At 46.2% G+C, this 47,879-nt stretch carries 31 protein-coding genes and 2 tRNA genes; 6 read left to right on the plus strand and 27 right to left on the minus strand.

Translation table 11 applies throughout. The features are described 5' to 3' along the window. Positions 1-190: 190 nt before the first annotated feature. The 4 genes from cysQ to ED312_RS20680 all read right to left on the minus strand — a co-directional run bounded on the left by cysQ (position 191) and on the right by ED312_RS20680 (position 4,623). Positions 191-988, minus strand: a complete 798-nt coding sequence (gene cysQ, locus ED312_RS20665; protein WP_123217924.1) for a 3'(2'),5'-bisphosphate nucleotidase CysQ — start codon at positions 986-988, stop codon at positions 191-193. A 1-nt stretch (position 989) separates the two neighbouring features. Beyond that, positions 990-2,246 carry a sulfate adenylyltransferase subunit CysN gene (cysN, locus tag ED312_RS20670; RefSeq protein ID WP_123217925.1) on the minus strand — a complete coding sequence of 419 codons (1,257 nt, stop codon included), beginning with the start codon at positions 2,244-2,246 and terminating at the stop codon, positions 990-992. A gap of 26 nt (positions 2,247-2,272) precedes the next feature. Beyond that, positions 2,273-3,178, minus strand: coding sequence for a sulfate adenylyltransferase subunit CysD (gene cysD / locus ED312_RS20675; protein ID WP_123217952.1), 906 nt, complete (start codon positions 3,176-3,178; stop codon positions 2,273-2,275). A gap of 395 nt (positions 3,179-3,573) precedes the next feature. Next, positions 3,574-4,623: a LacI family DNA-binding transcriptional regulator gene (locus ED312_RS20680; RefSeq protein ID WP_123217926.1), complete on the minus strand. Its 1,050-nt coding sequence runs from the start codon at positions 4,621-4,623 to the stop codon at positions 3,574-3,576. A gap of 179 nt (positions 4,624-4,802) precedes the next feature. On the opposite strand from ED312_RS20680, the gene ED312_RS20685 reads away from it, so the two are divergent. Together ED312_RS20685 and ED312_RS20690 are read left to right on the plus strand one after the other, a co-directional pair. Beyond that, entirely contained in the window at positions 4,803-5,924 is a 1,122-nt protein-coding gene (locus ED312_RS20685; RefSeq protein WP_123217927.1) for a mevalonate kinase family protein, read from the plus strand. A gap of 649 nt (positions 5,925-6,573) precedes the next feature. Continuing rightward, a complete protein-coding gene (locus ED312_RS20690) occupies positions 6,574-7,455 on the plus strand; it encodes a sugar phosphate nucleotidyltransferase (protein WP_240643159.1) in 882 nt (293 codons plus the stop codon). Between the two features lie 581 nt (positions 7,456-8,036). Here the strand turns inward: ED312_RS20690 and ED312_RS20695 are convergent. The 5 genes from ED312_RS20695 to ED312_RS20715 form a co-directional block, all read right to left on the minus strand. Continuing rightward, on the minus strand, positions 8,037-9,356 hold the full coding sequence (locus tag ED312_RS20695; protein ID WP_123217928.1) for a DUF3472 domain-containing protein: 1,320 nt from the start codon (positions 9,354-9,356) through the stop codon (positions 8,037-8,039). Positions 9,357-9,375: 19 nt separating this feature from the next. Further along, complete coding sequence (locus tag ED312_RS20700) at positions 9,376-11,022, minus strand: RagB/SusD family nutrient uptake outer membrane protein (protein WP_123217929.1); 1,647 nt, start codon at positions 11,020-11,022, stop codon at positions 9,376-9,378. A 17-nt stretch (positions 11,023-11,039) separates the two neighbouring features. Beyond that, the gene (locus ED312_RS20705) at positions 11,040-13,988 is read right to left on the minus strand and encodes a SusC/RagA family TonB-linked outer membrane protein (protein ID WP_123217930.1); all 2,949 of its coding nucleotides are present in this window, start codon (positions 13,986-13,988) and stop codon (positions 11,040-11,042) included. A gap of 80 nt (positions 13,989-14,068) precedes the next feature. Beyond that, the gene (locus ED312_RS20710; RefSeq protein WP_123217931.1) at positions 14,069-15,427 is read right to left on the minus strand and encodes a Gfo/Idh/MocA family protein; all 1,359 of its coding nucleotides are present in this window, start codon (positions 15,425-15,427) and stop codon (positions 14,069-14,071) included. 234 nt (positions 15,428-15,661) lie between these two features. After that, on the minus strand, positions 15,662-17,143 hold the full coding sequence (locus ED312_RS20715; protein WP_123217932.1) for a Na+/H+ antiporter NhaC family protein: 1,482 nt from the start codon (positions 17,141-17,143) through the stop codon (positions 15,662-15,664). Positions 17,144-17,675: 532 nt separating this feature from the next. Here ED312_RS20715 and ED312_RS20720 point away from each other — a divergent pair. From ED312_RS20720 to ED312_RS20730, 3 genes are all read left to right on the plus strand, one after another. Then, positions 17,676-17,748 (plus strand) — tRNA-Met (locus ED312_RS20720). A 35-nt stretch (positions 17,749-17,783) separates the two neighbouring features. After that, positions 17,784-17,858, plus strand: a tRNA-Val gene (locus tag ED312_RS20725). A 222-nt stretch (positions 17,859-18,080) separates the two neighbouring features. Then, positions 18,081-18,581 carry an ecotin gene (locus ED312_RS20730; protein WP_206363294.1) on the plus strand — a complete coding sequence of 167 codons (501 nt, stop codon included), beginning with the start codon at positions 18,081-18,083 and terminating at the stop codon, positions 18,579-18,581. A 703-nt stretch (positions 18,582-19,284) separates the two neighbouring features. Here ED312_RS20730 and ED312_RS20735 read toward each other — a convergent pair. From ED312_RS20735 to ED312_RS20795, 13 genes are all read right to left on the minus strand, one after another. Next, complete coding sequence (locus ED312_RS20735) at positions 19,285-20,292, minus strand: SMP-30/gluconolactonase/LRE family protein (RefSeq protein ID WP_123217933.1); 1,008 nt, start codon at positions 20,290-20,292, stop codon at positions 19,285-19,287. Between the two features lie 56 nt (positions 20,293-20,348). Beyond that, on the minus strand, positions 20,349-20,708 hold the full coding sequence (locus ED312_RS24525; RefSeq protein ID WP_123217934.1) for a DoxX family protein: 360 nt from the start codon (positions 20,706-20,708) through the stop codon (positions 20,349-20,351). 71 nt (positions 20,709-20,779) lie between these two features. Then, on the minus strand, positions 20,780-20,962 hold the full coding sequence (locus tag ED312_RS20745) for a hypothetical protein (RefSeq protein ID WP_123217935.1): 183 nt from the start codon (positions 20,960-20,962) through the stop codon (positions 20,780-20,782). 166 nt (positions 20,963-21,128) lie between these two features. Next, a complete protein-coding gene (locus ED312_RS20750) occupies positions 21,129-23,375 on the minus strand; it encodes a S9 family peptidase (protein WP_123217936.1) in 2,247 nt (748 codons plus the stop codon). A 6-nt stretch (positions 23,376-23,381) separates the two neighbouring features. Next, positions 23,382-24,773 carry an aminopeptidase P family protein gene (locus tag ED312_RS20755; protein WP_123217937.1) on the minus strand — a complete coding sequence of 464 codons (1,392 nt, stop codon included), beginning with the start codon at positions 24,771-24,773 and terminating at the stop codon, positions 23,382-23,384. Positions 24,774-24,795: 22 nt separating this feature from the next. Beyond that, positions 24,796-26,484, minus strand: a complete 1,689-nt coding sequence (locus ED312_RS20760; protein ID WP_123217938.1) for a M1 family metallopeptidase — start codon at positions 26,482-26,484, stop codon at positions 24,796-24,798. 328 nt (positions 26,485-26,812) lie between these two features. Then, on the minus strand, positions 26,813-28,507 hold the full coding sequence (locus ED312_RS20765) for a DUF885 family protein (RefSeq protein ID WP_123217939.1): 1,695 nt from the start codon (positions 28,505-28,507) through the stop codon (positions 26,813-26,815). 57 nt (positions 28,508-28,564) lie between these two features. Further along, positions 28,565-31,633, minus strand: a complete 3,069-nt coding sequence (locus ED312_RS20770) for a beta-L-arabinofuranosidase domain-containing protein (protein ID WP_123217940.1) — start codon at positions 31,631-31,633, stop codon at positions 28,565-28,567. A gap of 66 nt (positions 31,634-31,699) precedes the next feature. Beyond that, complete coding sequence (locus ED312_RS20775; protein ID WP_123217941.1) at positions 31,700-33,946, minus strand: S9 family peptidase; 2,247 nt, start codon at positions 33,944-33,946, stop codon at positions 31,700-31,702. Between the two features lie 334 nt (positions 33,947-34,280). Then, positions 34,281-35,525 carry an NAD(P)/FAD-dependent oxidoreductase gene (locus ED312_RS20780; protein WP_123217942.1) on the minus strand — a complete coding sequence of 415 codons (1,245 nt, stop codon included), beginning with the start codon at positions 35,523-35,525 and terminating at the stop codon, positions 34,281-34,283. Between the two features lie 14 nt (positions 35,526-35,539). Further along, positions 35,540-36,544 carry a 4-hydroxyproline epimerase gene (locus ED312_RS20785; RefSeq protein ID WP_123217943.1) on the minus strand — a complete coding sequence of 335 codons (1,005 nt, stop codon included), beginning with the start codon at positions 36,542-36,544 and terminating at the stop codon, positions 35,540-35,542. A 3-nt stretch (positions 36,545-36,547) separates the two neighbouring features. Then, on the minus strand, positions 36,548-38,116 hold the full coding sequence (locus ED312_RS20790; RefSeq protein WP_123217944.1) for an aldehyde dehydrogenase (NADP(+)): 1,569 nt from the start codon (positions 38,114-38,116) through the stop codon (positions 36,548-36,550). Positions 38,117-38,141: 25 nt separating this feature from the next. Next, on the minus strand, positions 38,142-39,056 hold the full coding sequence (locus tag ED312_RS20795) for a dihydrodipicolinate synthase family protein (protein ID WP_123217945.1): 915 nt from the start codon (positions 39,054-39,056) through the stop codon (positions 38,142-38,144). A 136-nt stretch (positions 39,057-39,192) separates the two neighbouring features. Here ED312_RS20795 and ED312_RS20800 point away from each other — a divergent pair, with 136 nt between their 5' ends. After that, positions 39,193-40,035, plus strand: a complete 843-nt coding sequence (locus tag ED312_RS20800; protein WP_123217946.1) for an AraC family transcriptional regulator — start codon at positions 39,193-39,195, stop codon at positions 40,033-40,035. An 83-nt stretch (positions 40,036-40,118) separates the two neighbouring features. On the opposite strand, the gene ED312_RS20805 is transcribed toward ED312_RS20800, so the two are convergent. The 5 genes from ED312_RS20805 to ED312_RS20825 all read right to left on the minus strand — a co-directional run bounded on the left by ED312_RS20805 (position 40,119) and on the right by ED312_RS20825 (position 47,794). Further along, entirely contained in the window at positions 40,119-41,717 is a 1,599-nt protein-coding gene (locus ED312_RS20805; protein WP_123217947.1) for a RagB/SusD family nutrient uptake outer membrane protein, read from the minus strand. A 12-nt stretch (positions 41,718-41,729) separates the two neighbouring features. Next, positions 41,730-44,723, minus strand: coding sequence for a SusC/RagA family TonB-linked outer membrane protein (locus ED312_RS20810; RefSeq protein ID WP_123217948.1), 2,994 nt, complete (start codon positions 44,721-44,723; stop codon positions 41,730-41,732). Between the two features lie 343 nt (positions 44,724-45,066). Next, a complete protein-coding gene (locus ED312_RS20815; RefSeq protein ID WP_148044344.1) occupies positions 45,067-45,795 on the minus strand; it encodes a hypothetical protein in 729 nt (242 codons plus the stop codon). Positions 45,796-45,926: 131 nt separating this feature from the next. After that, entirely contained in the window at positions 45,927-46,631 is a 705-nt protein-coding gene (locus ED312_RS20820; RefSeq protein ID WP_170164583.1) for a LytR/AlgR family response regulator transcription factor, read from the minus strand. Next, the gene (locus ED312_RS20825) at positions 46,628-47,794 is read right to left on the minus strand and encodes a sensor histidine kinase (protein ID WP_123217951.1); all 1,167 of its coding nucleotides are present in this window, start codon (positions 47,792-47,794) and stop codon (positions 46,628-46,630) included. The genes ED312_RS20820 and ED312_RS20825 overlap by 4 nt, the downstream gene beginning before the upstream one ends. Between the last annotated feature and the right edge of the window lie 85 nt (positions 47,795-47,879).

The following is a 47,879-nucleotide window of genomic DNA, read 5'->3' on the forward strand; positions in this document are numbered from 1 at the left end:
CAAAAGTAAAAGAAACCGGAACTCAACAGGGACTGCATGGCGGAGCCGGGGCACACAGCCTCTTCTGTGGCTTTAATGTGACACAATACCATATCCGTGTATCCGTAGCCGGAATACCCGGGTATGCTATCTCATAAAAAAAGCCATTTCCTATAAGGAAACGGCTTCTGTGTTTCGGAAGCAAATTGCATTACTGCACAAGGAACCAGTTATTCAGCAAGTTTTCCCTGTTGTATTTCATTTCTTCTTTAGTGGTATAATCGATGACCTTAAAACCGGCATGTTCACAGATCGCCTGCCCGGCCGCGGTATCCCATTCCATGGTAGGGGCAAAACGGGGATAACAATCCGCTTCTCCCTCGGCCACCATACAAAGTTTAAGGGAACTGCCTTTGGAGAGGATATTTACACTTCCGTGCTCTTCTTTCAACGCATTGATAAACCGTCTTGTTTCCGGGGAAAGGTGGGATCTGCTGGCGACAATGGTATATGCCTTTTTATTTTTTTTGGCGGGAAGTTTCACGGAGTCCGACATCCGTTTTTTCAATGTACCGTTTTCCAGGGTTATGTCTTCGCATTTAAACGAGCCTTTTTCCTTACCGGAAAAGTAGAGTGTCCGGGATGCGGGCACATAAATCACGCCCAGCACGGGGATTTGGTGATGAATAAGTGCAATATTAACCGTGAATTCCCCGTTCTTTTTGATAAATTCCTTGGTACCGTCTATGGGATCTACTATCCATAGCTGCTCCCATTTTTTTCTTTCTTCATACGGAAGATGCCTGCCTTCTTCAGAAAGTACGGGAATACCTGTTTTACCGAGATATTCCATAATTATATGATGGGCGGCCACATCTGCAGTGGTAAGCGGAGAATTGTCGGGTTTGTAATCCACACCAAAATCCCCGCTATTGTATATTTCCATTATTTTCTCCCCGGCATCCAGGCTTGCCCGTATGGCTATGTCCAGGAGTTGGTCTGATTCCATATTAAACGATCATTCCTGCTGCGACTGTTTCGTTGGTGCCTTCATCGACCAGTATCAGGCTCCCTGTAGTACGGTTTTGTTGATACGAATCGAACATAAGGGGTTGGGTGGTACGTATTTTTACTTTTAAAATATCGTTCATTCCGATCTCCTTATCCTCCAGGTTCCTGTCAAACGTATTGATATCCACTTTATAAAGCACTTCCTTGATCATTGCCTTTTGTTCATTGGAAGTGTGCCTTATGGTGTATTTGGCCCTGGGGCGGGCAGGATTGGCATGTAACCAGCACAGCATAACATCGAGATCCTGGGATGCTTCGGGCTGATTATTGGTCCGCACGATCATATCGCCACGGCTGATATCGATATCATCTTCCAGGGTGATGGATACGGACATAGGCGCAAAGGCTTCTTCCAGTTCACCATCTAATGTATCTATTGATTTAATACGTGAAGTAAAGCCCGAAGGAAGTACGGTTACCTCATCTCCCTTGTAGAAAATACCACTTGCTATCCGCCCGGCATAACCGCGATAATCCCTGAACTCTTCGCTTTGCGGCCGCAATACGGTCTGGACGGGGAAACGGGCATCCACTTTATTGGTATCGCTGCTGATATGCATATTTTCCAGGGTATGCAATAAAGTAGCCCCTTCATACCACGGCATATTCTCCGAACGGTTCACCACATTATCACCAAGCAAGGCACTGATAGGCCGGAAACGGATGTCTTTTACCAGCAGCTTGGAAGAGAATTCCTCGAACTGGCTCACGATATTGTTAAATACTTCTTCCGAAAAATCCACGAGGTCCATTTTATTAATACAAACTATGATATGTGGTATTTGCAGAAGAGAAGCGATAAAGGCATGTCGTTTGGTCTGTTCGATCACCCCGTGGCGGGCATCTACCAGGATAATGGCGGCATTGGCCGTAGAAGCACCTGTGACCATATTCCGGGTATACTGAATATGCCCGGGAGTATCGGCAATAATAAATTTTCGTTTAGGCGTCGTGAAATAACGATACGCTACATCAATGGTAATCCCCTGTTCCCGTTCATCGCGAAGTCCATCCGTAAACAAGGCCAGATCCACACCTACATGCCCTTTTTTCTTACTGGTGGCTTCCACAGCTTCCAGCTGGTCCTCGAATATAGATTTGGAGTCATATAATAAACGGCCTATCAACGTACTTTTTCCGTCATCTACACTGCCGGCCGTAGTAAATCGCAATAACTGACTATTATCTAGTTGCATGTTTTCTTTCTTTAATCCTTAGTATGTTAGAAATATCCCTGGCGTTTCCTGTCCTCCATAGCCGTTTCCGAACGTTTGTCATCCGAACGGTTACCACGCTCCGTCTGCCTCATGGCCGCAACTTCCTCGGCAATTTTTTCTACGGTGTCCGCTTCGGATTCTATTCCGCCGGTAATAGTAATATCGCCAAGTGTACGGAAACGTATTTTTTTGGTGATTACTTCTTCGTGTTCCTCCAGTTTCAGGAATTCCGAATTGGGTATCCAGGAATTGTTGCGCCATACGACTTCTCTTTCATGGGCGAAATAGAGGGAAGGAATTTTGATATTCTCTCTCTTTATATAGTTCCACACATCCATTTCCGTCCAGTTGCTTATGGGGAATGCCCGGAAGTGCTCTCCTTCGAAATGTTTACCGTTGAAGATGTTCCATAACTCCGGACGCTGGTTTTTAGGGTCCCACTGCCCGAAATCGTCCCGGTGCGAAAAGAAGCGTTCTTTGGCCCTGGCTTTTTCTTCGTCCCGGCGCCCTCCTCCTATGGCACAGTCTATCTTGTTTTCTTCTATGGCGTCCAGTAAAGTAGTGATCTGAAGGGCATTCCGGGTGGCGTTCTTCCCCCTTTCTTCAGCTACACGTCCTTTATCTATGGATTCCTGTACCGAACCTACGATAAGCCTTGCTCCCAGACTTTCTATGAGCCTGTCCCGGAATTCTATAGTTTCCGGAAAATTATGACCGGTATCTACATGCATCAGCGCAAAAGGTATTTTGGCAGGATAAAACGCTTTACGCGCCAAATGGGTTACTACGATAGAATCTTTACCTCCCGAAAAAAGAATAACGGGATTCTGAAACTGCGCCCATACCTCACGCAATACGTATATAGCCTCCGATTCGAGTTCATCGAGGTAATTCAGATAATATTTACTCATGGTTTCTACGCTTAACTCTAGTTCCTTTTCCAACATCTTTTTAACTTTTACCGGTACGACTTAATAGTCTACAAAATTACTAGACTTTTGTTATAATCAAACACCTACAACGTTTTTTTTTCGTTATTTAGAGCGAATTCAGTATTTACCCGGTAAAAAATTGTTTTCAGAAAGATATTAATTCACTATAAATCAGCAGCATAAAACAAAACAGAGGAAGAATCGAAACATTATTAAATAATTGTGTGGCAGTGCCTTAAATCGTGGATATCCAAAAAAGCAGAGTCCCGATCATACCCATGCAACAGAACATTCCGGAAACAAATGAACCGTACTGATCATTTCTTTTTACTACTGATCTGCCAAAAAAAGGGATGAAAGGCTGTTCTCTACACTTATTCCAGGTAATGCATATAATTTTCGGAAGTTATAATATCTATAGGTAAGAGTTTGTTATCCGGTATTTTCTTATCGAAGGCAAAGTATTCGGAAAGATAGCTTACACCGAGATAGGCCTGTTGTTTCGGGTTCTGATGAATGAGAAAATCAATGCTGCCGGAACGGAGACATTCGATATTTTTATCTATAAGGTCATAGCCCACAACGGAAACGGCGGGTCCTGTTTGCGGAAGTGCTTCGGCGAGAAGATAGGCCTTGGATGTGGTGACGAATATCCCGGATATCCCCGGGTTGTCTTTCAGAAAGTCTTTAACGGATTTCCGTACGTTCTTTATATCTTTATGCGGCACTTTGTGTGTTACGATATCATATCCCTGTTTAAGACCTTCGAAATAATCCCGGAAGCCCTTTTCCTTTTCCTGCATGTGGATGGCGTTTTTATAGGCCTCATCCATGTGCACCACAGCCGCCTGTTTTTTATTCCCCAGCAGCATATGCATCAGTTTACCGGCCACCCTTCCGCTCCGGTGCAGGTCCTGGCCTATAAAACTCCTGGTATTGTCCGCACTGAGGTAACTGTTGAAGGTGGCCAGGGTAACATTGTTCTTTTTGCAACTTTCCACAAAAGTAAGGGCCTCCTTATAAAAGAGAGGGACAAACACCACACCGTCGGGTTTGTTCTTCAGCACTTCTTTGCTTTTGGAGATGAAACTCTTGGTAGCGGAAGGATCGAACAGGAAGGTTTCGATCATCACTCCAAACGCCTGGAATTCGCCGGCTGCCGTTTCTATCCCTTCTACGCAAGGAGCCCAGTAGGCGTCCTTTTCCGGGTCGGGTATCAGTACCAAAAGCCTGTATATCTTGTTTTTTTTGAGATTCCTGGCAACCAGATTAGGCTGATAATCAATCTCTTTCAGTATTTTGGTGATTTTCTCATGGGCCTTTTTAGATACCTTGCCCCTCTTGTGGATTACCCTGTCCACAGTACCTTTAGAAACACCGGCCATAAAGGCTATATCCGCGATGGTGTATTTTTTCTTAAGCATTGCTTTTATTTAACATTCAAATATATAAAAATAATTAATTCTTTTTTTAATTTTGTGCTCGAACACACATTTCATATATTTGTTCTGTCCCAAAAAGGGATTTTATATTTTAGCCATATCGGAACATATTAACAGGCACGGACAGTGCTTTTTAGTTTTGATGAGATAACATGAATTACATGACCAACTTAAAAAAATCAGAAGAAATACTTTCCATAGCCCCGGGCCGGGTATGCCTCTTCGGAGATCACCAGGATTACCTGGGGCTTCCCGTAATTGCCTGTGCCATTAACCGGTTTGTAAGACTTAAAGCTACGGAGAACGATACAAAACGGTTTAACCTGCTGTTACCGGACCTCAATGACCAAAGGAGCATTGCCCTGGATGTTTCGGCCGATAAACTCACTTACCGGGATTACCTGGTTTCTTCGCTCAAAGTTTTACACCGCTACGGTTGCAGGCCGGACAGGGGATATGATATAGAGATCCGGGGCGAAGTGCCGATGAACGCGGGAATATCGAGCTCGACCGCTGTTGTGGTTGCCTGGGTGAATTTCCTGGCCACTACCTTTGGCACGGACCGGGAGATAACCCCTGCCCTGCTTTCCCAGATCGCTTATGAAGCGGAAGTCCTGGAACATGGCGAACCGGGGGGAAAGATGGACCAGTACAGTATAGGCGTGGGGAACATTGTTTATATAGAAACCGGGGACGATTTTTCCTGCCAGGTCATCGGCAACAAACTGGAGGGGCTTATTGTAGCGGAATCCGGTATACCCAAAGAAACCATAGGGACATTGAGCAGGCTGAAAAGCAATGCTCTGAAAGCTGTTGCGCATATAAAAAACACGTACGGAAATTTTGTACTGGAAGACACCGTTCCGGAAGAGATTCCGCAATACCTGGACATACTTCCGGAAGAACTGCACCCGTTCTTCGAGGCTGCCGTGAGAAACCATGCCTGTACCCGGCAGGCATTGGAAATACTGAAAGGAGAAGATCCGGATATGAAATATCTGGGGAGCCTGATGAACGAGCATCACAACATTTTGCGCGACCTGCTGCACATTACCGTACCCCGGATAGATGCCATGGTGGAAGCGGCACTACAGGCCGGCGCTTACGGAGCCAAGATAGTCGGCTCCGGGGGCGGGGGCAGTATTGTAATCATTGCCCCGGAAAAACAACAGGATGTTATCTGCGCCCTCAAAAATGCCGGGGCCAGGGATGCCTATGAAGTATCCGTAGACCAGGGAGCGAGAATAGTGAATCCTGTGGTAAAAACAAATGGTAAACCCTGAGCGGGACACACCGTGCCACGGCAGTCAGGAATAGGTATTGGAAGTGGGAAGGATCGTTAATGAGTTATTAGGTTACTAACTTAACATTTATTAACTCCATATCTGTAGACCGGGAAACGAAGATAGGGAATGATGTGGTAAAATGAGATAACAAGTCAGAAAAGGAACAGGTAACGACCCCAAGACCAGGGGAAAATGACAGAATTGATATGGTTATTGAGTTTAGTACTGCTGCATTAAATTTTGATGACGAGTTAACTTAGTGTTCTTTGAGCATACTCGGGGTCCTTTGTGGTTGATATTTAACCACAGAGAACGCGAAGGCTTACACAAAATTCACAAAGGCAAATTCAAATCAAAAAAACAAAAAACATGTTTAAGGCCAGTTATACTAGCATTTTACCAGGACTGATTAAAAATTAACGCATCGCTACCACATTGAGTTAATGGGTTACCAGGTTATTTAGTCCACATTTATTAACTCCGTATCCGTAGACCGGGAAACAAAAATAGTGGGGCCTCGTGGTATAAAACACATGGCAAATCCTGACCGAAGTTTAGGAAGAGATAATGAAATTGATATAGTGATTGGTGTTGACTCATTGACTCATTTGACTCAACAACTCATAAACCTGACAATAAAAACACTATGAAAGACATGCACGACAACCTGATTATTTTAGCGGGAGGAGCTTCTTCCCGGATGAAAAAACCGACGCAATCCGCATCACTTACGGAAGAAGAGATCAACCAGGCCAACGAACGCAGCAAGGGACTCATCGGGGTAGGCCCCAACGGCAGGCCCTTGCTCGATTACGTTCTCTACAATGCCCGGAAAGCCGGGTACAAGAACATCTATATCGTAATCAGTGAAAAAGGCGGGCTGTTCAAAGAATTCTACGGCAACAATACCAGGGACAACGATTTTCACGGACTGAATATCTCTTTTGCGGTACAGTACATCCCCGAAGGAAGGGAAAAACCCTATGGGACGGCGGATGCGCTCTTCCAGGCGGTGGAACAATACCCGGAACTGAACAGGCAGGCCTATTCCGTATGCAACAGCGACAACCTCTACTCTGCCGAAGCTTTGCTGGAACTTCGAAAAGCGGAAGCCCCAAATGCATTTATCGCCTATGACCGGGATTCCCTGGAATTCCCGCACGAAAGGGTATCGCGCTTTGCCGTTGCCCACATGGACAACGACAATGCTTTACTCAATATCGTAGAAAAACCGGCCGTAGACGACATTCCGAAATACGCGGATGAAAACGGTAAGATACGGGTAAGCATGAACGCTTTTAAATTTAACGGAAAAGTCTTTTATCCTTACCTGAAAAACTGCCCGGTCCACCCGGAAAGGAATGAAAAGGAACTTCCTACCGCCTTGCTGAACATGATCAGCGATTTTCCGGGGACGGCTATCGGCATCCCTTTTGCGGAACACGTCCCGGATCTCACCGCCAAAGATGATATCGTGGATGTTAAAAAATACCTGGAAAAACATTTTCCCGTACTGGACTGGGAGTAATCGGAATACCAAAGCCAGAATTACAGGGATAGCAGAAATGTTATCCCTTTTTTAATGCGTGACAGGAATAGCATTGTCTTAAAGGGCCACCTCCCCGGCCCTCAATACACACCCCCAACCCCTCTCGAGAGGGGAGCTGTAACGTTTTTTCAAAAGATGGGAACTTCCCCCTTGAGGCAATGCACTGAGCATTCGAGGTAGAGCTACCCGAGCGATGGTTGCTGAGTTTATCGAAGTAAGCAACGAGGAGGGTTTGAAATCCCGGACCGTAGGATAAACGTAAATTTTTGCGTTTAAACGCCAAAGTTCGGGCTGGTCAAACTCCCCGTCCCGCAAGCGGTCCACCCCTCTTCATCTGAAGATGGGAGCCCTAAAAGGCTGTCAGATATAAATAAATCCGCTTAACCAAATGGCATTGCCCCGAAAGGGAGCAATAAAAAAACATCCGTGCATCCGTGGCTAGTAAAAAACTTCTCTTTCCATGTAAAAATAAAAAACCGCCCTGTATGCACAGGACGGCTTTTGCCAAATCAAAATAACTAAAAACAAAAACTAAAGTGCTGTTCTTTTCGTCAGCCGTTTTATTCCAGTACGGACAGGTCCACCGAAGGAGGTACTCCCGTGGCTTCCCTGGTGTGATAGCTGTCTACCTCTGTATTTTCACTGAAAAAACCGCAGTTTTTCATAAAGAACCCGGTCCCTTCCACGCCTCCGGCATAATCCATACGGGCTTCTTTCCGGGCCGTGGCATCTGCGGTGAATTTAACCTTTGTAAGCTCGTGCCACTCCCCGGAGGTGTCTCTTACCCATTGATTGGTATAAAGACCTTTACGGCTTTTAAACCCGGTTTCGGTCCGGAAATTCTCCAGGAAAGAATGCGGCCTGGTGAGATAGGTACTGGTATGCGGCCTTCTGAAGCTGGCAATAAGCTGCCACTCCCCGATCTCCGGGGCATAGAACCAGGCGGTAAAATCGGTAGAGTTATTTTCCGAAGGTTGTCCCTTCAGTAAAAACTTGTATGTTGCCCCCGCCTTCCACATGAATTTCTTATAGCTTTGCCCGCCCGAGCCTTCGTTACCGAATTCACCGGCGTGTACACCTTCTCCTTTGTCCAGCAGTATAATTTTATAATCATCCGGGATACTGGAAGGATCGTCCGTTTCGTAAGGGCTCCACACCGAAAATAACACCCTGCGTTCCGCCTCCGAGTTTACCTGGATACCGAAATATCCCTGGCCGAACCCGTTGGCCATAAAATAAGAGCCGAGAACGTCTTCTCCTTCCGGCACGGTGATCTCGTTATAAAACCAAAGGATATCCTCCGTAGTAGGCACTTCGTAATTGAGATGCACGGAAGGGCCTCTCCTGCCCCAGTAAAAATCATCCTTTACGTAATATACCTTTTCCGTGGTAGCACTTCCTCCCAGGAGGATTTCATTGACATCGGCTATATAAGCGGACGATTTCTCCTTGCCCTGCAATTCCACATAATAGTAACCGGGGGCTTCTACTTCGAATATGCCTACGGGGACATCTTCATAATCGGTGTTTTCGAGGGTTATTTCCCTGGTTTCTTCTCCGAAAGTAACCTTGAGCACCGACGCCCCCGTCGGTGCCTTGGCATTCAGGCCTACATGGACTTCCCCCGCCCTGCTCACTTTAAACCAGGTACGTATAATATGGTCCGTATCGGTCCAGTTGTGTATCCCGGAATCAAATATGATGTCTCCGTTGGCTTCCGGATTGTTCACCACCCAACTGTTCCCCCCGGGGGGAACACGGATGGAAAATTCCGGTTCACGGTCCTGATCGGGATCTCCCGGTATAATATTTCCGTTTACACAGGAGACAAGCAGTACGGTTGCCAGCACTGCAAAAAACTGTTTGATAAAATACGCCATAACTTAAGTGGTTTTTAGGTTAATCGTTCTGTATCAATGACGGTTGTGCATTGATCTGGTTTTCGGGAATATATTCTATTACACGGTTATCCGTGGGTTGCACTTCGTAATAGGGGTTGTTCCCGTTAAGGTGGGTCCCGGGATAACGCCTGTCCATCACCCGGTCGTTGCGGAAAACATCAAATTTACGGTGCCCTTCATAAGCAAATTCGAGACGGCGTTCGTCCAGCACTACATCGAGGACATCCTGACCTTCGGGTATGCCGGAAATATTTTCATAGGCAGGGATTCCTGCCCGTTCCCTGAGGACATCCACATTGGCAATGGCTTCACTTCCGTTACCCATCTTAGCATAGGCTTCCGCTTTGTTCAGGTACATTTCCGCCAGGCGGGAGACCACGGGAGACCATAACTGGGGAATGTTTTCCTGCATCGATGCTTTGAGGATGTAAAACTTGGGATAACCGTTTCGTTTTTCCATATCATAATCCTTGACAACATACACTTTGTTACCGCCATTCATAAAGTAGTACCTGGTATTTGCCCCGTCGGTTTCTTCCTGCACTTCCACATTGGTTTCCCCTTCTTTAAAATAGGTCTTTCCGTTCTGCTCAAAAGTTTTCCGGAACTGGTATTTATAGTCCGGATCCGTCCAGTAGACCGCCGGCACGAGATTATCGGCCTCATCCTCCAGGTACTGGGGTTCTATGAATTCTTTCCTGACATCTCCGGGGTGCCGGTTAATAAGGTCAAGGTATGAAGCGGAAGCATACATTTCTCCCCAGCCTACATTTTGTATACTGGCATATAAAGACCCGACCGTGTACCATCCGTTACTGTAATCGGATTCTTTATGGTACCGGAAACAGAAAATAGTTTCCGTGTTTTCTTCGGGTACTTTGGCAAAATATCTTCCCATTTCCGATTGGGGAACGAGTTGAAAGCGTCCTGAATTAATAACCTTATCGGCATATTCTATGGCCTTTTCGTTCTCTTCCATATAGAGATATACCCTGGACAGTAATGCCTGTGCCGCCTCTTTGGTAGCATAGGCATTGGTCTTTTCAATGTTCATCAGGGATTCTGCCTTTAACAGATCGGAAATTACCTGTTCGTATACTTCTCCTACCGTACTCCTGTCCGGAAGGTCGTTGACATCGGCAGTTAATTTGAGAGGTACACCGAGATTGGATGTTCCCTGGGCATAGGGCCTTCCGTAAACGTTTACCATCTGGAAAAAAACATAGGCCCGGAGGAAGTAATTCTCCCCGATAAGCTGGTCGGACTCCGGGGACTCGCCTTCTTCGATCAATGAGATTACCTTATTGCACCCCACTACTGCGCGGAAGCCCGAAGACCATAAGTCATTGGACCGGTAACTGTTTATGATATTGCGGTAATTGTACGCATAAAACAACGGATCGGTAGTGGTTCCGCTCAGGGAAACGTTGTCCCCGGGGTATTCGCTGTAACGGTGTAACTGCGGAGCAAATCCGTACCCGTCCGCATCTCCTTTCAATATGGAATAATTACCCAGCGTTACCGCTTCTATGGCTCCTTCGTTCTCAAAGAGTTCCTCTTCCCGGATATCCTCGTAGGGAAACCGGTCTACATTACAGGCGACTAAAGTGACCGCTGTAAAGATGGTATATATGATTCGTTTCATTGGTCTTTTGTCTTTGGTTAAAATGAGAGGTTTATCCCCAGTGTCAGTCTCTGGGATACCGGGTATAACATGCTGTAGTAGCCCACACCCTGTATGGGGTTATCGGGATCTACTCCTACTTCGGGGTCCATACCGGAGAAATCGGTAAACGTAAGCAGGTTGTCGCCTGACAAATACAGCTCGGCATTGGTAATACCTACGGAACTCAGCCAGGTTTCCGGGATGGCATATCCCAGTCTTATATTCCGCAACCGCAGGTAGCTGCCGTCTTCCAGGTACCTGGACGAGATTTTATTGGACAGGTTGTTCCCCCCGTATATCAATCTCGGGTGGGTGGCATTGTCCCCGGGTTGTTCCCACCTGCTCCAGCCATCGGCCAGGACCTGCTGGTTGTAGGTAGGGTAGGCCCCGTCGGCATCGTATAATTCCCGGCTGGAATTGTATATTTTTCCTCCTTTGCTGAACACGAAATTGGCGGACAGCGAAATTCCCTTATAGGCCAGCCTGGTGTTAAACCCTCCGTAAAAATCAGGGGAGGCTGTTCCTACTTTCTGCCTGGTCGCGGCATTGTAATCGGAGGTCTGCGATTTTTCACCGGTTTGCGGATCTACCACTTCCCATAGGGGATCGCCGGTTTGTGTATCTACACCGAGCCATTTGCGCATATACCAGGTATTGACATCTTCTCCTTTACGGAAGATCTTGGTATCGTTATTTATAATATCCTGGTTTTCGAACAATTCGGTAATCTCGTTCTTATTGGTACCGATATTGAAGCCTACACTCCAGGAAAAGGTATCGGTCGCAAAAGCATCGAAAGAGGCCGAAGCTTCATACCCGATATTTTTCACCCCTCCTATATTCTCCCAGTAACCGTCATACCCTGAAGATGCAGGCAGCTTTACGAAGTAGAGCAGGTCGGAAGTGTTCTTGTTGTAATATTCCAGGGAAAGGTTCAGTTTATTGAAGAACCTGGTATCTATACCGATGTTGGTCTGGTAGGATTTTTCCCAGGCAAGATCGTCATTTCGCAATTGCTTAAGGGCTGCGGCGGGCCTTCCGTCATAAGGATTGTCTACGGAATAAAGCTCGAACTGCGGGTACAGGTTATCGGGCCTGTTCCCCAGGGCACCGTAACTGGCCCTTAATTTTAACTGGTCGACTGTTTTCGAGTTGAAGAAATCCTCGTTGTGAATATTCCAGCCGGCACTAAAAGAATAGAATGTTCCGTATTGATTGTCGAGCCCGAAATTGGAGGCCCCGTCCCTGCGGAGCGATACCTGGGCGAGGTAACGGTCTGCGTAGCCGTAGTTGGCATTGAAAAGCACCGATTGCAGGGCGTATTCGTTCTTTGTTCCTCCTACTGCTCCGGGTGTTACCGTATTGTCCAGCACTTCATTACCGGAAATCAGCCCCCGGCCCGTAGCCGACATACTTTCATACACATAATCATTGTATTCGTAGGCCACGAGCGCATTAATACTGTGATCGCCGAATGTATTGGAATACCGCAGCATCTGGTTGGTAAACCTGGTGATCCTTTTGGAATCGAACTGGTACAGCTCACCGTTTACCGCCTGGCCGGAGGTAGATTGCGGATCGGTATAAGACTTGCTGTCACTCCTGAAAAGGGTATAACTGTTGGTGGAAATAAATTTCAGGTTAGGTAGTATCTCGAATTCGACATCAAAGTTGGAGTACAGGTTAAACTCGGTGCCCTTCGTATAATTCCATTGCAGGTCGTAGAGGTAATTACTCTGGTCTCTCCCGTACCAGGAACCGGAAAAATCTCTCGGGTTAATGAGGCTCCCGTCTCCGTCATAAGGGGAATCCCAGGGCAGGTTGAGGTACATCTGGTAGAGGGAATGCTGCCTGTTTTCGCGGGTATTGTAGTTTACGGCAAATTTAGGCTTCAGTGTAAGCCTGTCATTGACTTTATAATCGTGGTTCAGGCGAAAACTCAGCCGGTCGAATTCGTAATCCTTTACCGTACCGGTCTCGTCGTAATACCCCAAGGAAATAAATGTTTTGGACTTTTCTGTTCCGGATGTAAAGGTCAGCGTGTGGTCTTGTACCGTACCGGTTTTGGTACTGTTATCTATCCAGTTGTAATTATTCTGCAGTACATCTTCTGAAAACCAGTCGGGTATATTCCCGGGGTTGGTGAATTTACCGAAGTAATCGTATAACTGGTTGCCGTTCATGACCTCGAAATTCCCCTGGTTAAAAAAGGAAAAACCGGTTTTGGAGGAAAGAGTAAGCTGGCTTTTTCCCGCTTTACCCTGTTTGGTGGTTACTACCACCACCCCGTTAGCCCCCCGGGAACCGTAAAGTGAGGTTGCCGAAGCGTCTTTCAGTACCGAAACGGACTCTATTTCGTTAGGATTGAGATTGGGAGTGCCGTGTACTATGACACCATCCACCACCCAGAGCGGGCTCACGTTCCCGTTGATAGCAGCTATCCCCCGGATGCGGATGGCCGGAAGTGAGCCCGGCTGCCCGGACCCCTGCATGACCTGGACCCCGGAAGCTTTTCCCTGTAGCATGGTAGAGACATCGGGCGAGGTAATATCTGTCAGTTCCTCGGAGCTTACACTTTGTACCGATGCCGTTACATCCGACTTCTTTTGCGTACCGTACGCCACTACAACAACCTCTTCCAGTTGGGAGACGTCTTCCTTCAACTGTGCATTTACAGTTGTGCGGCCGTTTATGGCAATCACCTGCGGAACCATGCCAAGGTAAGAGATTTTGAGGGCAGTCCCCCCGTCGGGTACGGCGATGGTGTATTCGCCGTCCATGTTCGTGGAAGTTCCGACGGAAGTTCCTTCAACAACAATACTGGCCCCCATAATAGGGATACCCGCATCGTCAGTTACTACTCCTTTTACCGTCATTCCATTCTGTGCACGTACACACAAAAAAGCGGAAAAGAAGAAAGCTAAAATGATCCATACATTCTTCATAAAGTTTGAGTTTGAGTTAGTAGTTTAAAAGTAAACAACTTTTAATCCGGGTATTTCGCCGGTTAAAAGCTGTTAACAGGTCAATAAGTATCCTTTATCCAGTTATAAGGCTGCCGTCTTACCCAGAGCCCCCTGGTAAAGTCCGGAAAATCCTGGGGTTCCCCGTTGTTTTCTATGGATGCTTCCGAAAGCGGGGTGATGGCGCTCCATGCTGCGGCATCGTAAGCATCCAAAGGCGGCGCTATATTCTGTTTGGCAGATTCGACAAAGGCGTTGAGCACGAAGAAATCCATCCCGCCATGACCAGCCCCTGTGGCATGTTCCCCGAACTTCTGCCAGAGCGGGTGGTCGTACTTTTTAAGCCATTCCTTATCGGAATCCCAGCGGTGCGGTTGGGATTTTCCTTCTATATAGATGCGGTCACCGTCATTTTCCCATAACCCATTGGCGCCCTGCACCCGGAAACCGAGTGAATATGGTCTTGGCAGATTACAATCGTGCGTAACGATAATTGTTTCTCCTTTGGCCGTTTCTATAGTGGTAGTGATGACGTCTCCCTGCTTGAATTTAACTTTGGCATTCGGATGATCCTCTCCACCGTGCTTAACAATATAATTGTGAAGACCGATTGCCTTTGTAGCATTGGAAGTAAGGGACACAAAACGGTTTCCCCGGTTGATATCGCACATTACGGCTATGGGACCTGCGCCGTGTGTGGGATAGGTATCCCCGTTCCGCAATACGGAATGCCAGGTTCGCCACTTGGCTTCGGAGATGGCATTCTCGCCAAATTCCACGCCGCCTCCGTAAGGTTGTTTTCCGTTGTTGAATTTCACCTCACGCAGATCGTGCTGGTAACCACACCGGAAATGTACCAGTTCGCCGAAAACATTCTGTTTTACCATATTCAGTACGGCCAGGATATCTCTCCGGTAGTTTACATTCTCCAGGATCATGAGGTGCGATCCTGTTTCTTCATGGGTATTCACCAGGTCCCAGCACTCCTCCAGCGTATTGGCCGCGGAGACTTCGAGCCCGGTGTATTTCCCTGCCTTCATAGCGTCTACGGCCATACGGGTATGCCATAACCACGGTGTGGCGATCACTACGGCATCTACCTCTTTTAATTCCAGAAGATTGCGATAATCATAGTCGGAGTCCCCGAATACTTTCGGTTTCTTAAACCCGGCCTCCTCTATCTTTTTCAGGGCGATCTTGATCCTTTCCGGGTCCACATCACAAATAGCGGTAATTTCGAGGTCTTTTCGCTGCAGAGCGTTGTTCAGGTGATTGGTTCCCCTTAGCCCCACCCCTATGAACGCGAGCCTGAGTTTGCTGTCCGCCATACCGTATATATTCCCGAAAGACATATTAGGCATTACGGAAATCCCCGCTCCCGCTATAGCGGTTTTTTTGATAAAATCCCTTCTTGAACTCATTTCAGTCAGTATTATAGTTTGTTAATGTAATTCCGGATCAATGAACTCATTTATGCTTTCAATCAAAAAAATTTAAACGAATTCAATTTCTTTACGAAGAAATAAATTTTTTACTTAAAAACAAATGTGTTCGATAACAATTTTATATGACAAACAAAATTTTAACAGAATGTGAATGCCTGACGTTGCTTTTTTCTTGTATTTTTTGTAATAAAATAATACGGAACGGAATATTTAAACGGAGAGTATACCGAATACCAGGTAAAGCAGTGCGGTTAATATTCCGCCGATAAGGGCATATGGCAACTGGGTGTTTACGTGGTCTATATGATCGCTCCCGGATGCCATAGACGAAATGATGGAGGTATCGGAGATAGGCGAGCAATGGTCCCCGAAAACTCCGCCGCCCAGGGTTGCCGCCACTACCAGTGTTAATTCGGACTGGTGGACTTCGGCCATAGGCACGGCGATGGCCATCATAATGGCAAAAGTACCCCATGAAGTCCCTGTTGAAAACGCGATAAATGAACTGATCAGGAAAACAATAGCCGGCAGGAATTCCGGGGAGAGCCACTCCCTGGAAAAATCGGCTACAAATTCACCGGTCCCCAACCGGTTACAGGCCTCTCCGATGGCAAAAGCAAACAGCATCAGCAATGCCAGCGGCATCAGTTCGCTGATACCCTTTAAGGTAATATCGATCATTTCTTTTGTCTTCATAATACCCTGTGCCCTGTACATGACCATTGCTGTTAGGATCGAAGCCATAACAGCATATAACACGGCGGAAGAACCCGATCCCTGCCCGATAGACCGGAAAAGATGTTCTGAAAACGAAGTGGCACCTTCTACGTTTCCCCAGCCGGTGTATGCCAGGTTCACAGGCATCATAACAACCATGACCGCCAGGGGGACGATCATATTAAAAGCACGGGGTTTGATACCTTCTTTGGTTTCGAACGACGTTACTTCATCCGAAAGCATGGGTTTGGCATTGTCGTTCATTAGTTTTCCCGTTTCCCTCGTCCTTTGCTCTGCCTTTGCCATAGGACCTATATCTTTTTTGGCAAGAACAACCACCAGTACGATAATTATAGCGAGCAAAGGGTAAAAATTATAAGCAATGGAAGAGAGCATCAGTGAGAACGGGGCTTCGATCCCCTGGGTAACCAAAAGTCCCATGACAAATGCCCCCCAGGCGTTGAACGGAATGAGAATGGATGACGGTGCCGAGGTGGAGTCGGCTATATAAGCTAATTTTTCCCTCGGGATCTTAAGTTCGTCAAAAACCGGGCGGTACAACGTACCAACGGTCAGCGAACTGATGTTGGTCTCCACAAAAAGCAAAAGCCCGGTGAGCATGGCAAGTAATTGTACTATAACCCTGCTGTATCCTTTTTGTTTTTTTTCAAAATAGGCGATGAGCCTGTTCAGCTGAAGGATGAATCCTTCCACTCCTCGGGAATACTGGATAAACAACAGTAATGCCCCCACCAGGGCGCTGAACATAATGGTCCTGGTATTTCCGGGGGACTTGAATACATCTACAAGGCCTTCTATGGTTGCCAGTGTTCCGTTTAACACATTCCAGTCACTCATGATCAGCCATGAAAACCAGATACCGAAAAGCAGGGCCAGGTAAACCTGTTTTGTTCTCAGCGCAAGGATAATTGCCAATACCGGTGGTAAGACGGAGAGAAAGCCATAGTTGTCCATAGAGGTAAATAAAATATAAAAACCCGATACTAAACCACCCTACACGGAAAGGTGTATAGATCTTAATAAATAATCCTGCCCGTCCGGCGGGGGAAATTGCTCTTCAGTTATTGGTAACTGAGTTAGTAAGGCGACATATATAAACGCAATAACCTACTAACCCATTAACTTAATAACCGGACCATAATTTTCGCACCACGAAAGTGCTGTAATGATCCCCCATCCCGTAACTACCGGGACTATCGTGAGCAGGGTTTCAGACCCCAAACCGAAACCGGTAAAACCTGTCCTGGCCGGCGGGTGCAACACTAATGTCCGTACAGGCAGTAGCTCAGCACAAAATAGGGGATTTTTATTTAAAAAACCAATTCCCTAGCCTACGGGAAAAAATTTCCGGTTAATTTTAATTTCCCTGTTCATTTAACAACCTAATTTCCAACACTTCCGCTCTTCTTATGGAATAGCACCCCGAAAATATCGCATAATTGTTTGGTAGATCATAAAAACCTCGTATCTTTGCCACCGCAAACATCGCGGGATAGAGCAGTAGGTAGCTCGTCGGGCTCATAACCCGAAGGTCACTGGTTCGAGTCCAGTTCCCGCTACTACGAGAAGCCTCAGGAAACCCTGGGGCTTTTTTGGGTCATTAACTCAGTTGGTTTAGAGTGTCACCTTGACAGGGTGGAAGTCACTGGTTCGAGTCCAGTATGACCCACTTTTTTTAAGACGGTTTCAATAAGAGCATAATTTTCTGCTGTCTTTTTTCATATTGACGGATGAGAATTATATCATAACCACTGTTTATTCATATCAAGTCGTTTATTCCTCAAACCATACCCCACTTAAGTTTTTAAATTAATATAAGCTCAATTTAAAAAGGACCCTGTTTCTTATTCTGGCACAGCTTTTGAACAGCAGCTAAAAAAACACAACAAACATGAGAACAATATCCAAACAAACCGGTTTATTCTTTATCGTATTTTTATGCCTGAACACCGTAGCTATGGCGCAATCATCCGTATCCAAAATCGATCTGTCCATTTATCCCGAGCCGGAAAAAGGTTATAAACAAATGGTCATTGAGGTTCCGCATTCCGATAACGATGCAGCCAAAAAAATAGAATTTACGGTCGGCAAGTGGATGCAACTCGACGAATGTAATAAGCACGGCCTTCAGGGTATTATAGAACAGAAAGATTTAGAAGGCTGGGGATACTCATATTACATATTCAAATCAGACGGAAATGTCATGTCTACCCAAATGGCTTGCCCGGGAAACACTAAAGTTAACCAGTTCATTACATCCCAACCCGAAATGACAAGGTACAACGGGAAGTTACCTATTGTAATCTATATTCCCGAAGAATATGACGTACAGTTTAAAATATACAAAGCAGAAGCGGATACCTACCGGGCAAGCGAGGTCAAACATAAGTAGTTCGGTTTAGAGTCCCTATTAAATCCGGTACAGCCCGGGTTTCATGTGATCATAACAAGAGTATCAAAAAATTGATGCTCTTTTTTTATCCAGTCTTTTCAAAAAAATTTACAAATATTATTCTCCTGAATATGGATAAACACACATTTACTGCTAATAATCAGCGCTTTAATATTAAAAAAAACTTCTCTTCTTTTATAAATCGCCTGCTTTCATTTATAAATGGAAGGTACTTTATATCGAAGAGATTAACTTAGAAGAATCCAGATCAATTAATGGTGAACTGGCAGTGGCTATCATAGCCAGTTTAGCTGCTATAGGGACTGCTTTTGCATGGAGTTGGGACATAGATAGAGAACATGCTAGAAACCATTAATTTTTTATCAAAAATCATTATATTCGTATATCATTTACAATTTAATACCAAATAATATGAAAATTAAGCAGAAAATTGACTGGTTTGCTAGAAATAAGACGGGATATTTCATCATATTAATTTTAACTCTAGCTTTTGTATTATTTCGAATAGGGTTTGAATACGGGAGATTAATAGCTAGTGGTGCGGCTTAAATTTTAGATCCTGTGTATACCTAATTAACAAAGAAAAATCTATTCTATTTGTTGTTTCATTAGACGAATTAGTAAAAGAAAGTTCAGTATTGGTCCTTAAAGGCTACAGATAAAGTCAAGAAGTTAGTCAACCTTACCTCAACCGCACCCGCAACACATACATATCATTAGTCACATACAACGTCTTCTCATCATCCGAAAGGGCCACATTGGATGCCGATTCGTCCAATCTTATTTTTCCCAATACTTTTCCGGCCTTATCAAATATCCATATCCCTCCCGGGCCGGAGGCATAGATATTTCCTTTTTTGTCAATCTTTAATCCGTCAGGCGAGCCTTTCAGGCCCTTGCGCTGATCTGTTGCATCATAAAAAACCACAGGCTCCTTTTGAGCATCATTGATATCCAACAGGTACCAGCCGGGTGCATCCCGGTCGGAACAGGCAACGAGCAGTTTTGTTTCCCCCGGGAATAACGCGATGCCGTTCGGCCTTGTGATGTTACCGGTCAATAATACTACTTCGCCGTTTGGCCTCACTTTATAGACGCCGTTAAAACCGATCTCTTTTGCCGGGTCTTTGTCATTCTGCATCGGGAGTCCGTACGGAGGGTCCGTAAAGAACAGGTCGCCATTACTGCTGTATACGGCATCATTGGGACTGTTAAAACGTTTTCCTTTATAGTTATCCGCCAGGCTGTGAAACACCGGTTCGGGTTTAGTCAGCGGTGCTTCCATTCTGACCATCTGCCGGTTGCCATGCTGACAAAGCACAAGGTTGCCCCCGGTATCCAGCAGCAACCCGTTGCTGCCCGGTTCTTTGCTTTTACTTGGTTGTGTCCCGGTATAACCGCTCGGCCGTAAATAAACTTCCGTACCACCTTCTTCCGTCCATTTGTAAACCGTATTCTTAGGCACATCCGAGAATAACAGCATCTGCTCGTTTTCTACCCACAAAGGCCCTTCACTCCAGACAAAACCTTCGGCAATAATTTCGGCTTTCACCGTGGTATCCATAATGGCATCCAATGCCGGGTCTATCCGCTCCACATTACCCGTGGTTTTGTACTTTGCTTCCTGGGTGTAAGCAGGATTTATAAGCAGGCTCAATATCAATATCAATAAAAGAAATACAGGTTTCATATTTTCCGGTTTTTATGTAACTACGATTATTGCTGTTTCCCCTTCTCTTTCTTTTCTCAGTTTTTTAAATAGGTCCAGGCCCACCATATCAATACGAATTGCAATGGAATCCTCAGTATCAAAAGCCATCGCGGTAAACCCTCGCCTGCTTTCGGCGAAGATAGCATATGGAAATGTACCGGAAAGAAAACAACAAGCATAACAATTATACCATAAACCGCATAATCTTTGGTCCCAGGAAAACACAGTCCCACACCAAGCAGTATTTCCGCCACGCCACTTAAATAAACCAAAGGGCGATGAACAGGAACGTATGGCGGCATAATTTTTATGTACATTCCGGGGCTGGCAAAATGATTTATGCCCGCCAGGATGTACAACGCAGCCATTATGTAAAGATGCCAGGGAAATTGCATTTCACTCTTTTAAGTCAGGAATATAGACTTTTTTTATCAGTTTTCCCAGCCCGGACTCCTTTTACACAGGGCTAACGCATTATACAGGAGAGATAATTGATAAGCGGTAACCGTGTTATAGTTTGGAGTTCAGGAGTTATTTTTGTTACAAGTTGCAGTTCCAGGTTCCAGGTTTCAGGTTGCAGTTGCAGTTCCAGAAAGAACAAAGCGAGGTGGCTGAGTGTCCCGGCTCCGCCGGGATGTATCGAAGCCACCGGATTTTCCCGATCCCCGAGCCCTTCGGTAGACTCAGGATACCCGCCGGACGGGCAGGAACCAAGGCCGAAAGGCAGGTTATAGGTTTATGAAAACCTGCAACTTGCAACATGGAATTTTAAAACGTTGCTATTATAGTTTTTTTAATGCGTTTACTCTGCCCTTTTACATCCCGTTATTTTCCAGTAGGTAATTCGTTATCAGCGTATATAAATGCCGCTGGGTATTTACGCCTTCGTAAATACCATGCGAGCGATTGGGATAGGCCATCATCCGGAACTGCTTGTTCTGCCGGATCAGTTCGTTGACCAGGTATTCCATGTTCTGGTAATGCACGTTATCATCGCCCGTGCCGTGAATGATGAGCAGGTTTCCTTCGAGGTTTCCGGCATGGGTAACAGGGGAACCTTCGATAAAATCTTCCGGATTTTCCTGCGGAAGTCCCATATAACGTTCCTGATAGACGTTGTCATAAAAAAGCTGGTTGGCCACGGCGGCTACGGCTATTCCCGTTTTGTAAATTTCCGGGTAGCGGAACATGAGATTGAGCGTCATGGAGCCTCCCCCGCTCCATCCCCAGACAGAAACTTTTTCTTCGTCTAAAAAGTCCCATTTCAGCACTTCTTTTGCCGCCAGTGCCTGGTCGTCCGCATTGATTACGCCCACTTTCCTGTAAATACTCTTGCGCCATGCGCTACCTTTAAGCGAGGGTGTACCGCGGTTGTCCATATTGATAATAATGAATCCCTTTTGGGCCAGGAAAATATCATAGAGCCCTATCCAGCTATCGGTAGCCATTTGTCCCCAGGGCTCTCCGTATACATGAAATATCACCGGGTATTTTTTTGATGAGTCAAAACCGGAAGGTTTCGTCATACGTCCTTCTACCTCTACACCTTCTGAGGTTGTGACCCGGAAAAACTCAACAGACGGACGGTCCAGCGTTTGCAGTTTATTTTTTAATACCTTATTATCCACCAGGACACTGATGGTCTTATGGGTAGGTAAACGAACGAGCCTGGTGGTTACCGGGTTTTCGGCATTGGTATGGTTGTGAATGGCATATTTGCCATCCGGTGATATATTGTAAGTATTCACCCCGCTGAAATCGTCCGGGGTAATGCGTTTTAAATTTCCTTTTCCGTTCAGCGGCACACTGTAAAGATACCGCTGGGCGGGATCGTCCGGGGAGGCACTGAACAGAATATCTTTATCGGTAATGGCATAATACGCCGCAACATCATATTCCCCGGGCGTAAGCAATGTTTTAGCCCCATCTTCCAGGCTTATTTTGTAAATATGTCTCCACCCGTCCTTTTCGGTCATCCTCAATAAGGCCGTATTATTATCGGTCAGCAGAAAATCATTGTTTCCCCACTGGTTGGAAGAAATATCAGGATACCGCAGGTCAACCCAGGTATCTTCGGTCTCCGTGTATATTTTTTGCAGATCGCCGGACGAAGGGCTGTAGGTATAGATACGGAGTTCGTTCTGTTTGCGGTTGAGCTGCTGGATCAGCAGCAGGTCTTCATTCACCCATTGCATGGCCGGCAGGTAATGCTGTACGGGATCACCGGGAACAGGTATCCAGGTAATTTCAGCGGAATTTACATCGACTACTCCCACCCTGGTTTCGGACGGATCATACCCCACTTTGGGATATTGTAACGGAACGGGTTTGGCATAGACCGAATCGGTATTGTTTATCATATAGAAAGTGCCGATGTCCGAGGCATCTAGTTGCCAGTATGCTATTTTCGAAGCATCGGGCCCCCAGCTGAACCCGTCGCGCATACCGAATTCTTCTTCATATACCCAATCGAACGTACCGTTGATGATGTCTCCGTCACCGTCCTTGGTAAGTTGTGTAACTTCTCCTGTCTTAAAGTCTTCTTTATAGATATTAAATCCCTGTACATAGGCCACAAAAGCATTATCTCTGGAAAACTTGGCAAACATCAGGGAAGAGGAAGGAAAATCTTTTCCTATACGGCTCAGTTTGCCGCTATCGAAATCATATACCCAGTAATCGCCCTTGGTATTGGAACGCCAAACGCGGCTGGAATTGGTAAAGATCAGCACTTTGGATTCGTCGGGAGACAAGGTGAAATCTTCGATATTCAGGCTTTTATCCGTACCTTCCGGTGTGATGGCCGATGCGGAAAGGTATACGCTACTCTTGTTGTTCTTGCTGATATATTTTACCAGCCGGTCCTCTCCTTCCTCATTGCGTTCTATGGTTACGAAAGCTTTACCGCCTTCGACCCAGAAAACGGGCCGTTGCCGGTCTGCCTGAAATTCGGAAGAATTATAGATGCGGTCCAGGGTTAGTACAGGGTCTGCCTCCTGCGCACCGAGCCATGCCGTTCCCGATATCAAAAAGGTAAACAGCAGTTTTTTTATTGTATTCACTTTGCTTTACGAGTTTTTGAGTTCTTCTATCGCTTCGGGGGTTTTGGCCAGGGGCTCTCCGAGCAGCGTACTACCGGAATCCGTGATTACGAAGTCCTCTTCTACACGAATACCACCGAAACCTTTGAATTTTTCGACCTCATCGTAATTAACGAAGTCCGTGTATTTTTTCTGTGCCCTCCAGGCATCGATCAGAAACGGGTTAAAATAGATCCCAGGCTCTACGGTAAGTACGTAACCCGCTCTCAGTTCCTTGCCTAAACGAAGCGATTTAAGCCCGAACTCCGTGCTCTTCTTCAGGCTGTCGGTATAGCCTACATAGGCTTCTCCAAGGTTCTCCATATCGTGCACATCCATACCCATCATATGCCCCAGCCCACACTGGAAGAACAGGGTATGTGCCCCTGTCGCCACGGCTTCTTCGGTATTGCCTTTCATCAGTCCCATGCCTTTCAGTCCTTCGGTGAGCCGGGTACAGGCCAGAAGGTGTACGTCTTTAAAACGGATTCCGGGTTTTAGTGCTTCTACGGCGGAATTATGGGCGTCGAGTACGATATTATACACCGCTTTCTGTAAGGGCGAAAAGGTTTTACCGGCAGGGAAGGTACGGGTCATATCTCCCGCATAGTTCATTGCTGTTTCCGCACCGCAATCGCACAGTATGAGATCACCTTCCCGTATCACGGCTTGTGTAGCGTGGTTGTGAAGGTACTGCCCGTTTTTGGTCAGGATGATCGGGAAGGATATATTTCCCCCGCCACCTATGGCTATGGCCTGTAAATCTCCCGCAATCTCTTTTTCTGTTTTACCCGGTACCGCATTCCGGATCGCATAGGTATGCATTTGTGCCGTAATATTTACAGCCTTGTTTATTTCTTCGATTTCCTCGGAGGATTTTACCGAACGCTGTTTGACCACCGCTTTGATAAAAGCATCCGACTTGTGTTTTTCCACTTCCCCTACGGGAATCCCGAGCAGGTCGCTGAGTTGTACGGTAGTCTCTGCACGGTAGGGCGGTAAAAAGTGAATCGTCCGTCCTTTTTGCTTTTGTGCCCTGATAAAACCGGCGAGTTCTCCGAAAGGTTTTACTGTGGCAATGCCGGATTTACCTGCCAAATCTGCCAACGGGTCTACGGCGCCCGTCCAGACCATTTCCTCAGGGGTAGGGTCGTTCCCGAAAAGGATTTCCCGGTCTTCATCGATATCGATCGCAAAGTAGATATCGGGGATTTTATTAATACCGGTATAGTACAAAAAGGTACTGTCCTGCCGGAAAGGATACCAGTTGTCCTTGTAGTTCATCCCGCTTTCCCCGTTGCCCGGGAACAGTAAAATACCTTGTTTTACTTCTTTCTTCAGGTGTTGTCTTCTGGATTGATACGTCTGTTTTGAAAACATAAAAATAAACTGCTTTTATCGATTAGGGTAAAACGTCCGTCTCTTTTACCCGGATGTAATACATTTTTTCTATAGCTTCCGGAAGGAACAGGGTACGTTGATCTTCATCGACCTTTACACTTTGCCATTCTCCGGACGGAATGATACGGATCTCCGCTTTTTTGTCCTGTAAAGATAGGGGTAAATCAAAACCTTTTACAATATCGGCCCACCTGTAGTGCATCTCTTTTTTATCGCTATCGTAGTAGAGTTCCAGCCGGGGGATCTGTGTGGTGGTCAGGTACTGCTCAAAAACCCTGCTGTAATCGTAGCCTGCTTTTTGTGATATGTAGTCCAGTATTTCGGTGCCATCGACAGTCCGGTGATAAAACGTACTGTTCAAACCGGTAAGGATCTCCCGGAACAGGGTATCGTTATTTATACTGTGCCTTATGGTATGGAGCATATTTCCTCCCTTGGGATACATATCGCCGCTTCCTTTGGCATTGATCCCGTATTCGGGAATAATGGGCGTATCGTTTTGAATACCTTTACGGATTCCGTAATTGTACTGGTTACCGGCTTCTTTTCCGAACATGGACTCCACGAAGAGGGTTTCGCTGTAATTGGTAAAACTTTCATGGACGTACATATCGGCCAGGTCATTACTGGTGATATTATTTCCGAACCACTCGTGACCGCTTTCGTGTATGATGATAAAGTCCCACTTCATCCCCAGACCCGTTCCGGAGGCATCGCGCCCTCGGTAGCCGGGTTTATAGTGGTTACCATAAGCTATGGCCGACTGGTGTTCCATCCCGGTATGTTCGGTTTCCACGAGTTTGTAGCCGTCTTCGTAGAAGGGATAGGGGCCAAACCAGTATTCGAAGCTTTTCAACATATTGTGTACTTGCGCAGGCAGGTATGCCCTGGCTTTGTCGAGGTTATAATCGAGTACCCAGTAACCGATATCCAGGTCGCCTTTTTTCCCGGCATAGGTTTCGCTGAAACTGACGTAATGCCCGATATAGGGAATAATATTGTAATTGTTTACCGGGTTCTCCACTTCCCAGGTATAAGTTGTTTTTCCTTTAGCGGAAGTCTTCCCCGCAAGCCTGCCGTTAGCTACGGCAGTGAGGTCATCGGGGACGGTCATGGCAAGCGATGCTCCTTTATCGGGTTCGTCGCTCTGGTGATCTTTATTGGGGTACCATACGGAGGCTCCCAGGCCCTGGCAGGTTACCGTCATCCACGGACGATTGAGGGAATCCCGGGTAAAGGTCCATCCCCCGTCCCAGGGAGCCCGGACAGCTTCGCGGGGATTACCGCTGTAATAAACGGTAATGGAATTTTCCCGGTCTTGGGCTTGTTTGCCGGTTTCTATATACCATACGTTACCGTCATTGGTAAAGGACAGGTTTTTATTTTTATTGTCATTGCAGATGACACTATCTATTTTCAAAGGCGGCTGCAGGTCGATCTGCATATAGTCGGAATGGTCCTTTTCTACCACTTTATAGGTGATCTTATTACTCCCCGTCAGGCTTTTGGTATCGAAATCGGGGGTTATGGCAATGTCATAGCGTTGTACATCCCACCAGCTTCGCTCCGGCGTGATACTCCCCCGGAGCTCTTCCTGGCTCCTTTTTTCGGGTTGCTGCTTTGCTTCCTTTTTTTCTCCGCAACCTTGTAGTACAAGGAAAAGGGAGATAAACAGGTATTTTATTTTCATGTTCTCTTATTTTTATTCTTAGCTGTAAACTATGCTTAAACAGGCCTTTCCGGATATCCCCGGATGTTCTCATGCGCCCGGGATTATCCTGATGGTTCGGGCTCTCAAAACCCTCCCCCTTTGTTATCACTCGGGTACCTCCCTTCGTCTGAAGGGAGGAGCTTTATATATAGCAACTCTACAAGCAAGCATCATTGCGAGCAAAGCGTGGCAATCTTAGGGGGTAGGCGGCATGCTTCAATGGCAGGCTCAGACACGCCAAGAGACCGCCGCGCTATGCTCGCGGTGACGATTGTTTTAATCTCATTGCCAGCCTTTCGCATTTCCCTTATTTAAAATCCGTAGAAAACTTCCACTGTGTCGAAAACTTCTTTGTCAATGGCTTATCCTGTAATACTGCCCTGAGGACCTCCACCGGCATCCTGTTCTCTTTCATCACCCGGTCGTGGAACTGCTTTTCGGCCCACCCTTTTTCGAGCATTTCTTTTCGCAGGGCATAGAACTGTAGCCCTCCTATCATATAGGCCACCTGGTATAACGGCGGAGTATAGGTGGTGGCGAAAGATCGTCGCACTTCGGCCTCGGCATTGGCGTATTCATGTCCTACCTTATCCACCAGCATATCTATACATTGCTGCGGGGTCATTTCGCCGAGCTGAAATTTCAGGGAAAAAATAATCCGGGCACAGCGATGGATACGCCAGAAGAGCATTCCCATTTTCTGTTCGGGGGTCCGTGCAAAATCTTTATTCCACAAAATGATCTCCCAATACAGGGCCCAGCCCTCTATCCAGAACGGGGTATCGAAAGCCCGGCGGTAACTTTTGTACCGCGAATTCATAAAAAACTGCAGGTTATGCCCGGGCAGCAATTCATGCTGTACGGTACCGAAAGAAAAGTTGGGGTTGTTACCCCGCATGCTCATTATCTTATCGGCCTGCGACATCTCCTGTGTGGGATAGGAGATACTGATTTCCCATCCACCGGTAAAAAACGGGTTTACCTTTTGCCGCTCGGGCGTCATCATAATCATCCGCCAGGTTTCTTTGGCCAGGTCCGGAAGTGTGATCAGGTCCCTTTCTTCGATAAAGTTAACGGAATAATCGAAAAGGTCCTTGATGGCCTGTGGTTGCTCCCCGGCGGGAACGTAGGTATCTTTCACATGTTCGAGGGCCGCTTTCCAGTCGTCCCCGTACCCCATTTCGCGGGACGCCTTTATCATTTCCTGCTTGCACCAGTCGAATTGCTTCTCTGCGGTAGCAATGAGTTCTTCAGGGGTATAGGGAATAAACTCGAAAGCCAGCTCTTTCAACAGTGCATCCCTGCCTATGGGTTTTCCTATAATACCGCTTCCGTCATCCTTTACACTGTTATCGGCATAGTGCTCTTTTAAAAAGGTTTCGTAAGCGGACAGCTTTTCATGCAGTTCTTCATAAGGTTTTTCCATCCACCAGGTGAATTCGGGATCGTAACCGAAATAAAAACCGTAAGCTTCTTCCAGGGCCTTATGTAGTGAAGAGACCACGGCTGCCGCTTTTTCGGCCTGCACCCAGTCATCGAAAGGTTTTGTTTTCAGCGCTTCCGTTTTCTTATCGATCTGCCGGGATACGGTCGTAAACTGTGCAGCAAGTTGTTTGGCATCCGGGCGTTTGCCATGTCTTCGCTCCCTGACAAATGTATAGATATCGCCCGCAAAAGCGGTTACATCAGCTACTTTCTTATAAGCCTCATATGCGAGTTGCAAATGATAATCTTCCTTGGCTATACGGTTTTTAAGCATGATATAATCGGCTTTACCTTCCCGGGACAACTCCTCAAAACGGATAGCCTCCAGCCTTTTGTTCCAGTCTTTATAAAAGGTACCGAACCGCTGGTAATACCCTTCGGATTCCCGGATCGTGTAGGTGGCATCTAACGTCCGTTTGTCGGCCTGATAGCTTTCTACGGCATCGATCATCTCATGGGCATGAACCATACTGTACATGGAAATAAAAATGACAAGAGCGCTTATTCGTTTTATCATAGCAAAGGTTTAATGAGGTTTGACAATTTATAATTCACATCCGTGAGCTCTGCGGACTTACTTTAACGTAACATCGAGATAAACCGAATGGCGGCCGTAGGTTTCGTAAAAAGGTTTGAAAACCGTATCATCGATGGTAAATTCCAATTTTGCGGGATCTCCTTTTACGGACTTGCCTATATCCCCCGCATCCAGGGTTACTTTTCGCCATTCCTTTCTCGGTCCGGATTCCTGGGCAGCCAGCAAAACAGGTCCGTAAAACAGGCTGGCAATATTCTGCTGGTCCATGACCGGCTCCAGGTGAAACCCGAATGGCATCTGCAATTCTATGGTATCTCCGTCTTTCCATTTACGACTTAGCTTCAGGTAACTGCCGGACGTGGCCTTAAGTTCCTGTTCTTTACCATTGATCTTTACGAAAAACCCTTTGGTTGCCCAGCCCGGTACACGTACATTGATATCGAATTTTCCACTGCCTTTTATCGTTAAACGGGTGTGGTCTTCTTTCGGGAAATCGGTAGTCTGCGTTACGGTAATATTACGCTCCTCCCACTGCAGTACGGAAGGCACATAGAGGTTGACATACAACGCCCGGTTATCTCTGCTTTTGAAATAAATAGAGTTCTGGAGTTTGGTACTGCTCTCTATGGCGGTACCGTTACAGCAGGTGAAGCCCGTCATGTCCGGGTTACCGAATTGCTTGACGGAACCGGGCCTCAGGGGAACATGATAGGTATTGGCAGGACTGTCTTCTGCCACAGAAGCGAGAATGTGATTGTACAATCCTCTTTCGTAATAATCCATCAGCTCGGCGCGTGGTTCGAACAGGAACAGGTTCCGGGTTAATTTCAGCATATTATAGGTGGCACAGGTCTCGTTCTGTCCTCCTGCGGAGAACCCGTTCTCATAGAGTGTGGCCGGTTCGGCAATAAAACATTCGGCATTGACCGGATTACGGGCACCGGCCACGCCCCCGATACTGTACATGTAGTCATTAACGGTTTTATACCAGAAATTATCGGCCACGCGATAATATTCGGGTGCATGGGAATCGCGGTACATTTCTATGGCACCGACGACCTGCGGAATATGCTGATTGGCATGCAGTCCGCGAAAGGAATCTACATTTCGGGCCAGTCCGTGCGAATGCCGGGCATCACCGAAAAACATTTTGATATTGTCGAACAAGCGGGCTGTTTCCAGGTAACGCGACTCCCCGGTGATACGGTACAGACGTGCCATGGCTTCATTCATCCCGCCGAATTCTCCGGCTATGTAGGTATTCCACATACCGATAAGGGTCTCCGTAGGTAACTGACTCAGCCTGGCGTGTACCCAATCGCTCATCCCGGTGACGATCTCCAGGGCTTTGGGACTACCGCTCACCTCGTAAACATCCATCAACCCGGCCAGAATTTTATGGAGGGTATAATAAGGAGCCCAGACCTGGTTTTTCTGCCCTCCGTATTTCGCACCTTTTTCCAGCATGATAAACTGGTCGGGGGGATACGCGCTGATATAGCCTTCTCCCCAGTTCTGGTAATCGGTACGGATACCTTCTTCGCTGAGGTCGGAATCGTAATCCGGCCTTCCGGGGCCCGGGGGTACCGCTACAGGATCGGATACATGTGTGCCTCCCGCTTCTGCAGGTTTCCCGGCCATTTGCGATAATTCGTAAAGGGTATTTACCATATACTCCATCTTATCCGCAAAATTGTCGTGCAGGCTTTTATCATATCCCGTACCTGCGTAAGCCTGTGCTATCGCCGTCAGGTAATGCCCCGTAGCGTGCCCGCGCAACTTGGTTTCCTGGCTGTCCCATACGCCCAGTGGTTTTGCGCCGTCGGGTTGTTCCTGCCCGAAAGCATTGCGAAACATATACAGGAAAGCATCCGGGTCTGTTTTGGCCAGCGTGGTTATAAACTTGTCGCGGTTCTCTGTAAACTTGGTTTCATGTCCATGTGCACCCTGAATTAAGGAAACCTGGTCCAGGGGGAAAACATCGAGTATACGTTGAGGAGCAGCTGTTTCTTTTGTTTTTTTGACGGTTACCGTAGCTTTCGATTGCAAACTGGTCCCGGGAATACGGCCGGTTACGGTATAGCGGCCGGGTTTCAGCACCTCGCTGTTATCGGTCGGTGCCGGCCATAACACACGTACTTCCGGGCCTTCCATACCCTTACTGTACGTCCCTTTCACATAGCGGGGTAAGCGGGGCAGGTGACCTTCTTCGGTCTCTACTTCCACATCGGCGACACTTAGGAGATACCGGTTGTAAAGCCAGGACTCGTTTTCGGAAAATACCGGGAGGTCGTTCTCCGCTTTTTCTGTCCCTGCCGAACTTCCGTGGTCTCCACGGAGTGCATTATTGTAAATCCGCCCTACTTGTTTTTCATTCAGGGGAATACGATAGATACGGAAATCGTATAGGTCAGCAGAGAGATAAGGAACTCCCTGCACCAGTGATTTACCGATATAAAGCTGGTTGTTTTTACCCGACTCACTATCGAATACCTTCGCCAGATCAAGTGCTGCTTCATTACGTTCTCCTGCCTGTTTGCCATTGATATATGTACGTATCGATTTTGAAGGGATATCCAGAACCACGGCAACATGTTCCCATCGACCGGTTTGCAACGCAGGTAATGCGGGGCCATCGGTACGATTTTCTCCGGATATGACCGTTACCCCGCAACCTTCCCGGTCTGCTGTTCCGGAGGGAGTCATGGCAAAACGGTTGCCGGTATCTTTACCGAAATCGAAAAAATATACCCTGCTTTGATCTGAATGCAGGTAGATCCATCCGGTTATACTCAATGATTCTATCCCGGTCAGGGCTTCGCCGGGGAGGGAAACAAAAGATTCGTCATCTCCCGGAAGTGACAGCACTTTTCCGAATTTCTCATCTTTACGGAATTTTGCCCCGGGGCCGTGAATTCTGCCATGTAAATTATTACGCGACCAGTCTTTACTATCCCCGTTGAATATATATCGCGCGATCATCCCGGTCTCTCCTATCCCGTCGAGTATCTGATCACCGCCCTGTGCCCGGGCCGATATCGTACAGCCTGCCAGGACCGTAAAAAAAAGGACAATCCCTGCGAATGTAGTATTGTACACCTTCATACTTTAAATTGTTTTCTGAAATGGTTTATAGTTTTGATTCTCTTTTCGTTTTTACCGGCGGGTTTCTTACTCATATATACGCTGCCATGACGGAGGGGTAACTTTTAAAAGGTTCTTTACAAAAAAGTCCTTTCGCTTCCGGTCCCCGAATTCTCCCCCGGAGGTATGGGATTGCCCGGGTAATACGACCAGCTCAAAATCTTTCCCGGCTTTGATCAGGGCATCGGCAAACTGCATGGTCGTTGCCGGGTCTACATTATCATCGACCTCCCCTACCATCAGCATGAGCTTTCCGTTCATGGAAGCAGCATTTTCGGTATTCGAGCAAGCGGCATAATGTGGCCCTACGGGATATCCCATCCACTGTTCGTTCCACCATATTTTATCCATACGGTTATCATGACAGCCACAGGACGCTACCGCTGCCTTGTAAAAATCCGAATTGAACACTACTGCGGCCCCGGCATTTTGTCCTCCTGCGGAAGTACCGTGAATGCCTACCATTTCACTGTTGATATAGGGATATTTCTTTGCCGCGGCTTTGATCCATAATTTCCTGTCGGGGAAACCGGCATCTTTCAGGTTTTTCCAGCAAACGTCATGAAAGGCCTTGGAACGGTTGGATGTTCCCATACCATCGATCTGTACGACGATAAACCCCAGCTCAGCGAGATTTGTCATGCCGTAATACACGGTGCGAAAGCTTTTAGGCACAAACGAATCGTGAGGGCCCGCGTAAATATACTCTATAACGGGATAATTTCTGCCGGGGTCGAAATTCGTAGGCCTGACGATGATCCCCCAGATATCTGTTTTTCCATCGCGTCCTTTAGCTGTAAATACTTCGGGCATTTTCCACCCCGTATCCAGAAGAGCAGATATATCCGATTTTTGCAGGGGGAGCACTTCTTTTTGTGTCGCTGCATTTTTAAGCACGGTTACCGGCGGTGCATCTACCCTGGAATACCGGTCTATGTAATAGGTGTGCCCCGAGGAAAAAGTAACCTCGTGATTCCCGTTTTCCCGGGTAAAGCGCACCAAATTCTTCCCGTCGAAGTCTACACGGCAATAGTGCAGTAAATAGGGGTCCTGATCCTTATCCATTCCGCTTGCGGTAAAATAAACCTGACGGTTCTCTTCATCGACTTCCAGGACCTTACGTATAGGCCAGTTGCCTTTGGTAAGCTGTTTTTTTACTTTTCCCGTTTCCCCGTCGTACAGGTACAGGTGGTTATAGCCGTCCCGTTCGGAAGTCCATATTATTTCTTTTCCGTCGCCGGTATCATAGCGGTATTTTTTGCTGCTGTAATCTATAAACGTAGGGCTGGTTTCTTCGATAATCACCCGGACCTCTCCCGTACCGGCATCCACGGACAATACCCGGTACACCTGGTGTCCACGCTGATTGTATTCGAAAGTAACAGCGCTGCTGTTTTTCTTCCAGCTGAAATTTGACAGGCTGTATTGCCGTGAAAAAAGGTCGGTAGGTACGGGAATATGTTTTCCGGAGGCCACATCAAACAGTTGCGGGCTTCGGAAAGGCAACTGATCGCCCGGCTTGAGATAATCGCGCGATTCCAGTTGGGGCTGAAACTGATCGTCAGGTGCAGCCCGCACAAAATAAATCTTACGCTCTTCGCCCGGCCGTACCTTATAGGCCATTATTTTTTTACTGTCCGGAGACCAGTGTATATAGGAAGAGTAGAAAAAGCCGGGAGAGCCGTCAAAACTCAACCGGGTTTCTTCTCCGGTAGTTCTGTTCCTTATATACAGGTTACTGTTTTTAATAAAGCCTGTATAGGTACTGTCCGGTGAAATTACGGGATCATTGTTTGATTCGTCAAAACGGCCGCCCCAATATTTCCTTTGTTTTTTATCTTCTTTGTCGATCTTTTTTACGACATCCAATCCGTAGCCGGGAAGAACACAACGTATTTCAAGGCTGTCTGTATTAAAGGTAAACGAACCGTTGGCAAACCTTAAATTCTTCAGATCGAGATTTGCCGCATCCGCATTTTTTCCGGTGATATCCTGTAACCCGGATGCGAGCCTCCGGTGATCGAAAGCGGCTTTTTGGGATAAGTTTTTAGTGGAAATCAGGAGGTATTCCGCCCCTCCGGCAGTATTATTTTTATACCAGCACAGACTATCGCCCTGCCAGTGAAAAAGTTCGGGGGTATTAAATACCTTATTTTTGAACAGGGTATCTACAGCCAAAGATCTCTTGTAGTCTTCCAGCGTACCCTGGCCATACAACGGGGGAAACAGGCTTAAAAATACCCAAAATACACTTAATTTTAATCGGTTTTTCATCTCAAAAAATTATTTATAAACCTATAAATAATCATTCGCTTTCTGTACGTGTATATTAGCCAAAACTTATACTTTATTAACAGCCATCCTAAAAAAAACTACTGAATACCGATATTTTAATATGATTTCTCACATCTTTTAACAAGATATGACCACATTCTTTCCCGTAAGTGACAAGATTTCGTACATACCAAAAACTACTCCGGTCATGTTTCCCCGGAAGAGCACTATTACCTCTACCTAACGGGGGTTTGTCCCGGTTCACCCCTTTAAATTTACGGGGCCGGAACTAATTGAGGAAAATTAATGTTGCCATCTAAAAAGCCACAAAAGCTTATTTAAACCGTTCCGGCCTCAGAGGTGATAAATCCATAAGCGGTTTTTCATCGGTTACCAACTGTTTGACCAGTTTACCGGTTACAGGCCCGAGACTGAACCCCATCATGGCGTGGCCGGATGCCACGGTGAGATTGTTGTACTTTGCCGTTTTCCCGATAAACGGCAGTCCGTCCGGAGACACGGGTCGCAACCCGGAAACTGCCGCAGCTCTTTCCCCGGCATTAATTTCTATTCCGCTGTAATACTTTGTTACGGCATCGGCAATAGCCTCCACACGTTCTTTCCGGACATAATCATTATTACCGGAAAACTCCATACTTCCTGCAAACCGGGTAAAACCCTGCATGGGGGTTACGGCTACCTTGGCCTCCGTTAGTATGGCAGGCATGGTGATGCCGGTTTCCCGCTTTACATTCATGCTATATCCTTTACCTCCCTGTACCGGAATATACAATCCCAGTTTTTTAGCCAGGGGAAATGTCCAGCTTCCGGCAGCGAGCACAAACTCATTACCTTCGTAAGTTTCCCGGCCGGTCTGTACCGCGACAATTTTATTCCCCGAAGTCCTGATATCCGTAACTTCCTGGTGTAACCGGAACTCAACACCCTTTTTAACGAGCCATTGTTTCAGGTTTTCCATGAATTCATTGGGGGTGATATGCCTGTCGCATTCGTACAAAACCGCTCCGCGTACACGGTCGGAAAATACAGGCTGCAGGGCGCGGAGTTCCTCCTTGTTCAGGCATTTGGCTTCGAGTCCTTCTTTCAGGGCCCTTTCGGCAAGATGTAATTCTTCTTCTTCGGCTTTTGCATCGCTATAAACCATCAGGACACCTTCGCGACCATAATGAAATTCAAAGTCCAGGGAATCCAGCATAGCTTCGTACAGGTCCCTGCTCTTCAGGTTGAGTTCCTTAATCACGGGAATGGCATCTTCTACCCGCTGTGCCGTAGCCGACCTTTTGAAAAGGAGTCCCCATTTTATAAAATCCGGGTCCAGGCGTGGTTTTATGTACAGCGGGCTTCTGCTGTTGAACATCCACCGGAGCCCCTTGCTGACCATTCCCGGAGCGGCCAGTGAAATAATATGGCTTGGGGTAAGATAGCCCGCATTGATAAAAGAGGCACCCGCAGAAATATCCCCGCGGTCTATTACGGTTACCTGATGTCCTTCTTTTACCAGGTAATATGCCGAACAAAGTCCGGCTATTCCTCCACCTATGATAATTGTCTTTCTCAATCTTCTATGCTTTATTACAGGACCTGGAAACCATGGGCATACGGATCGTCCTCATCATCAATAATGATCGTGTTGTATCCCGTTACTTTGGCCCAGCCTTCTATACTGGGCACTATAGCCTTTTTACCGGCGAGTTCGCATTCTTCTTCTATACGACCGATAAATTTACTTCCTATGATACTTTCATGAATAAATTCATCCCCTTTTCGGAGCTTGCCCTTGGCATACCACTGTGCCATTCGCGCCGAAGTCCCCGTACCGCAAGGAGACCGGTCTATGGCTTTGTCCCCGTAAAAAACAGCATTCCTGGCTGTACTTTCTTTATCCAGCGTAGCCCCGGTCCACAGAATATGGCTCAAACCGTTAATGGTCGGGTCTTCGGGATGTACAAAGGTATGCTTCTCGTTAATACGGCTGCGCATTTCCCTGCTCCAGGCTATCAGCTGGCTGGCCTGATAATGCTCAAGCCCTCTGAAATTCTCCTGGACCTCGACAATGGCATAATAATTTCCCCCGTAAGAAACATCGACTGTTAAGCTACCGAGATCCGGGCATTCCACAGTAATATTCTCCTCTGCCAGGTACGACTGTATATTGGTCAGCCTTACGGAAGTGACTTTCTTTCCTTCCTGTGTATAGGTAACCTTCACCAGTCCGGCCGGTGTTTCCAGGCGCAGATTTCCGGGTACTTTGGGGATTACGAGTCCCTCCTCTATCATCACCGTCACGGTCCCGATAGTGCCATGACCACACATAGGAAGGCAGCCACTGGTCTCTATAAAAAGAATACCGACATCATTTTGCGGATCGGCAGGCGGAAACAAAATGCTTCCGCTCATCATGTCGTGGCCGCGGGGTTCGAACATGAGCCCTTTGCGGATCCAATCGTACTCTTTTAAAAAATGCTGACGTTTTGCACTCATGGTGGCACCTTCTAAAAAAGGGCCACCGCCGGCAACCACTCTTACCGGGTTACCACAGGTATGTGCATCTACACAAAAAAAGGTTTTTCTCGCCATTGATTACACAGCGTTTCTGGTCACTTTTCCGTTTATGGTTCGTATAATCTGTAAAGGATTATTATTTTGTAATGCCTTGGGCAATAATGCATCCGGCCAGTCCTGGTACGATACCGGACGTACCCATCGTTTCACGGCAGTGAGACCTACGGAGGTGAATTTACTGTCCGATGTCGCCGGAAAGGGTCCGCCATGTGTCATTGCGGCGCAAACATCCACGCCGGTAGGAACGCCGTTGAAGATCAACCGTCCCACACGGCCTTTCAGAGCCTCGATGGTTTCGGCAAATTCGTATAATTCCGCTTCATTCTCATTCAGGACCGTACCGGTTAACTGCCCTTCCAGGTGTTCCAGTACTTCCGTAAGTTGTGCCTTATCCTCGCACTGAACAACAACTGAAAACGGCCCGAATACTTCTTTGTGGTAAGCCTTGTTCTTTAAAAACACCTCTCCGTCTACCGAAATAACATGCTGTAAAGCATAATTCTCCCCGATTTTCAGATCAGGTGCGGCTACTTCATTGTATCCGGACTGAGACAATACATATTGTTTATTTTTATCGTATTGTTGTTTGATACCGGGATGCAGCATACAGGTCGGGGCTATATTGGAAATTGCTTCTCCGAGCACTGTGGTGAATTTATCGAAAGCTTCGCTTTTAATTCCCAGTATCAGCCCGGGATTGGTACAGAATTGTCCGGTTCCGGCGGTGATAGATCCCGCGTACTGCTCTGCCCAGAATGCAGCTTTTTCCTGTAAAGCGGAAGGCAGGACAACCACGGGATTAACACTTCCCATTTCAGCATATACCGGTATGGGCTCTTCCCGTTCGGCTGCCAGTTTGCACAATGCAGTTCCTCCATTGATACTTCCGGTAAAGCCTACGGCTTTTACCAGGGGGTGCTGTACCAGTGTCCGGCCGACCTCGATACCTTTACTGTTAAGATTGGAGAATACTCCATCCGGCATCCCTGTTTTTTCGGCAGCTTTGATGATCGCCGAGGAAACCAGTTCTCCGGTCCCCGCGTGCAGAGGATGTGATTTAACAACAACCGGACATCCTGCAGCCAGGGCACTTGCAGTATCCCCGCCTGCCGTGGAAAAAGCGAAGGGGAAATTACTTGCCCCGAAAACCACTACGGGCCCCAGGGGGATCTGCATGCGGCGGATATCGGGTTTCCCTTCCGAAAAATTGAGAATAGCTTCTACCCATGAGCCTTCCCTGAGCATTGTGGCAAAAGCCCGGAGTTGTCCGGTAGTACGTGCAAATTCACCATTGGCACGCCCTTCGGGAAGACCGGATTCTTTTCTGTAAATAGCAGTAAGGCTTTCTTTTATGGCCTCCAGTTCTGCTGCAATTGCATCCAGAAATGTTGCCCTGTCCGTATCGCTTGTATTCTTATACGTTCTGAAAGCTTTTGCGGCCAGAGTGACCGCCTTGTTTACTTCTTCATCCGTAGCTTCGTAAAACACGGTATCATTCTCCGAATTCGTTTCCGGGTTTACGGTTTTGTAGGTTACTTGTCCTATAGCGGAAAGCTCTGCTCCTATATAATTTTTACCTGTAATCATAGCTTTCTTGTTTTAGGGTTTAGTATTATAAATTTAAATAATCCGGTAATTCCGGGCGGGTTTTCATGGCCTCGTCTATGATGGCCAGAACTCTTTTCCGTTCTGCTCCCTGCAACGGCAAACGGGGTGCTCTTACATTTTCCGTACCGATACCGGTCGCCACCTCGGCCAGTTTGATATTCTGGACCAGCTGCGGGGAAATATCCAGTTCCAGTAACGGCATAAACCACCGGTAGATGGCTATGGCCTCATCCAGTTTACCGGCTTTTACCAGCTTGTATATGGCTACCGTCTCTGCCGGATAGGCATCCACGAGCCCGGCCACCCATCCGTCCGCGCCGGCAGCCAGACTTTCAAGTGCCAGCGTATCTACCCCTCCGAGTATCTTCAAACGATCCCCGAAACGGTTTTTAAAGCGGGTAACATTGGTAATATCCCTTGTAGATTCTTTTACTGCCTGGATATTCTCCAACTCCAGAAGTTCCTCGAACATATCCTGAGTAACTTCTATTTTGTAATCTACCGGGTTATTGTAGATCATTATAGGGAGTGAGGTGCTTTTTGCGATTTCCTTGAAATACACTACAGTTTCATAATCCGTGGCCTTATAGCGCATCGGAGGGAGGATCATCAGCCCGTTAGCTCCCAATTGTTCTGCTTTTCGGGCTACTCCGATAGCTTCCCTGGTACTTTGTTCGGCGATATTGATTACTACCGGTACCTTTCCGTCTACAATTTTCAGTGTTTCTTTGATAAGGGTTTCTTTTTCGTCACTTGTCAAAGTACTGGCCTCTCCCAGGGTCCCCCCTAGGATAATACCACTTACACCTGCAGCTAACTGCGCTTCGATGTTTTTTTTGAAAGTGACCAAATCTAACTGGTCGTCGTCAGTAAACTTTGTGGTTACTGCTGGCATTACGCCTTCCCATTTTAGTGTCATCTTAATTAATTTTTCAACAAAAATAAAGGTTATGAAAAAGCCCGGATAAATAATTATTAGCACATACTAATACTATATTACCACAAATATTGACTTACACGTGATTTTTTAGTAATATTTACAAAAATTTAATGTTTTGAAAGTCCTCCCCTTTAAAATCCCGAAGCCCGAACAGGAAGCCCTGGTGTACCAGGAAGACCATGAAACAGCTTTTTATGACCAGCTCCATCAGCATGAAGAAATCCAGATAAGCTTCATTGTCGAAGGTGCCGGGTCACTTATTGTAGGTGATACGATTAATCATTACAAAAAAAATGACATCCTTATCATCGGGGAAAATATCCCGCATGTATTCCGCAGCGACCTGCAGGCATCTCCCCGATCTGTAATGTACACGCTTTTTTTCACCAAAACGTCTTTCGGAAAAGATTTTTTCACTATTCCCGATTTAACGGATACACAGCTCTTTTTTAAAGAGGCGGAATACGGTATCAAGATCCTGTCCGGGCAGAAAAAGATCATCAAACGTTTTAATAAACTGAAAAAAGAAAGCAAGATAGAGCGTATAGGCTCTCTCTTAAAAATCATCCGTCTTATTACGGATGCCGAAAAACAGCCTTTGTCTTCTTTTGTATACCGAAAAAAATATACGGATGATGAAGGGAAGCGCATGAGTGCGGTATTTGAGCATGCCATGGAGCATTTTAACGAAGTAATTTCTCTGGACGCTGTTGCGGAAAAAGCCAATATGAGTAAAAATGCTTTTTGCCGGTATTTTAAAAAACGTACGAACAAGACCTTTTTCCAGTTTTTGATCGAGATACGGATCGAACATGCCTGCAAACTGCTTTATCGGAACCCGGAGCTGTCTATCTCTATTATTTCGGAAATGTGCGGATTTCAGAACATCACCAATTTCAACCGCAAGTTCAAAGAACTAAAGCACATCACCCCATCCCAGTACAGGGCACGGTATTAGCAAAAAAGCGAATGAAAAACATTCGCCTTTTTGCGTGCCGGGGGCACGAAACTAATCAAATTACTATGAGAACTTGGTTTATTTCAATATCCGGTATTCTGTTTTAAATTGGCATTGGTATTCAATTCCTCCAGGCCGATAGGAAAAAGCACGGTATGGTCTCCCTGGGGTTTATGGTTATACCAGTTTTTGGTCTGGAAGACCCCGAAGCGGATAAGATCGGTCCTTCTTCTGGCTTCGCAGGCGAATTCCCATCCCAACTCGTCGAGAAACCGGCCGTATTGTACGGGGGACTGATCACCGGGTTCATCTATATTTCCCTCCGTATCCAGTGTGCCGTATTCCATTGTGGTATCTCCTTCCAGCTCGGCACCGGTAACCACAGCGTCTTCCGGGTTATCAAAGGAACGCATCCTTATTTCCGAAACTATCTGTGCCGCTTCCTCGCTGCGCCCCATACGCAGCAGGCACTCGGCTTTCATCATCAGTACATCGGTATACCGGTAGAACGGAAAATCATTGCTTAATGCGCCTGTGGCCCCTTCCTCTATTTCGTATTTTCCGCAACGAAATCCTTGCGTAGCCTCACAAAATTCCAGGCTCGGCATCTCTTTGGTCAATGTCATCACCACATTTCCGCTGTTTATATTCCGTTGGTCTCCCATAAGCCAGGTATCCTGCAACCGGTTATCCCCTTCTTCATAACTGTCTATAAACTGCGGATTGCAGCTGGAGCCTCCCCAGGGCTGTGCCTCCATATTGAACACATTTCGGTGTCCCGGAAGCAGCATTTTCATATGGGCAGTCCATTGCCCTGCATATATGGCATCATACGGGATGGCAAAGACCATTTCCGGATTTTTATCATTTTGAGTGGCAAAAATATCTTTATAGCTTGAAGCAAGACTGAATTTCCCGTCGTTGATAATGGCATCACAGGCATTGATGCATTTTTCCCATTGCGGAGTACCGGTATATATTTCCGCATTGAGATATATTCTTGCCAGGGTATGATATGCTGCATATTTGGTCATCCGTCCGTAAGAGATCGTTGCCACACTATCGGTAAGCGAGGGGACGACTTCCAGTAACTCCGCTTCTACAAAATCAAATACTTCTTTCCTGGTATTCTGCACGGGTAATTCCTCTCCGTAATCGGTTATTATGGGGACATTACCATGTGTATCCAACAGCATGGAGTAGTACAATGCACGTAATGCGCGCATTTCGGTTATTATCTCGGCAGATTGTTGTTCATCTACGGGGATCAGTCCGGATTCTACCTGGAGAATCACCCGGTTTATACTGTTTATACCACGGAAACAGGAGCGCCAGGTATTTGTGGGCTGCCATTGCAGGTTATCCCATTTATGCCAGTGCATTCTTTTATACACCCCTCCGTCATCCCAGCCGTTGGGCCGGGTAGGTGTTACTATGATGTCGGCAGATTCTTCCTGAAGGTCGAAATATCCCTGCCAGTCCATCACAAACCGCAACGGCGTGTAGGTAGATGCCATAAGCGCTATGATATCTGATTCGGCAGGTACGAAAGTGTCTTCCGTAACCTCGGAAAATACTTCCTCGTCCAGGTTGGTACATCCCGTAAGGACCAATACCGACACGATAGTCAACATCCATATTCCCGTCTTCTTAATCTTCGTATATTTTACAAAAAATTTCATAGCTGTCCGTATTTAAAAAGTGAGGTTGATTCCTAATGAAAAAGTCCGGGTAGAAGGGTATTTGTCCCTTTCGTCAATACCGGGGTCCAGCCCATCCGTATCGACCTCGGGATCGATACCTTTATATCCGGTGATCGTTGCCAGGTTTAACCCGGTAGCATATATCCTGAAGTTCTCCACGAACTTAAGTGTTGATTTCGGCAACGTATACCCTATAGTGACGTTATCCAATTTGAGAAAGTCTCCGTCTTCTACATAATAACTTACCAGTCTCTGAACATCATTCAGCACCACTTTTCCGTATATCTTGTTATAGGCGGAATTAAGTGTGTTGTAATCCACCGTAGGATTTTCATAGTACATTCTCGGGAAATTGAGTATCTGGTAACCGAAAGCCCCCCTGATATTGACATTAAAATCCCAGTTTTTGTATTGTACGGTGTTGTTCCAGCTGAAATAGGATTTAGGGAGGCCGTTCCCCATAACCTGCCGGTCTTCGGAAGTGGCTTCCGTGGAGGGGACTATATCCCCGTTGCGTGTTTCTATCAGCCATATGCCGTCATCGGTTATATCAACACTTTTCCACCCGAAGAAATTACCGATAGGCTGACCTTCCTGTACCCTGTGTGTACTTACCTGTATGGGCTCACTGGCATATCCGGTATCAAAAAAATCATTGGTCAGCTGAAATTCGGCATTGGACAGGGAGGCGATCTCGTTACTGTTCGTAGAATAGGTAAGGTTTGCCGTCCACTGAAAATTATCGGTTTTAACCGGTATGGCAGTCAATAGTATTTCCAGACCTGAATTTTTAATCTCGGCTACATTGGCACTCATTTGATTGTAAAAATACGGGGGTGTAGGCACGCTGTAATTATGCAGCGAGTTCTTTGTCCTCCTGCTGTAATAATCTACCGTACCACTTATCCGCCCATCCAGGAAACCGTAATCCAGACCGAAATTGACTTCCTCTTTCTTCTCCCATTTCAGATTGGGGTTAGCATTCCGGTTGGGGACCAACTGGCGTATCCACTCCCCGTTATACAAAAAATAGTCACTATAGGTAAGTCCGCTCAAAGATTGGTAATTGCTTCCGGCATTGATTCCGGTTACCCCGAACCCGGCGCGGAGCTTCAGGTTATCCAGCCAGGTAAAACTGTCCATAAAAGATTCTTCATGAATACGCCAACCTGCGGAAACCCCGGGAAAATACCCCCATTTATTGTTTGCACCGAACCGTGAAGACCCTTCACGCCGCAAACTGGCCATAAGAAGATAGCGATCGTCAAAATTATAGGTTACCCTGGAAAAGAAAGCTATGAGTTTATTGGAATTCTTATAACTTCCCATTCCGGCCCTGCCTTCTTCGAGCCATTTCCCGGTGCCGATGTTGTTATATGTAAATCCGTCCGTCGGAAAGTTACTGTTGTTTGCCCAGAAACCTTCATTCATTTCGTCCTCATAGTTATACCCCACCAGGGCAGTTACTTTATGTTTACCGAAAGATTGGTTGTAATCGAGGGTAAGCTGACCATAATTGTTGATGTAGTTATCAGCTCCCCTGGAAGCAAAACCTCCCTGCGAATATTTTACTGTAGAAACGTGGTTCTTAGTCTGGTAAAAACCTCTTATTTCCGAGTTCCCCCTGCGGGCATATAAGGCCTTGGCTGTGAAATTATCGTTGATCTTATAACTGGAACTGAAATCGAAACGAACATTTCTTTCCCTGTTTTCTCCTAGGGTTTCCATGATATAAGCCACGGGATTGTCATAAAAATATTCATCCCGCTCCATCCAGGTGCCATCCGGATTTTTCACCGGCTCCGTAGGGTTCCGTATCAAAGCCTGCCGGTAGATATACGGATTAAAACTGGTACCGTCGCCGAGGGCATTATATACCTGTTCACTGACTATAAAACCGACAGTAGTTTTAAGCTTGTTGTCAAACATGGAATGAGCGACATTTACCCTTCCGGTGTATTTTCTATTGTCCGACTTCAGAAATATCCCTTCTATATCCCTGTAGTTCAGGGACGCCGTAAGGCTGGTACTTTCGTTCCCTCCCCGAAAAGTAAGGTTATGAACCTGGCTGTAGGCGTTCCTGGTTATCTCATCCAGCCAATCGGTATCGGCCCCGTAATCCTTTACATTAGCACCGACAAAAGTATATCCTTCTTCCCATCTTCTACGGAGGTCAGAAGCATTCATAAAGTCCAGTTCCCTGGCAATCGTAGACAGAGAAGCATAGCCGTTATACTCTATGGTGGGTTTCATGTTATAACCACCTGATTTGGTAGTAATTATAATAACCCCGTTAGTACCCCGTGTACCGTAAATAGCCGTAGCGGAACCGTCTTTGAGTACATCAATGGACTCGATATCTTCGGGTGCAACGGTATTCAGGCTTCCGGGTACCCCGTCTACAAGGACCAGCGGAGCTGTCCCCCCGGATAAGGAAGATATTCCTCTTAATTTTACCTGCGATCCGGAAGTAGGATCTCCCGAAGGTGTGGAAATAGTAAGTCCGGCAACTTTACCCTGGATAAGTTGTGCCGCATCTTTCACATTACCCTGAATGAAATCTTCCGATTTCACCGAAGCTACTGCACTGGTTACATCGGCCCGTTTCTGTGATCCGTAACCTATGAGCACAACTTCATCCAGCTTCTGAAGGTCTTCCTGCAAAACGACATTTATTGTAGTTTGCGACCCTACTTCAGTCTCTGTGGTCTTGAACCCCATATACGACACCACCAGTACCGATGTTTCCGATTGTACGGTAATTCTAAAATTACCGTCAAAATCGGTGACCGCACCGTTAGATGTGTTTTTTTCCTGTACGGAAGCCCCACCTATGGGGATCCCCTGATCGTCTTTTACCGTACCACTTATAACCTGCTGGCCGAAAGTGGTAAAAGAACAGCATAGGAAGAAAAGAAAATACCAGGATTTTCTCCTGAAACCATCCCTGCTAAAGAACTTAACGGATAAGTTTGTTTGTTCCATAATTAAAATTTTACCGGTTAGATTTTGCTTTAGTTAGCCTCACATTGTTCTTAACAAACAGAGAATGTTCGACACAAACTACAACGTGTATATTTAACACTTGTAAAAGTATAATTACTCGGAACCAGGAGGTATTTAAATATTAGCTAATCCTGGTACTATCTTATCCATTTATCAATGAAATACCCCAAAATAAAGAGTAAAATTCACACAAAAAGCCAAATTGATAAATAAAAAACACTATTTATTGGTTATTGTTGATAAAAGTTAAATGACATTATCCGGTACAGGATAACCAGGAGCACTGTCTGCTGAAAAAAATGTATGTACATTTGATCTTTTTTTATTCCCCAGCATGGGGAAACAGGCTGAGTTCCGCACTGTATACCCATAATTCGGATTCAATATTTTTGATCAACCCTTCGTATTTGCGTTCCGGGTTTCCGGATTCCGATATACGGAATATCCCATCACACAATTTCAGATCTTCTGTTCTATTCAATGCTATAAAGAGTAAATAGGTGGCCGGATTGCCCCCTGAGACTGTTTTCATCCAGATAAAGGACAACCCTCCGAGCCTTTTACTCAACTGCGGTTTGACCTGAGCCAGATAGGCCATTATATTCTTCCCGTCGTCCGTACCGTTAGTATGAAGATAATACACCTGCAAATATTTACTCTTGTACCAGTCCGCCTTATAGTTACTGTACATCGCCAGGATTTCTTTATACGACCCTGAAGGATTTTTCACGTAAGGCAGCCAGTGTATCCGGTTGTACTGTGAATTTTCAGCACCATCTACCTTCCAGTCATCGAAATCCGCCCATGTATGATCCGGTGTGGCATCTACAAAGCGGCCCCTTCTGCTACCATTTTGTACAAACCAGCCTATCCAGGACCAGTCGTCCCCCTGTGCCCGCTGCCATTCCAGGTCACGGGTATACCCGTTTATAAAAGCATCTTCCTTATCTGTCCGGATATCGTATTCGAAAAAGGCAAAAACGTTCTGCTGCCCGTATACGGACATCATACCGGTAAGTGCAAGTCCTGCAAAAATCATTATTGTTTTCATTTGTGTCAGCTTTTTTGTTACTATACAATTGTTTTCCGGATCAAAGAAAAAGAAAACCTCCCGGGAAAAGAGGTGTAAACTTGTAAAGTGTAGTATAAGCTTCCGAACCGTACGGCAAGATATCCTCTATATCAGTCCAGGGATATTATCTGCAATATTTCCTTTCTTTTATTCCGGCTCAGCGGTACAATATCTCCTCCCCGCAGAACGAGAGAATAGCTGTTGGCCTTTTCCTTTTGTACCCGTTGTATTTCAGTAAGGCAGACAACATAGGACTTATGAACGCGGTGAAAGTTATCCGGTAATATCTTCAGAAGTTGGTTCAGTGGTTTGTCATAAAGTTTTTTTCTCCCGTCAAGCAAATGCAGTTCGGCATAAATCCCGGATGCCCGAATGAATTTTACACTTCCCGTTTCTACGAATTCCAGGCCCTTTTTACCTTTTACGCACAGACGCTTTAAGTTTCTCTCCCGGGGCGGAACCCCCTCCAGGTACCGGCTGATAGCCTTAGCTATACGTTCCTTTCTGAAAGGTTTCCCGATAAAATCCATCACCCCGTATTCATATGCTTCGATAGCCCTGTCGGTATATGCGGAAACAACGATAGTATGAAACGGTTCTGCAATAAATGTCTTCAACACCTCATAACCGTCTCTGCCATGCAGGTTGAGATCCAGAAAAAGTAAATCAATCGGGTTGTTTTTCAGATAGGCTTCTGCCTCCCCTACAGAATATACCTTGCAGATATGCACCTGAACCGCTGTAACTTCCTGCACAAACCGTGTTAAGCGATTTGATATCAGTACTTCATCTTCACAAATCAAAATCCGTATCATAAAAAGATCTTTATTACAGCCATCCATCCTCCGCGACATGGGAAAGACGAAAAATCAAATTTCTTTCCATAGGATTCTTCAAGCCTGGACACTACATATGGAATCCCCATACCTCTATCTGATACTGCGCCATTACCGGCCCCGTCATTAAATATGGTGTATTGCCGGGAGTTTTTGTCTTTCTTTTCGCTTATGGTAAAATTTCCGGTTCCCCGGTTTTCGTAGCCATGTGTAATGCCGTTTTCTACCAGGGTAAGAAAAACTCCCGGGGGTATGCTTTCTTCTTCGTCCAGGTTTTCGGTATTTAGATTAAATACTGCATTTTTCCTGACAGCCATAATACCGAGATAATGCCGTACCAGCTTCAGTTCGTCTGTTACCGGTATCTGTTTTTTATGGCTTATCGTGGAGAACAGTTCAAATTCACCTGATAAATCTTCCAGAAAAATACCTGCCTTTACAGGATCGGTTTCCACCAGTTCCTGCAATGAGGTAAGGGAATTAAACAGAAAATGGGGCTGAATACTTTTTTTCAACAGCTGATTTTCCAACCGGAAGGACCTCAACAAAACCTGCTTATGTTCCTTTTGTTGCCTGGCAAGTTCTATCCCTGTTGATAAAAACATACAAAAAATAAAAAAAATGATCCCTATAAAATACCCATAGGGCATATATCCCGTCACCCTTAATATTACACATAGTGAAAAGCCTGTAACACCACACAGGACGATGCCGACTTCCCTGTTCTTTTTCCAGGCCCATAAGGTCTGAAGGAATGCAACTCCAAGGCTCATCAAAATATAGGTGTTTTCTTCAAGTATAAAAAAAGAGACGGCAGACATCCCCAGCAACAATATCACCATATACCTCTTGTATGACAGGGCAAAGTGATATAAAAGGAAGGTATTTAACGAAACCATTCCTAACAGCACAGACAGGTAAATGAAATCTGATGTCGTCAACGGAACAAAAGGGACAAGTTTTTCTCCTTCCGGAAAGGTCTTCAGGTAGATTTTAAAAATATGGAAAAGACAGTAAAAGGCAAAGAAGAGATATGCCGCCCTTTTGTGATATCCGAAATAAAGGACCAAGTTAAAACAAAAAGTAGTTCCCAAAACGGATGTAATAATAAGAAGGCTCTCATGCGGGTTAAAAGTCATCATAAATCCTCATTAGCACGAGTTCGACGGGTCTGTAAATTAAACTCTGTCTGGTTGTTCTCCCCTGCGGGGGGTACCCCCCGCAGGG

Source organism: Sinomicrobium pectinilyticum (genome assembly GCF_003725735.1).
GTDB classification, from domain to species: Bacteria; Bacteroidota; Bacteroidia; order Flavobacteriales; family Flavobacteriaceae; genus Sinomicrobium; species Sinomicrobium pectinilyticum.

Bases quoted from the DNA above. Each gene is read 5' to 3' on its own strand.
- ED312_RS20680 (WP_123217926.1), bottom strand. From the start codon at position 4,623: ATGCTTAAGAAAAAATACACCATCGCGGATATAGCCTTTATGGCCGGT.
- cysQ (WP_123217924.1), bottom strand. From the start codon at position 988: ATGGAATCAGACCAACTCCTGGACATAGCCATACGGGCAAGCCTGGAT.
- ED312_RS20695 (WP_123217928.1), bottom strand. From the start codon at position 9,356: ATGGCGTATTTTATCAAACAGTTTTTTGCAGTGCTGGCAACCGTACTG.
- ED312_RS20710 (WP_123217931.1), bottom strand. From the start codon at position 15,427: ATGAGTTCAAGAAGGGATTTTATCAAAAAAACCGCTATAGCGGGAGCG.
- ED312_RS20770 (WP_123217940.1), bottom strand. From the start codon at position 31,633: ATGAAGGTGTACAATACTACATTCGCAGGGATTGTCCTTTTTTTTACG.
- cysD (WP_123217952.1), bottom strand. From the start codon at position 3,178: ATGAGTAAATATTATCTGAATTACCTCGATGAACTCGAATCGGAGGCT.
- ED312_RS20795 (WP_123217945.1), bottom strand. From the start codon at position 39,056: ATGACACTAAAATGGGAAGGCGTAATGCCAGCAGTAACCACAAAGTTT.
- ED312_RS20820 (WP_170164583.1), bottom strand. From the start codon at position 46,631: ATGATACGGATTTTGATTTGTGAAGATGAAGTACTGATATCAAATCGC.
- ED312_RS20755 (WP_123217937.1), bottom strand. From the start codon at position 24,773: ATGTTTTCAAAACAGACGTATCAATCCAGAAGACAACACCTGAAGAAA.
- ED312_RS20805 (WP_123217947.1), bottom strand. From the start codon at position 41,717: ATGAAATTTTTTGTAAAATATACGAAGATTAAGAAGACGGGAATATGG.
- ED312_RS20705 (WP_123217930.1), bottom strand. From the start codon at position 13,988: ATGAAGAATGTATGGATCATTTTAGCTTTCTTCTTTTCCGCTTTTTTG.
- ED312_RS20785 (WP_123217943.1), bottom strand. From the start codon at position 36,544: ATGGCGAGAAAAACCTTTTTTTGTGTAGATGCACATACCTGTGGTAAC.
- ED312_RS20775 (WP_123217941.1), bottom strand. From the start codon at position 33,946: ATGAAAAACCGATTAAAATTAAGTGTATTTTGGGTATTTTTAAGCCTG.
- ED312_RS20715 (WP_123217932.1), bottom strand. From the start codon at position 17,143: ATGGACAACTATGGCTTTCTCTCCGTCTTACCACCGGTATTGGCAATT.
- ED312_RS20700 (WP_123217929.1), bottom strand. From the start codon at position 11,022: ATGAAACGAATCATATATACCATCTTTACAGCGGTCACTTTAGTCGCC.
- ED312_RS20760 (WP_123217938.1), bottom strand. From the start codon at position 26,484: ATGAAAATAAAATACCTGTTTATCTCCCTTTTCCTTGTACTACAAGGT.
- ED312_RS20810 (WP_123217948.1), bottom strand. From the start codon at position 44,723: ATGGAACAAACAAACTTATCCGTTAAGTTCTTTAGCAGGGATGGTTTC.
- ED312_RS20765 (WP_123217939.1), bottom strand. From the start codon at position 28,507: ATGATAAAACGAATAAGCGCTCTTGTCATTTTTATTTCCATGTACAGT.
- ED312_RS20790 (WP_123217944.1), bottom strand. From the start codon at position 38,116: ATGATTACAGGTAAAAATTATATAGGAGCAGAGCTTTCCGCTATAGGA.
- ED312_RS20690 (WP_240643159.1), top strand. From the start codon at position 6,574: ATGAAAGACATGCACGACAACCTGATTATTTTAGCGGGAGGAGCTTCT.
- ED312_RS20815 (WP_148044344.1), bottom strand. From the start codon at position 45,795: ATGAAAACAATAATGATTTTTGCAGGACTTGCACTTACCGGTATGATG.
- ED312_RS20730 (WP_206363294.1), top strand. From the start codon at position 18,081: ATGAGAACAATATCCAAACAAACCGGTTTATTCTTTATCGTATTTTTA.
- ED312_RS20685 (WP_123217927.1), top strand. From the start codon at position 4,803: ATGACCAACTTAAAAAAATCAGAAGAAATACTTTCCATAGCCCCGGGC.
- ED312_RS20825 (WP_123217951.1), bottom strand. From the start codon at position 47,794: ATGATGACTTTTAACCCGCATGAGAGCCTTCTTATTATTACATCCGTT.
- ED312_RS20735 (WP_123217933.1), bottom strand. From the start codon at position 20,292: ATGAAACCTGTATTTCTTTTATTGATATTGATATTGAGCCTGCTTATA.
- ED312_RS24525 (WP_123217934.1), bottom strand. From the start codon at position 20,708: ATGCAATTTCCCTGGCATCTTTACATAATGGCTGCGTTGTACATCCTG.
- cysN (WP_123217925.1), bottom strand. From the start codon at position 2,246: ATGCAACTAGATAATAGTCAGTTATTGCGATTTACTACGGCCGGCAGT.